Origin of the sequence: Pseudomonas syringae, assembly GCF_001698815.1 — a bacterium.
GTDB classification, from domain to species: Bacteria; Pseudomonadota; Gammaproteobacteria; order Pseudomonadales; family Pseudomonadaceae; genus Aquipseudomonas; species Aquipseudomonas syringae_A.
On record NZ_LGSI01000067.1, the window covers coordinates 114,398 to 172,068 of the forward strand.

General features: G+C 58.9%; 48 protein-coding genes, 1 tRNA gene, 1 pseudogene and 1 riboswitch (2 of these 51 running past the window's edge). Of the genes and pseudogenes, 37 read left to right on the forward strand and 13 right to left on the reverse strand.

The window, feature by feature from the left end:
- From lepB to rpoE, 6 genes are all read right to left on the reverse strand, one after another.
- A protein-coding gene (gene lepB / locus AFK24_RS23285) for a signal peptidase I (protein WP_065835463.1) crosses the window boundary here: on the reverse strand, nucleotides 1-460 show its 5' portion. It extends 395 nt beyond the left edge of the window; the window shows 460 of its 855 coding nt (coding positions 1-460); the start codon lies at nucleotides 458-460; its stop codon lies off the left edge, out of view.
- Between the two features lie 9 nt (nucleotides 461-469).
- The gene (gene lepA, locus AFK24_RS23290; RefSeq protein ID WP_065835464.1) at nucleotides 470-2,266 is read right to left on the reverse strand and encodes a translation elongation factor 4; all 1,797 of its coding nucleotides are present in this window, start codon (nucleotides 2,264-2,266) and stop codon (nucleotides 470-472) included.
- A gap of 171 nt (nucleotides 2,267-2,437) precedes the next feature.
- Nucleotides 2,438-3,841, reverse strand: coding sequence for a DegQ family serine endoprotease (locus tag AFK24_RS23295; protein WP_240500435.1), 1,404 nt, complete (start codon nucleotides 3,839-3,841; stop codon nucleotides 2,438-2,440).
- Between the two features lie 336 nt (nucleotides 3,842-4,177).
- Nucleotides 4,178-5,140, reverse strand: coding sequence for a MucB/RseB C-terminal domain-containing protein (locus tag AFK24_RS23305; protein ID WP_065835467.1), 963 nt, complete (start codon nucleotides 5,138-5,140; stop codon nucleotides 4,178-4,180).
- An 8-nt stretch (nucleotides 5,141-5,148) separates the two neighbouring features.
- On the reverse strand, nucleotides 5,149-5,742 hold the full coding sequence (locus AFK24_RS23310; protein ID WP_065835468.1) for a sigma-E factor negative regulatory protein: 594 nt from the start codon (nucleotides 5,740-5,742) through the stop codon (nucleotides 5,149-5,151).
- A 31-nt stretch (nucleotides 5,743-5,773) separates the two neighbouring features.
- A complete protein-coding gene (rpoE, locus tag AFK24_RS23315) occupies nucleotides 5,774-6,355 on the reverse strand; it encodes an RNA polymerase sigma factor RpoE (RefSeq protein WP_020288878.1) in 582 nt (193 codons plus the stop codon).
- 499 nt (nucleotides 6,356-6,854) lie between these two features.
- Between rpoE and nadB the strand changes: the two genes are divergently transcribed.
- Nucleotides 6,855-8,471 carry an L-aspartate oxidase gene (nadB, locus tag AFK24_RS23320; protein WP_065835469.1) on the forward strand — a complete coding sequence of 539 codons (1,617 nt, stop codon included), beginning with the start codon at nucleotides 6,855-6,857 and terminating at the stop codon, nucleotides 8,469-8,471.
- On the opposite strand, the gene AFK24_RS23325 is transcribed toward nadB, so the two are convergent.
- Together AFK24_RS23325 and AFK24_RS23330 are read right to left on the reverse strand one after the other, a co-directional pair.
- Nucleotides 8,440-8,907: a protein YgfX gene (locus tag AFK24_RS23325; RefSeq protein ID WP_065835470.1), complete on the reverse strand. Its 468-nt coding sequence runs from the start codon at nucleotides 8,905-8,907 to the stop codon at nucleotides 8,440-8,442. The genes nadB and AFK24_RS23325 overlap by 32 nt on opposite strands.
- A complete protein-coding gene (locus AFK24_RS23330; RefSeq protein WP_065835518.1) occupies nucleotides 8,891-9,145 on the reverse strand; it encodes a succinate dehydrogenase assembly factor 2 in 255 nt (84 codons plus the stop codon). Before AFK24_RS23330 ends, AFK24_RS23325 begins: the two co-directional genes overlap by 17 nt.
- Nucleotides 9,146-9,288: 143 nt before the next feature.
- Here AFK24_RS23330 and AFK24_RS23335 point away from each other — a divergent pair, with 143 nt between their 5' ends.
- Together AFK24_RS23335 and AFK24_RS23340 are read left to right on the forward strand one after the other, a co-directional pair.
- Complete coding sequence (locus AFK24_RS23335) at nucleotides 9,289-10,230, forward strand: YgfZ/GcvT domain-containing protein (protein ID WP_065835471.1); 942 nt, start codon at nucleotides 9,289-9,291, stop codon at nucleotides 10,228-10,230.
- 103 nt (nucleotides 10,231-10,333) lie between these two features.
- Nucleotides 10,334-11,155 (forward strand): HDOD domain-containing protein, encoded by an 822-nt coding sequence (locus tag AFK24_RS23340; RefSeq protein ID WP_065835472.1) that lies wholly within the window; start codon nucleotides 10,334-10,336, stop codon nucleotides 11,153-11,155.
- 160 nt (nucleotides 11,156-11,315) lie between these two features.
- On the opposite strand, the gene AFK24_RS23345 is transcribed toward AFK24_RS23340, so the two are convergent.
- On the reverse strand, nucleotides 11,316-12,704 hold the full coding sequence (locus tag AFK24_RS23345) for a sensor histidine kinase (protein WP_065835473.1): 1,389 nt from the start codon (nucleotides 12,702-12,704) through the stop codon (nucleotides 11,316-11,318).
- A complete protein-coding gene (locus AFK24_RS23350; RefSeq protein ID WP_065835474.1) occupies nucleotides 12,691-13,368 on the reverse strand; it encodes a response regulator in 678 nt (225 codons plus the stop codon). Before AFK24_RS23350 ends, AFK24_RS23345 begins: the two co-directional genes overlap by 14 nt.
- A gap of 473 nt (nucleotides 13,369-13,841) precedes the next feature.
- Here AFK24_RS23350 and AFK24_RS23355 point away from each other — a divergent pair, with 473 nt between their 5' ends.
- The 4 genes from AFK24_RS23355 to AFK24_RS23370 all read left to right on the forward strand — a co-directional run bounded on the left by AFK24_RS23355 (nucleotide 13,842) and on the right by AFK24_RS23370 (nucleotide 17,893).
- Nucleotides 13,842-14,828, forward strand: coding sequence for a Bug family tripartite tricarboxylate transporter substrate binding protein (locus AFK24_RS23355; protein WP_170826384.1), 987 nt, complete (start codon nucleotides 13,842-13,844; stop codon nucleotides 14,826-14,828).
- 61 nt (nucleotides 14,829-14,889) lie between these two features.
- A complete protein-coding gene (locus AFK24_RS23360) occupies nucleotides 14,890-15,348 on the forward strand; it encodes a tripartite tricarboxylate transporter TctB family protein (protein WP_065835476.1) in 459 nt (152 codons plus the stop codon).
- 3 nt (nucleotides 15,349-15,351) lie between these two features.
- Complete coding sequence (locus AFK24_RS23365) at nucleotides 15,352-16,866, forward strand: tripartite tricarboxylate transporter permease (protein ID WP_065835477.1); 1,515 nt, start codon at nucleotides 15,352-15,354, stop codon at nucleotides 16,864-16,866.
- A complete protein-coding gene (locus AFK24_RS23370; protein ID WP_065835478.1) occupies nucleotides 16,859-17,893 on the forward strand; it encodes an AbrB family transcriptional regulator in 1,035 nt (344 codons plus the stop codon). The genes AFK24_RS23365 and AFK24_RS23370 overlap by 8 nt, the downstream gene beginning before the upstream one ends.
- 105 nt (nucleotides 17,894-17,998) lie before the next feature.
- Here the strand turns inward: AFK24_RS23370 and ung are convergent, their stop codons facing one another.
- On the reverse strand, nucleotides 17,999-18,691 hold the full coding sequence (gene ung / locus AFK24_RS23375) for a uracil-DNA glycosylase (protein WP_065835479.1): 693 nt from the start codon (nucleotides 18,689-18,691) through the stop codon (nucleotides 17,999-18,001).
- Nucleotides 18,692-18,877: 186 nt separating this feature from the next.
- On the opposite strand from ung, the gene AFK24_RS23380 reads away from it, so the two are divergent.
- From AFK24_RS23380 to AFK24_RS23390, 3 genes are all read left to right on the forward strand, one after another.
- On the forward strand, nucleotides 18,878-19,990 hold the full coding sequence (locus tag AFK24_RS23380; protein ID WP_065835480.1) for an enoyl-CoA hydratase/isomerase family protein: 1,113 nt from the start codon (nucleotides 18,878-18,880) through the stop codon (nucleotides 19,988-19,990).
- A gap of 101 nt (nucleotides 19,991-20,091) precedes the next feature.
- Nucleotides 20,092-20,334 carry an AbrB/MazE/SpoVT family DNA-binding domain-containing protein gene (locus AFK24_RS23385; protein ID WP_065835519.1) on the forward strand — a complete coding sequence of 81 codons (243 nt, stop codon included), beginning with the start codon at nucleotides 20,092-20,094 and terminating at the stop codon, nucleotides 20,332-20,334.
- Entirely contained in the window at nucleotides 20,331-20,726 is a 396-nt protein-coding gene (locus tag AFK24_RS23390) for a PIN domain-containing protein (protein ID WP_065835481.1), read from the forward strand. Before AFK24_RS23385 ends, AFK24_RS23390 begins: the two co-directional genes overlap by 4 nt.
- A gap of 85 nt (nucleotides 20,727-20,811) precedes the next feature.
- Here AFK24_RS23390 and AFK24_RS30155 read toward each other — a convergent pair whose 3' ends face one another.
- Nucleotides 20,812-21,207 (reverse strand): hypothetical protein, encoded by a 396-nt coding sequence (locus AFK24_RS30155; protein WP_170826385.1) that lies wholly within the window; start codon nucleotides 21,205-21,207, stop codon nucleotides 20,812-20,814.
- 385 nt (nucleotides 21,208-21,592) lie between these two features.
- Nucleotides 21,593-21,698: riboswitch (guanidine-I (ykkC/yxkD leader) on the forward strand.
- 60 nt (nucleotides 21,699-21,758) lie between these two features.
- On the opposite strand from AFK24_RS30155, the gene AFK24_RS23400 reads away from it, so the two are divergent.
- The 14 genes and pseudogenes from AFK24_RS23400 to AFK24_RS23465 all read left to right on the forward strand — a co-directional run.
- Entirely contained in the window at nucleotides 21,759-22,829 is a 1,071-nt protein-coding gene (locus tag AFK24_RS23400; protein ID WP_065835483.1) for a putative urea ABC transporter substrate-binding protein, read from the forward strand.
- Between the two features lie 27 nt (nucleotides 22,830-22,856).
- Nucleotides 22,857-23,672 (forward strand): ABC transporter permease, encoded by an 816-nt coding sequence (locus AFK24_RS23405; protein WP_065835484.1) that lies wholly within the window; start codon nucleotides 22,857-22,859, stop codon nucleotides 23,670-23,672.
- Nucleotides 23,669-24,433, forward strand: a complete 765-nt coding sequence (locus tag AFK24_RS23410) for an ABC transporter ATP-binding protein (protein ID WP_065835485.1) — start codon at nucleotides 23,669-23,671, stop codon at nucleotides 24,431-24,433. Before AFK24_RS23405 ends, AFK24_RS23410 begins: the two co-directional genes overlap by 4 nt.
- Before the next feature lie 12 nt (nucleotides 24,434-24,445).
- Nucleotides 24,446-25,171, forward strand: a complete 726-nt coding sequence (locus AFK24_RS23415) for an urea amidolyase associated protein UAAP1 (RefSeq protein ID WP_065835486.1) — start codon at nucleotides 24,446-24,448, stop codon at nucleotides 25,169-25,171.
- Nucleotides 25,172-25,182: 11 nt separating this feature from the next.
- Nucleotides 25,183-25,803: an urea amidolyase associated protein UAAP2 gene (locus AFK24_RS23420; RefSeq protein ID WP_065835487.1), complete on the forward strand. Its 621-nt coding sequence runs from the start codon at nucleotides 25,183-25,185 to the stop codon at nucleotides 25,801-25,803.
- A 209-nt stretch (nucleotides 25,804-26,012) separates the two neighbouring features.
- Nucleotides 26,013-29,666 carry an urea carboxylase gene (uca, locus tag AFK24_RS23425; protein WP_065835488.1) on the forward strand — a complete coding sequence of 1,218 codons (3,654 nt, stop codon included), beginning with the start codon at nucleotides 26,013-26,015 and terminating at the stop codon, nucleotides 29,664-29,666.
- A 36-nt stretch (nucleotides 29,667-29,702) separates the two neighbouring features.
- Entirely contained in the window at nucleotides 29,703-31,514 is a 1,812-nt protein-coding gene (gene atzF, locus AFK24_RS23430; protein ID WP_065835489.1) for an allophanate hydrolase, read from the forward strand.
- 74 nt (nucleotides 31,515-31,588) lie between these two features.
- A complete protein-coding gene (locus AFK24_RS23435; protein ID WP_080482267.1) occupies nucleotides 31,589-34,750 on the forward strand; it encodes a dermonecrotic toxin domain-containing protein in 3,162 nt (1,053 codons plus the stop codon).
- A 119-nt stretch (nucleotides 34,751-34,869) separates the two neighbouring features.
- Nucleotides 34,870-36,351: a sensor domain-containing diguanylate cyclase gene (locus AFK24_RS23440; RefSeq protein WP_065835490.1), complete on the forward strand. Its 1,482-nt coding sequence runs from the start codon at nucleotides 34,870-34,872 to the stop codon at nucleotides 36,349-36,351.
- On the forward strand, nucleotides 36,348-36,572 hold the full coding sequence (locus tag AFK24_RS23445; RefSeq protein ID WP_065835491.1) for a cysteine-rich CWC family protein: 225 nt from the start codon (nucleotides 36,348-36,350) through the stop codon (nucleotides 36,570-36,572). The genes AFK24_RS23440 and AFK24_RS23445 overlap by 4 nt, the downstream gene beginning before the upstream one ends.
- A 42-nt stretch (nucleotides 36,573-36,614) precedes the next feature.
- Complete coding sequence (locus AFK24_RS23450) at nucleotides 36,615-37,310, forward strand: pseudouridine synthase (protein WP_065835492.1); 696 nt, start codon at nucleotides 36,615-36,617, stop codon at nucleotides 37,308-37,310.
- A 297-nt stretch (nucleotides 37,311-37,607) separates the two neighbouring features.
- On the forward strand, nucleotides 37,608-38,501 hold the full coding sequence (locus AFK24_RS23455) for an alpha/beta fold hydrolase (RefSeq protein ID WP_065835493.1): 894 nt from the start codon (nucleotides 37,608-37,610) through the stop codon (nucleotides 38,499-38,501).
- A 154-nt stretch (nucleotides 38,502-38,655) separates the two neighbouring features.
- A tRNA-Gly gene (locus AFK24_RS23460) sits at nucleotides 38,656-38,729 on the forward strand.
- 177 nt (nucleotides 38,730-38,906) lie between these two features.
- Nucleotides 38,907-39,110: pseudogene (locus AFK24_RS23465) on the forward strand (glutathione transferase); the annotation flags it as partial.
- 267 nt (nucleotides 39,111-39,377) lie between these two features.
- On the opposite strand, the gene AFK24_RS23470 reads toward AFK24_RS23465, so the two are convergent.
- Complete coding sequence (locus AFK24_RS23470) at nucleotides 39,378-40,241, reverse strand: GNAT family N-acetyltransferase (protein WP_065835494.1); 864 nt, start codon at nucleotides 40,239-40,241, stop codon at nucleotides 39,378-39,380.
- 253 nt (nucleotides 40,242-40,494) lie between these two features.
- Here AFK24_RS23470 and AFK24_RS23475 point away from each other — a divergent pair, with 253 nt between their 5' ends.
- The 13 genes from AFK24_RS23475 to argE all read left to right on the forward strand — a co-directional run.
- Nucleotides 40,495-41,973: an aldehyde dehydrogenase family protein gene (locus AFK24_RS23475; protein WP_065835495.1), complete on the forward strand. Its 1,479-nt coding sequence runs from the start codon at nucleotides 40,495-40,497 to the stop codon at nucleotides 41,971-41,973.
- Between the two features lie 183 nt (nucleotides 41,974-42,156).
- Nucleotides 42,157-44,208 carry a hydantoinase/oxoprolinase family protein gene (locus AFK24_RS23480; protein ID WP_065835496.1) on the forward strand — a complete coding sequence of 684 codons (2,052 nt, stop codon included), beginning with the start codon at nucleotides 42,157-42,159 and terminating at the stop codon, nucleotides 44,206-44,208.
- Between the two features lie 3 nt (nucleotides 44,209-44,211).
- Nucleotides 44,212-46,215, forward strand: coding sequence for a hydantoinase B/oxoprolinase family protein (locus AFK24_RS23485; RefSeq protein WP_065835497.1), 2,004 nt, complete (start codon nucleotides 44,212-44,214; stop codon nucleotides 46,213-46,215).
- Between the two features lie 356 nt (nucleotides 46,216-46,571).
- The gene (locus AFK24_RS23490) at nucleotides 46,572-47,240 is read left to right on the forward strand and encodes a haloacid dehalogenase type II (protein WP_065835498.1); all 669 of its coding nucleotides are present in this window, start codon (nucleotides 46,572-46,574) and stop codon (nucleotides 47,238-47,240) included.
- A gap of 26 nt (nucleotides 47,241-47,266) precedes the next feature.
- Complete coding sequence (locus tag AFK24_RS23495; protein WP_065835499.1) at nucleotides 47,267-48,544, forward strand: NAD(P)/FAD-dependent oxidoreductase; 1,278 nt, start codon at nucleotides 47,267-47,269, stop codon at nucleotides 48,542-48,544.
- A 106-nt stretch (nucleotides 48,545-48,650) separates the two neighbouring features.
- Nucleotides 48,651-50,288 (forward strand): ABC transporter substrate-binding protein, encoded by a 1,638-nt coding sequence (locus tag AFK24_RS23500; RefSeq protein WP_065835500.1) that lies wholly within the window; start codon nucleotides 48,651-48,653, stop codon nucleotides 50,286-50,288.
- Between the two features lie 36 nt (nucleotides 50,289-50,324).
- Nucleotides 50,325-51,281 carry an ABC transporter permease gene (locus AFK24_RS23505; protein ID WP_065835501.1) on the forward strand — a complete coding sequence of 319 codons (957 nt, stop codon included), beginning with the start codon at nucleotides 50,325-50,327 and terminating at the stop codon, nucleotides 51,279-51,281.
- Nucleotides 51,282-51,370: 89 nt separating this feature from the next.
- Nucleotides 51,371-52,207 carry an ABC transporter permease gene (locus AFK24_RS23510; protein WP_139110566.1) on the forward strand — a complete coding sequence of 279 codons (837 nt, stop codon included), beginning with the start codon at nucleotides 51,371-51,373 and terminating at the stop codon, nucleotides 52,205-52,207.
- 1 nt (nucleotide 52,208) lies between these two features.
- Nucleotides 52,209-54,050, forward strand: coding sequence for an ABC transporter ATP-binding protein (locus tag AFK24_RS23515; protein WP_065835502.1), 1,842 nt, complete (start codon nucleotides 52,209-52,211; stop codon nucleotides 54,048-54,050).
- Nucleotides 54,047-54,352, forward strand: a complete 306-nt coding sequence (locus AFK24_RS23520) for a (2Fe-2S)-binding protein (protein WP_065835503.1) — start codon at nucleotides 54,047-54,049, stop codon at nucleotides 54,350-54,352. The genes AFK24_RS23515 and AFK24_RS23520 overlap by 4 nt, the downstream gene beginning before the upstream one ends.
- Nucleotides 54,337-55,725, forward strand: coding sequence for an NAD(P)/FAD-dependent oxidoreductase (locus tag AFK24_RS23525; protein WP_065835504.1), 1,389 nt, complete (start codon nucleotides 54,337-54,339; stop codon nucleotides 55,723-55,725). Before AFK24_RS23520 ends, AFK24_RS23525 begins: the two co-directional genes overlap by 16 nt.
- Entirely contained in the window at nucleotides 55,722-56,891 is a 1,170-nt protein-coding gene (locus tag AFK24_RS23530) for an NAD(P)/FAD-dependent oxidoreductase (RefSeq protein ID WP_065835505.1), read from the forward strand. The genes AFK24_RS23525 and AFK24_RS23530 overlap by 4 nt, the downstream gene beginning before the upstream one ends.
- Nucleotides 56,892-56,893: 2 nt before the next feature.
- Nucleotides 56,894-57,671, forward strand: the 5' portion of a protein-coding gene (gene argE / locus AFK24_RS23535) for an acetylornithine deacetylase (RefSeq protein ID WP_080482270.1). Its footprint extends 377 nt past the window's final position; the window shows 778 of its 1,155 coding nt (coding positions 1-778); its start codon is at nucleotides 56,894-56,896; its stop codon lies off the right edge, out of view.

The window sequence follows — 57,671 nt, forward strand, 5'->3', positions numbered from 1 at the left end:
GGTCGCCCGGCAAGCCGACGACGCGCTTGATGTAGTTGACGCTCGGATCGCTCGGGAAGCGAAACACCATCACATCGCCACGCTGTGGATCGCCAATCTGAATGACCTTCTGGTCCAGCACCGGCAAGCGAATGCCGTAGGAGAACTTGTTCACCAGAATGAAATCACCCACTCGCAGCGTCGGGATCATCGAGCCCGACGGAATCTGGAACGGTTCAACCAGAAACGAACGCAGGACGAGAACGATGAACAGCACCGGAAAGAACGATTTGCCGTATTCAACCAGCAAAGGTTCCTTGTTCAGACGCTCGACAACCTCGATGTCCGGCTGGGTGACACTGCCTTGATACGTCGAGATGGCCGTCCGGCGACGAGGCGCCAGAACGATCAGATCGAGTAATGCCAGCAGACCGCAGACAAAAACAGCGATGACTAACAACAGCGGGAAATTTAGTGACATAGGACCTGACTATTCCAACCTGAGCACTGCAAGGAAAGCTTCCTGTGGAATTTCCACGTTGCCGACCTGCTTCATGCGTTTCTTACCGGCCTTTTGCTTCTCCAGCAATTTACGCTTACGGCTGACGTCGCCGCCATAACATTTGGCCAGTACGTTCTTTCTCAGCGCCTTGACAGTGGTACGCGCCACAACCTGCCCGCCAATGGCGGCCTGGATTGCCACATCGAACATCTGCCGAGGGATCAACTCTTTCATCTTCTCGGTCAACGCGCGACCTTTGTAGTTCGCGTTGTCGCGGTGCACGATCAATGCCAGGGCATCGACTTTCTCACCGTTGATCAGCACATCGAGCTTGACCAGGTTAGCGGACTGGTAACGATCGAAATGATAGTCCAGCGACGCATAACCACGGCTGACCGACTTGAGACGATCGAAGAAGTCCAGGACCACTTCGTTCATCGGCAAGTCGTAGCTCACTTGCACCTGTGTACCGAGGAACAGCATGTCGTGCTGAACGCCGCGCTTTTCAATGCACAGCGTAATGACGTTCCCGAGGTGCTCCTGGGGCACAAGAATATTGGCCCGCACGATCGGCTCGCGCGTATCTTCGATGGTCGACAGATCTGGCAGCTTTGACGGGTTATCGACGTAAATCGTTTCACCGGTCTTGAGCAACAGCTCGAAAATAACGGTTGGCGCCGTGGTGATCAGGTCCAGGTCGTATTCGCGTTCCAGACGCTCCTGGATGATCTCCATGTGCAGCATGCCGAGGAAGCCGCAACGGAAGCCGAAGCCCAGTGCGTCGGAGCTTTCCGGCGAATACTGCAGCGACGAGTCGTTCAGGGTCAGCTTCTGCAGGGCTTCGCGGAAGTCCTCGAAGTCGTCGGAGCTGACCGGGAACAGACCGGCGTAGACCTGCGGCTGAATGCGCTTGAAACCGGGCAGCACTTCGACATCAGGCGTGGTGCTCAAGGTCAGGGTGTCGCCAACCGGCGCGCCGTGAATGTCCTTGATGCCTGCGATGATGAAGCCTACTTCACCGGCTTTCAGGTCAACCGTGGCCGTGTGCTTGGGGGTAAACACGCCCACGCTGTCGACCAGGTGCATCTTGCCGGTGGATTTGACCAGAATCTTGTCGCCCTTGCGGACCCGACCGTGACGCACACGTACCAGGGAAACAACGCCCAGATAGTTGTCGAACCAGGAGTCGATGATCAAGGCTTGCAGTGGCGCTTCGATATTACCGGTAGGCGCCGGAATAGTATGAACCAGACGCTCCAGCACTTCGTCGACGCCCATGCCGCTCTTGGCGCTACAGGCCACGGCGTCAGTGGCATCGATGCCGATGATCTTCTCGATTTCTTCCTTGACGCGGTCCGGATCGGCCTGCGGCAAGTCCATCTTGTTCAGCACCGGCATGACCTCAAGGCCCTGCTCGATGGCGGTATAGCAGTTGGCTACCGACTGGGCCTCAACGCCCTGGCCCGCATCGACCACCAGCAACGCACCTTCACACGCCGCCAGGGAACGGCTGACTTCATAGGTGAAGTCCACGTGGCCCGGGGTGTCGATGAAGTTCAGCTGATAGGTTTTGCCGTCGTTGGCCTTGTAGTGCAGCGTGACGCTATGGGCCTTGATGGTGATCCCGCGCTCGCGCTCGAGATCCATGGAGTCAAGTACCTGGGCTTCCATCTCGCGCTCGGACAAGCCGCCGCACATCTGAATGAAACGGTCGGCCAGCGTCGACTTGCCATGGTCAATGTGGGCGATGATGGAGAAATTGCGGATATGACTCAAATCACTCACGGATCAACACTCAAAAAGGTTGCAGGCAGTTTACCCGCCGAAAAATAGCCGGGAATTGTACCTGAAGTAACGCCGGGGCGTCACGTTCACAGGCGAGCGGATCGGCATTACCCTTGATGGCGCGCACAAGAAAGGGCGGTAATGACCGCCCTCTCTGGCTAACGCAAGCGACTACTCCGCAAGCTTGAAGGTAATGAAGCTGGCGCGACCTTGGCGCAGCACACGCAGGGAAACCGAACGATTCTTCGGCAGGCCTTTTGCCACCTCAGTGAAGTTCTTGGCCGACGAAATCGCCTGATTGTTCAGGTGAGTGATCACATCGCCTGGCTGCAGACCGATCAGGGAAGCTGGACCTTCCTGCACTTCCTTGATGATGACGCCGCCCTTCAGGTCGAGGCTCTTCTGCTGCTCGGCAGTCAAGTCCGCTACGGTCACGCCCATGCGGTTGCTGCTGCGCTCAGCGCCTGCACCGTCCGCCGCACCCATTTCCTGACCTTCATCCGGCAACGCGCCGACCGTTACGTCCAGCATCTTGCGCTTGCCTTCGCGGATCACGTCCAACTGGACCTTGCTGCCGTCCTTGAGGTTGCCGACGATTTGCGGCAAGTCAGCCGACATCACGATTGGATGGCCATTGGCGTTGAGGATCACATCGCCCACTTGCAGGCCGCCCTTGGCAGCCGGACCGTCTTCAAGTACCTGGGCAACCAGCGCACCGGCCGGCTTGTCCAGACCGAACGATTCAGCCAGGTCTTTGTTGACCTCCTGAATGACGACGCCCAGCCAGCCGCGATTCACCTTGCCGCTGGCCTTGAGCTGATTGGCTACGTCCATCGCGACGTTGATCGGAATCGCGAACGAAAGGCCCATGAAGCCGCCCGAACGGGTGAATATCTGGGAGTTGATCCCCACCACCTCACCCGACATGTTGAACAGCGGACCACCCGAGTTACCCGGATTGATCGCAACGTCAGTCTGGATGAACGGCACATATGTGTCGTTTGGCAGACTGCGGCCTTTGGCGCTGACGATACCTTTGGTCGCCGAGTGATCAAAGCCAAACGGCGAACCGATGGCCAATACCCACTCGCCAACTTTCAGCTTCTCGGAATCACCCAGTTTCACCGTCGGCAAATCCTTGCCTTCGATCTTCAGCACGGCCACGTCGGTACGTGGATCGGTGCCGACCAGCTTGGCTTTCAGCTCACTGCGGTCGGAAAGGCGGACCAGAATTTCGTCGGCACCTTCAACCACATGATTGTTGGTCAGGACATAGCCGTCAGCGGAAATGATGAAACCTGAACCGAGGGATTGTGCTTCACGCTGGCGATCCCCTTTTGGGGAGCCCGGCGCGCGCGGCCCCTGATTCGGCATGCTGCGCTCAAGGAATTCGCGCAACATCGGCGGCAGACCTTCGAGATCAGGCATCTGCCCGGCGACCGCACGATCCGGCAACTTCTGACGGGTGCTGATGTTCACCACAGCCGGCGACGCTTGCTCGACGAGCGTGGTGAAATCCGGCAACGCCTCGGCCTGGGCAGTAGCAACCTGCCCCAACATCAGCACGGCGGCCATCAGTGAAAGATAGGACTTAAAGCTTGGTATCAACATACGGCTCCCGTTAACGACGAGCATGGTTAAGCAATACAGATCGAACGACACAATGGCCCGGCCCCTGAAGCACTCAGATAAAGCGCGCGACCATCAGTCAGCATTTTTTTGGCTCGGAAACAACAAAGGCCAGAGCTGCGAAGCTGTGACCTATAGAAAAAAACGAGATTTTTTGCAACTTGCATACCTCACCAAACATTTCAGCGAGTGACTCAAAGGCCCCGAAAAGCCAGTCTATACGGCGTATCGGGCCCAAGATGAAAGCTTTTACATCTTGGGCCCGGATCATCGTCACGCAGACTACTTTTTGCTCGGTGGGACGTCGGCGCTGCGCATGGAAAGCGCAATACGCTCGGCAGTACCAATCGGTATTTCGCCGACAACCGTCACCATGGCATCACCCTTGGGCGTCGTCAGGCGTCGCGATACCGCTACGGTAGGACCGAGCTGCGTGCGGATATCGGTTACTGTCGCGGCACTCACCGGCTCGATGAACACCGAGAACCGCGAAAGACCGTCGTCATACATAAGGCTGGACACCAGTACTTTTGACGCCGGGTCGATACGGGATGTATTGCTGGTCAGCTCGAAGCCGGGCGGAGTCCATTCGGAACGCCACGGCCCAGGTTTGCCGGGCACTTCAGGCTTGGCCTTGGTCAACTCGACTGGCTTGCAATCTGCGCTTGGCTGCAAGACCTGATCGTTCGGAATATCTGCCGTATCAAGTTCGGTAAACTGGAAACGCTCCAGCAACTGCCCCTTTTCGCTTAACAGCAGCGATTTGAGTGGCAATCCGGTCTCGTTATCCAGATGCAATTCGATGCCGAATCGATGCTGATCCTTGGGCGTCATCGCAATAATTGTCGCCGGACGGCCAGCCACTCTCGACTTGCCGACAGTTTTCATGTCGTACAACGCCGAAAGCTTCTTTAGATCAAATGTTCTTGCCGGGGAATCAGGCAGATTGCTAACGCCCGCTTCAAGGGTACCGCTGACGCATTGGGTCAAACCATCGACGCGCAACACTTCCTGCGCGGAGCCATCCAGCTGAAGCAGATGCTCCCTGACCTTGCCACCGACGACGCGGTGCCAGATCCGATGGGTAGAAAAACTACCATTGCGCTCGTAAACGAAAGTACCTTGAAAGCTTTGTTGTTGCTGTGCCTGCGCAAGACGCTTGAGCATATCTTGCGCATCATCGGCATGAGCGGGGAGGACAAGCCACCCACCTAACAGCAACGGCAGTAGAGGGACGGCGCGCATGATCCTCCTTAACGGTTTTCCAGGCTGGCGGCGCGAGCGTAAGGCAGAGCGCTTTCAGTCCCCTTCAACGCAGCTTGCTGAGCATGTTGACGCAGGTAACCCGGCAAACGCTGATCATGCCAGCCAGCCTGGTTCTGCAATACACCGTTAGCCATCGGGCCAGGTGCCTGCTCAGAGCTTTCCGTGTAGCCAGCCAGAACTGCCGGACCCTTCACTTGCGGGGCAGACAGGGCTGCAGGCTGTTGAGTCTGCTGTGCAAGTTGAGCACCGGCGATCTCGTCCTGGTTGTACAAGCGAACGCCAGCCAATACCGCAACGGTGACGGAGGCAGCGACTGCCAGACGACCCAGGCTACGCCAAGGACCACGACCGGCCTTGAGCGGGCTGACTTCATCGGCGATTGCGGCGGATACAGCAGCCGTAATATCCAGATGAGGGATCAACAGCTCTTTATGCATGGCTGCACGGGCAATCTGATAACGAGACCATGTGGCACGTGTGTCCGCATCGTCAATGGCATTTAATACCCGACGTAATTCCAATTCGTCCGCTTCGTTATCCATCACCGCGGACAGCGATTCCTGCAGGGCTTCACGACTCATGGCGGTTCCTCTCTTGGCTATCGCCGCTGTCTCAGGATTCCTGCAACAACGGCTGCAGGGCTTTATCGATGGCTTCCCGAGCGCGGAAAATCCGAGATCGCACGGTACCCACCGGACATTGCATGACGCTGGCAATGTCCTCATAACTCAGACCATCGAATTCACGTAAAGTTAGAGCTGTACGCAAATCTTCTGGCAGCAGCTGGATGGTTCGATGGACAGTTCCTTCGATTTCATCCCGCAGCAATGCTCGCTCTGGGGACTCGATGTCCTTGAGGCCATGATCGCCATCGTAGAACTCCGCATCTTCAGACCTTACATCGCTATCTGGCGGCCTCCGACCTCTGGACACCAAATAGTTTTTCGCCGTGTTAATGGCGATGCGGTACAGCCATGTGTAAAAGGCGCTGTCTCCGCGAAAGTTTCCAAGCGCGCGGTAAGCCTTGATAAAGGCTTCTTGCGCAACGTCCTGGGCTTCATGGGTGTCGTGCACAAACCGCACGATCAACCCGAGAATCTTGTGCTGATATTTCAGCACCAACAGATCAAAAGCTCGCTTATCGCCGCGTTGTACGCGCTCGACCAGCTGCTGATCCTCTTCCTGGGTTAGCATGAACACTCCTCATTGAGCTTAAAGGAGCATTGCAGCGGCCATTGTTTCGGCTTGCATACATAGACTCGGGCTTCTCGCAAAAGTTCTCCCCCTCCAAGCAAGTTTCCGGCGGACACTCATAGGCCTGCACGAAAAACGCAGCTCGAACTAGGTCGGCTGCGCGAATAATCTTGTCGTCGAAATCGCTGGCAACGGCTGTAAATAGCCCTGCATTAAGCCGACGCTGTCCTTTTAAAGGCAACCTGCTATTGAGCCTGGGCCATATCAAAAAGTTCCCAGATTTAACAATCAGGTGTAAGACCCACTTTACCTTCCCTGTAGGAAAAACTAACTGACGCCGTATTACTCTGCGTCACAACCAACAGGAAATGGGTATGCACGACGCTTTGGACTGGCGCACAATCCCAAGCCGCTGTGGTTTCACAATGCCATAAAAGTGCGGCCATTGTGCCGATCCACCCATACTTATACTAGTGGCCGCTTGATGCGGAATTCAGACATGAGCCAACATTTCCAACACGATGTACTGGTGATCGGCAGCGGCGCGGCAGGCTTGAGCCTTGCGCTGACATTGCCCGCTCATCTGAGCGTTGCGGTTTTGAGCAAAGGTGAGCTGGCCAATGGCTCCACATTCTGGGCTCAGGGCGGCGTTGCGGCCGTGCTGGACGACACCGATACCGTGCAATCCCACGTCGAAGACACCCTCGATGCGGGCGGCGGCTTATGCAATGAAGACGCCGTGCGATTCACCGTTGAGCATAGTCGTGAATCGATTCAATGGCTGATCGATCAAGGCGTGCCGTTCACTCGTGACGACCAGACCAGCACGGAAGACGGCGGGTTTGAATTTCACCTGACCCGCGAAGGCGGTCACAGCCATCGACGCATCATCCACGCGGCGGATGCGACCGGCGCCGCGATATTCAAGACATTGCTGGCCAGGGCGAAGGAGCGGCCGAACATCGAGCTGCTGGAGCAACGTGTCGCGGTCGATCTGATCACCGAACGACGCCTGGGCCTGGACGGTAAACGCTGCCTGGGCGCCTACGTCCTCAACCGCAGCAGCGGCGAAGTCGACACCTATGGCGCGCGCTTCACAATCCTGGCGACAGGTGGCGCCGCCAAGGTCTATCTGTACACCAGCAACCCCGACGGCGCCTGTGGCGACGGCATCGCCATGGCCTGGCGCTCGGGTTGTCGGGTAGCAAATCTGGAGTTCAACCAGTTCCATCCAACGTGCCTCTACCATCCTCTGGCCAAGAGCTTTCTGGTGACCGAGGCGCTGCGCGGCGAAGGTGCCTTCCTCAAGCTGCCCAATGGCGAACGCTTCATGCAGCGCTTCGATCCTCGCGCCGAACTGGCGCCGCGCGACATCGTGGCCCGGGCTATCGACCATGAAATGAAGCGCCTGGGCATCGATTGCGTCTATCTGGATATCAGTCACAAACCGGCCGACTTCATCAAGAGCCACTTTCCGACGGTTTACGACCGCTGCCTGGAATTTTCCATCGACATCACTCGCCAGCCAATCCCCGTGGTTCCGGCTGCGCATTACACCTGCGGCGGCGTAATGGTCGACGAGCATGGGCGCACCGATGTGCCGGGTTTGTACGCCATCGGCGAAACCAGCTTCACCGGCCTGCATGGCGCAAACCGCATGGCCAGCAATTCGTTGCTGGAATGCTTTGTCTATGCCCGCTCCGCAGCCGCCGATATTCTGCAGCAATTGCCCGAAAGCTCGCCCCCCCAAAGCCTGCCTAGCTGGGACGCCAGCCAGGTGACCGACTCGGATGAAGACGTAATCATCGCTCACAACTGGGATGAACTGCGGCGCTTCATGTGGGACTACGTGGGGATCGTGCGCACCAACAAGCGCCTGCAACGCGCCCACCATCGGGTGCGCATGCTGCTGGATGAAATCGACGAGTTCTATAGCAACTACAAGGTCAGCCGCGATCTGATCGAGTTGCGCAATCTGGCGCAGGTGGCCGAGTTGATGATCAATTCAGCCATGGCACGCAAGGAAAGCCGTGGCCTGCATTACACCCTGGATTACCCGGATATGCTGCCCGAGGCGCTGGACACTATTCTGGTGCCGCCCACCTACGTCGGCTGAACTTCAAGCGCACCCGCAGGCGCCGGTGCTCATCCGGCGCCATTGCATCGCGGGGAATGCACAACCCGCGCACCCATCGCGAAGCTGAGCCGCCCTTGCCTGCCAACCGAAAGCGCAGCACCACGAGCAGCGGCAGCGCCATGCTGTCACGACGCAGTTGCACAGCCTGCCAGCCATCGCGGCGATTCCAAAGCTGCCAGCCCTCTGCGTTACGCCGCAGCGCGGTAAATGCTGAAGGATTGCCGAGCGAGATCCGACGCGGGATGATCCAGCAGGCGTGGGCGACGCACAGCAAGACACCGCCGAGCAAAGCCCACGTCGGGACATCCAGTAAATAAAGCGCAATCAATGCCAGCAACTGGGCACTCAGATACGCCGCAAGCAGCCACCGGGACGGCTGCCAACGGCATTCGAAACGATCATGCAGGCTGGACACGATCCAGAATCATGCGAACCATGCGCTGCAACTCGGCATCTTCCGACTCCGCGCGCTGCATGAACCAGCCGAACATATCCTGGTCCTCACACGTCAGCAGGCGGCGATACAGGTCGCGGTCCACATCATTAAGCGTTGGATAGACTTCCCGGACAAACGGTACCAGCAGCACATCCAGTTCAAGCATGCCGCGGCGGCTGTGCCAATAAAGGCGGTTGAGTTCGACGTCTTCGACCATGGAGCGCTCCTCAAAATAGGCGGCGAGTATACAACCGCAGGCCAGCTGCGCGAACCGCACAATGGTCGCAGTAGTTTTCATGTACACATAATGAACACTGGGCACTATCATGTGCCCCAGACTTTTCAGGCCCGCGAAGACCCATGTCCGATTCAGCTTTCTTCTGCCCGCTTTCCCACGAAGGGGTCCTTGCCGTACGCGGCGTGGACGCCAGCAAATTCCTGCAAGGACAACTGACCTGCAACCTCGACTACCTGAGCGACGCAAAAGCGACCCTGGGCGCGCGCTGCACGCAAAAAGGCCGCATGCAGTCGAGCTTCCGCATCCTGCTTGAAGGTGACGGTTGCCTGCTGGCGATGGCCAGCGAGCTGATCGAGCCGCAGCTGGCCGACCTCAAGAAATACGCGGTGTTCTCCAAGTCAAAACTGAGCGACGAGAGCGCTTCCTGGCTGCGCTTCGGCCTTCAGGACGGCGACGGCGCGCTGGTCAGTCTTGGCCTGGATTTGCCGCAGGACACCGACTCAGTAGTGCGCGACAACGACTTGATCGCCATCCGCGTCTCCCCGGCCAGGGCCGAACTCTGGGTTCGCGCCGAGCAAGCCGCTGATATCCGTTCGCGTCTGGCAGCACAATTGCCCGAAGGCACGCTCAACGATTGGTTGTTGGGGCAGATTCGTGCAGGTATCGGACAAGTGGTAGGGACCACACGGGAGGAGTTCATTCCGCAAATGTTGAACCTGCAAGCGGTCGGCGGTGTGAGCTTTAAAAAGGGCTGCTACACCGGCCAGGAAATCGTTGCGCGCATGCAATACCTGGGCAAGCTAAAGCGCCGCCTGTACCGGCTGACACTCGCGGAACAGAGCGTTCCAGAGCCAGGCGCCGCGCTGTTTTCTCCGGTTCATGCCAGCGCCGTGGGTAACGTCGTGCTCGCTGCCCGGACGCAGGAAGGCGTCGAATTACTGGCTGTTTTGCAGGCCGATGCGGCTGAAAGTGGCGATATCCATCTGGGATCGGTTGAAGGCCCGACGCTGCAACTGGCCGAACTGCCTTATACCCTCGACAGCAAACTCGAAACCCAGCGCTGATACCAAACGAACGCCTGGGTTCGGTCAATGTCTGCTTATCTGCCTCGCCTCCGCCCTTCCGGGTCTGGAGGCCCCAGACTTCCCTTCGCCAACGAGATGCAACATGAGTGAAATGGCTGACGAAGTGCAGAGGAACCTGATCAAGGCCATCGATAGAGATGCCTTGTTTCTGCCTACCCTGCCGGAAGTAGCACTGAAAATTCGTCTCGCCGCTGAGGACACAGAGATAAGCATTGCTGCCCTGAGCAAAGTCATCGGCAGCGATACGGCGCTATCCGCGCGACTGATCAAGGTGGTCAACAGCCCCTTGCTGCGCCCCAACTTTGAAGTCAGTGACGTCAACACCGCCATCACTCGGCTGGGCGTGATTTACAGCTGCAACCTGGCCATCGGTCTGGTGGTCGAGCAAATGTTCCACGCCAAGTCGTCAGTGGTGGAACGCAAAATGCGTGAAATCTGGCAGCAAAGTCTGCAAGTCGCGGGAATCAGCTACACGCTGAGCAGTCGACGCGCCCACCTCAGACCTGATCAGGCGACGCTGGCCGGGCTGATACATTTGATCGGCGTGCTGCCGATCCTGACCTATGCCGAAGACCACAACGAACTGCTGTCCGACGAGGTCAGCCTCAATCATGTGATCGAGCAGATTCATCCGGTGATTGGCGAACGCCTCCTGCGCTCATGGGATTTCCCCGAGCCGCTGGCGTCGGTGCCGGCCAAATTTCAGGATTTCTCCCGAGTGTCGCATCGCGCTGATTACATTGATCTGGTGCAGGTCGCGACGGTGCATCTGCATCAAGACACGGCACATCCGTACAGCCAGATAGAGTTGAGCAGCCTGCCGGCGTTCCACCAACTGGGCCTGGACTTGAGCGGCGGTCACCTGGGCGCAGAAATGGACGAAGCCAAACTCATGCTTTATTGAGCTGCACCCTCTCGTCAAACAACACATACCTTCTGATTGAAACGCGATCTGTTGAGCGAGGCTTGCCCGCGAAGAACGATAACGCGGTAAATCAGGCTCACCGAGGCGCCTGATTCGCGGGCAAGCCTCGCTCCAACGGGGTCGGTGTTTAAGGCCGGTTTTATTGGGCCGCTACAAAGCTGACCCGCACTTTCAAACCCTGCTCGGCGCCGTCATGCAAACTGATCTGCGCCAAATGCGCCCGGCAAATCTCGCCGACGATGGCCAAACCCAACCCTGACCCACTGCCCTGTTGCCGACTGCGATAAAAGCGTTCGAAAACCCGGTCGCGCTCGGTTTCAGGTATGCCGGGGCCGTCATCTTCAACCTCAAGAATGCCCGGAGCGCTGACCCGCAGAATCACATTGCCACCCGACGGCGTATGCGCCAAGGCATTGTCGATGAGGTTGCTCAGCAACTCGTTGAGCAGGGTCGGCTCGCCCCGCAGCCAGACCGGATCATCAGCTTCCAGCGCCAAAGCGACACCATGCGCGTGTGCCAGCGGCGCCATGGCCATGCCGAGTTCGCGGGCCAGCTGGCTCAGATCCAATAGCTGCGCACCACCTTCGGCAATGGCTCGGGCGCCGTTTTCAATGCGTGCCAGAGACAGCAATTGGTTGGCCAGATGGGTCAGTCGATCCGTGCCTTGCGCCGCGCTTTCGAGGGTCGTGCGCCAATCGGCGGGCTCTTGCGAGCGCAGACCCAACTCGACCCGAGCCTTGAGCGCGGCCAGCGGTGTGCGTAGTTCGTGAGCGGCGTCGGCTATGAACTGCGCCTGACGCTCGAACTGCTGTCGCAGACGCTCGGTGAAGTGGTTGAGGGCGCTGACCAGCGGGCGCAGCTCGTGCTGGACTTCGACCAGAGGCAATGACCGCAGGTCGTCGGGCTGACGCTCTTCAACCTCGGTGCGCAACCGCTCCAGCGGGCGCAACGCCGCACTGACAGTGAACCAGACCAGCAACAATGCACCCGCGCCAAGCATCCCCAGGCGCAACAAGGTATCGGCCATGAGACCACGCGCCATTCTGACCCGCGCTTCCTCGGTTTCCGCGACACGGATCTCCGCCATGCCGTTCATGTTCGGCTCGCTGACCGGCTTGAGCAGGCTGACCACCCTTACATCCTGACCTTGATAGCGGGCGCTATAAAAACTGGCCAGCGCCGGGTAGTCATCGGTGCGCAAGGTGCCAGGCGGTGGCGGCGGCAGATTTTCATAGCCGGAGATCAACTGTTTATTGATGTCGTTGACCTGGTAATAAATGCGCCCGACGCTGTCGTAAGCGAAAGTGTCCAGGGCGATATAGGGCACATCGGCGCTCAGCGTGCCGTCGCGCTGGGAAACCCCGGCGGCGATGGTTCGTGCTGATGCCAGCAGCGTCCGGTCGTAAGCGGTGTCAGCGGCTTCGCGGCCGTTCCAGTAAGCGCTCAGGCCGCTGGCCAGCATCAACACCGTCAACAGCAGCCCGAGATTCCACAATAAACGCCAGCGAAGACTGTTATGCCGGCTCATCGCGACTTTCCAGCAGATAACCCAGGCCGCGGAAGGTCACGATGCCCACCGGATGGCCGTCGAGCTTCTTGCGCAAGCGGTGCACGTAGATTTCGATGGCGTCAGCGCTGGCTTCTTCATCCAGGCCGAACACCTGGGAAGCCAGCTGCTCTTTGCTCATCACTCGACCGGGCCGCGCAATCAGCGCTTCCAGCACCGCTTGCTCTCTGGACGTCAGGGTCAGCAGTTCTTCGCCAAGGGTGAAGCGTCGGGTATCGAGATCGTAGACCAGTGCGCCGCAACGTTGCTGGCGCTCGCCGCCCAATACACTGCGGCGCAGCAGCGCCTTGACCCGAGCTTCCAGCTCCGAGAGCTCAAACGGCTTGGCCAGATAGTCATCGGCGCCCAGATTGAGGCCATGGACGCGATCCTTCACATCGCTGCGTGCGGTCAACATCAACACCGGCAGGTTTTTACCCCGCCCGCGCAGACGCGCCAGCACTTCAAAACCATTGAGTCGCGGCAAGCCGACATCAAGGATGGCAACGGCATATTCCTCGCTGCTCAAGGCCAGATCGGCGGCCACACCGTCGTGCAGGACATCCACGGTCAAACCAGCGCTTTTGAGCGCCTGCGCCACACTTTCAGCCAGTTGCGGATGATCTTCGACGAGCAGAACACGCATCGACTTCTCCTGATTGCGTGACATTAAGAGCGCGGAGTTTACAGGCGCGCCGCTGCCTGTGAAGCACGAAACGCCTGCGAACTCATTTTAGTTGGCACTTGAAAGGTAGCTGAAAGGTTTGTGAAAGCTTCGCTGTTTAGCATCGCGAAAAGGCCCGCAAGTCGGGACCGAAAGAAAAGCGCCACGATGCGTTTTCACAATAAAAACAAAAAATGAAAAACGGAGTTATCCATGAGCAAACCCATGACCAAGCCTGGGTTGTCAGCTGTTCCGAATTCACCCCCCTCTTCTCGTTCCTCCTCGACACTTGCCGGCGTTAGCTTGCAGCGTGGGTTTTCCACGTCCGCGCGCCCGACTGCGAATTCGTCCGATCGCCACCGATGAAGCGTTTCGCCTGAACCGTCGGTTGCTGCGCTGCGTCGCTGCTTCAACATCTAAAGAGCAACATCCAAAAACAACAACTCTTCTGGAGACTGACCATGAATTTGTCTTTGCGTCGTTTCGCTGTAGCCGCGGGTTGCATGATGCTCGCCACTCAGCTGTTCGCCGATGAACCCAAGCGCCCTGAATGTATCGCGCCCGCCTCGCCGGGCGGTGGTTTCGACCTGACGTGCAAACTGGTGCAGAGCGCGCTGATCAACGAGAAAATTCTTACCAAACCGATGCGTGTGACCTACATGCCCGGCGGCGTTGGCGCAGTGGCCTACAACGCGGTGGTCGCTCAGCGCCCTGCCGATGCCGGCACGCTGGTGGCGTGGTCCAGCGGCTCGCTGCTGAACCTGGCCCAGGGTAAATTCGGTCGCTTCGATGAAAACGCCGTGCGCTGGCTTGCGGCGGTGGGTACCAGCTATGGCGCCATCGCAGTGAAAGCCGATTCGCCGTACAAAAACCTCGACGATCTGGTCAAGGCCCTCAAGGCTGACCCGAGCAAAGTCGTGATCGGCTCGGGCGGCACCGTCGGCAGCCAGGACTGGATGCAGACCGCACTGATCGCCAAGGCCGCCGGGATCAACCCGCGCGACCTGCGTTATGTCGCCCTCGAAGGCGGCGGTGAAATCGCCACCGCTCTGCTCGGCGGCCACATCCAGGTGGGCAGCACCGACATTTCCGACTCCATGCCGCACATCCTCAGCGGCGACATGCGCCTGCTGGCGGTGTTCGCCGACAAGCGTCTGGACGAGCCGGAAATGAAAAACATTCCGACCGCCAAAGAGCAAGGCTACGACATCGTCTGGCCGGTGGTGCGTGGTTTCTACCTCGGGCCAAAAGTGACCGACGCCGAATACAACTGGTGGAAAGACGCTTTCGACAAGCTGCTGGCCTCGGAAGACTTCGCCAAGCTGCGCGACCAGCGTGAACTGTTTCCGTTTGCCATGACCGGCCAGGAACTGGACACCTACGTGAAAAAGCAAGTCGCCGACTACAAGACCCTGGCCAAGGAATTCGGCCTGATTCAGTGATCGCCTGACTGACTAGTGGTTGCGCCTGCCAGCGAGGTGGCGCAACCCAGGAGCTTGCACCATGTTGATCCAACGAATTTTTGCCGCGTTTCTGCTGCTGGTCTGCGCCGGCCTGGCGTTGATGGCCTGGCCCTATCAAGCGCCGTTTTCCTACGAGCCGGTCGGCCCTCGGGCGTTTCCCCTGCTGATACTTGGCCTGATGGGGCTGGCGCTGGTGTACATGCTGTTTCGCCCGACGCCCATCGTGCACACCGAAGAAGACCCGAAGCTGGACCGCGAAACCATCATCAAGATCACCGCCTGCGTGTTCCTGCTGCTGATTTTCGCCGGTCTGTTCGAACCGCTGGGCTTCATTCTCAGCAGCATCCTGATCGGTATTCCCATGGCGCGCCTGTATGGCGGGCGCTGGGTGCCAAGCGTGATTGTGGTGATCTTGATGAGCATCGGCCTTTACCTTCTATTCGATAAAGCCATGGACGTTCCGTTGCCCCTGGGCTTGCTTGACGTTCTGGAGAACTGATCAATGGATACTTTCAGCTATCTCGGCCAGGGCTTCGGCGTTGCGCTGACGCCTTACAACCTGATTACCGCGCTGTGCGGCACCTTGATCGGCACCGTCGTCGGCCTGCTGCCGGGGCTGGGACCGATCAACGGCGTTGCGCTGCTGATCCCGATTGCCTTCGCACTGGGCCTGCCTCCGGAGTCGGCATTGATCCTGTTGGCGGCGGTTTACCTGGGCTGTGAGTATGGCGGCCGGATCAGTTCGATCCTGCTGAACATTCCGGGCGAAGCGTCCACGGTCATGACCACCCTCGACGGCTACCCGATGGCTCGCCAGGGCCTGGCTGGCGTGGCGCTATCGTTGTCGGCATGGAGTTCGTTCATCGGTGCACTGATTGCGACGTGCGGCATGGTGCTGTTCGCCCCGCTGCTGGCGAAATGGGCGATTGCTTTTGGCCCGGCGGAATATTTCGTGCTGATGGTGTTCGCCATAGTTTGCCTGGGCGGCATGGCGGGTGATCGGCCGCTGAAAACCTTTATTGCCGCATTGATGGGCCTGTTCCTGTCGGCAGTCGGCATCGACGCCAACAGCGGCGTGTATCGCTTCACCGGCGACAACATTCACCTGACCGACGGCATCCAGTTCGTCGTGCTGGTGCTGGGCCTGTTCTCCATCAGCGAGATTCTGTTGCTGCTGGAAAAAACCCATCGCGGCCAGGAAGCGGTGAAAGCCACCGGCCGCATGATGTTCAACTTCAAGGAAGCCAGTTCGGTATTCGTGGTGAACCTGCGCTGCGGCGTATTGGGTTTTATCATGGGAGTGCTGCCCGGTGCCGGTGCGACGCTGGCAAGCGCTGTCGCGTACATGACAGAAAAAAGCATCGCGGGCAAAACCGGCAAGTTTGGTCAGGGCGACATGCGTGGTCTGGCAGCACCGGAAACGGCCATTGGCGGCGCGGCCTGCGGCGCGCTGGTGCCAATGTTGACGCTGGGAGTTCCCGGGTCGGGCACAACTGCGGTAATGATCGGTGCCTTGTCGCTCTATAACATCACCCCTGGCCCGATGCTGTTCCAGCAGCAACCGGACCTCGTCTGGGGTCTGATCGCCTCGTTGTTTGTCGCCAACGTCATGCTGGTGATCCTCAACATCCCGATGATCCGCATCTTCACCCGCATCCTCAATGTGCCAAATTGGGCGCTGGTGCCGGTTATCGCGATCATCACCGGGATCGGCGTCTACGCGGTGCATGCCACGACCTTCGACCTGTTCCTGATGGTCGGCATCGGCATCTTCGGTTACATCCTGCGCAAGCTGGACTTCCCATTGTCGCCAATCCTGCTGGGCTTCATCCTCGGCGGCTTGATGGAACAGAACCTGCGTCGCGCACTGTCGATTTCCAATGGTGCGATGGAGATTCTCTGGTCCAGCCCGATCACCATCGGCGTCTGGGTACTGACCATCCTGATGCTGGTGTTCCCACTGATCCGCATCTGGCGCAAACGTGCATTGCTGCGCAGTGCAGCGACCAGTGTCTGATCGACCCTTCAAAACCTGGTGGGCAACCCCGCTGGTCGGTCTGCTTGGCGGTTACCTCGCCAGCCAGGTCGGCTGGCCTTTGCCTTGGATGGTCGGCTCGTTACTGGCGATCATCCTGGTGCGTTGCCTGACTCCATGGCAACTGGCAGAAATCCCCGGCGGCCGCAAATGCGGTCAATGGGTGGTCGGCATCGGCATTGGCCTGCACTTCACTCCGGTAGTGATTGCCCAGGTCATGGCGCATTTCGGCCTGATCTTTTTCGGCGCACTGGTCACCAGTGTTTCCAGCGTTGTCGGGGTCTGGTTGATGCGGCGCAGCGGGGAAGATCGTGCTACTGCGTTCTTCTCCAGCATGCCCGGCGGCTCCGGCGAAATGGTCAACCTCGGGGCGCGTAACGGCGCCATTCTCAGTAGCGTCGCCGCCGGGCAAAGCCTGCGCGTACTGGCGGTGGTGCTCTGCGTTCCGGCCATCTTCAAATACTTGTTGGGCGACGGCACGCCGGCCTTCCATGCGGGTTCCGTTGACTGGTGGTGGCTTGCCGTTTTGTTTCCCCTGGGCGCGGCTGTGGCCTGGCTTTGGCAACGTCTGAAGCAACCCAATCCATGGCTGTTCGGCCCCTTGTTGGTGAGCGCGACGGTCAGCATTGTCTGGGATCTACACATCGGTTTGCCTGACGGCGGCAGCCAGGTTGGTCAATGGCTGATCGGCAGCGGTTTGGGCTGTCATTTCAATCGTGAATTTTTCCGCCGCGCACCTTCATTTATCGGCAAGACGCTGCTCGGCACCGCTCTGACCATGCTCATCGCCGCCCTCGCCGCTTTGGGGCTGAGCGCCGCCACCCATCTGGATCTGCGCTCACTGACCCTGGGCATGATGCCCGGCGGCATCGCCGAAATGAGCCTCACCGCCGAAGTGTTGCAATTGTCTGTGCCGCTGGTGACGGCAATGCAGGTGATGCGGTTGTTGTTTGTGTTGTTTCTGGCGGAGCCGGTGTTTCGCTACTGGGATCGGCGGGGGCAATCCTGAATAACACCAAGCCCCGTGGGAGCGAGCTTGCTCGCGAAGATGCCAGAACGTCCAACATCTTCGTTGACTGAACTACCGCTTTCGTAAGCAAGCTTGCTCCTACACTCAAACCGCAGGCAACCGCCACTCAATCGGCGCCATCCCGTTCTGCTCCAGGTACTTATTGGCCCGGCTGAAATGCCCGCAGCCCAGAAAGCCCTTGTAAGCAGACAACGGCGAAGGATGCACTGAGGTCAGCACCAGATGCTTGGTGGCATCGACCAGCTTCTGTTTGCTCTGCGCATGAGCGCCCCACAGCATGAACACCAGATGCGGCTGATGGGCGCTCACCGTTTCGATCACCTTGTCGGTGAAATGCTGCCAGCCCTTGCCTGCATGGGAAGCAGCATTGGCGCGCTCGACGGTCAAGGTGGTGTTGAGCATCAACACACCCTGATCGGCCCAGGACTGCAAATGGCCATGGGCGGGAATGTCGATATTCAGGTCGCGTTTGAGCTCTTTATAGATGTTGACCAGCGACGGCGGCGCGGGCACGCCGGGTTGCACCGAGAAACACAAACCGTGAGCCTGGCCAGGGCCGTGATAAGGGTCCTGGCCGAGGATGACCACCTTGACCTGATCCAGCGGCGTGGAGTTCAGCGCGTTGAAGATCAGCGGCCCCGGCGGGTAGATTTCTTTGCCGGCGGCATGCTCCTGGCGCAGAAACTCACGCAGCTGGTTCATGTAAGGTTTTTCGAACTCGTCACGCAACGCGTGTTTCCAGCTGGGTTCGAGTTTGATGCGGTCGTCGGATGTCATGGTCATACCTTGCAAAACAATGCGCGCGGGCGGTGCTGAAACCGGGAGCAGACCCTATGAAAGCTGGCCGCCAATGTCAAATACCGCGCGCCCCGCTCTGCCGTTTCCTACACTTGATCGCAACTTAACCCGACATGAGGCAATCAAAACCCTGTTGGATAAATGTATTGCCCCCGAGAGGTCACGATGAATCTGCTCTTTGAAGAACTCCCCGCTCAGGACGGCGCCCGAATCGGCGTGGCCACGCTGGACGCGGAGAAGTCATTGAATGCCCTGTCGCTGCCGATGATTCTCGCGCTGCAAGACAAGCTGAACACCTGGGCCAGCGATGACAGCATCGTCTGCATATTGCTGCGCGGCAACGGGCGCAAAGCGTTCTGTGCAGGCGGAGATGTACGTACCCTGGTGGAAACCTGCCGAGCGCATCCCGGCGAAGTGCCGCCATTGGCGGCGCATTTCTTTTCCGCTGAATACCGCCTCGACTACAGCCTGCACACCTATCCAAAACCGCTGATCTGTTGGGGCCACGGCTACGTGCTTGGCGGCGGCATGGGCCTGCTGCAAGGGGCCAGCATTCGTATCGTCACGCCGAGCAGTCGCCTGGCGATGCCGGAAATCAGCATCGGCCTGTACCCGGACGTGGGCGCCAGCTGGTTCCTTTCGCGCCTGCCGGGCAAGCTCGGTCTGTTTCTGGGCCTGACCGGCTCGCACATCAACGGGCACGACGCGCTGGACCTGGACCTCGCCGACCGCTTCCTGCTCGATGAACAGCAGGACGAGTTGATCGACGGCCTGCAGCAGCTCAACTGGCAAGAACAGACCTCGATCCAGCTCAACAGCCTGCTCAAGGCGCTGCAACAGGAAGCCATCGGCCAGCTGCCGGCCGCGCAGTGGCTGCCGCGTCGCAAGCAGATCGATGAATTGCTCGATGTCGGCAACCTGCCCTGCGCATGGAGTGCCATCAGCCACCTGCAACACAAAGACGACGCCCTGCTGGCCCGCGCCGCCAAGACCCTGACCGAAGGCTGCCCGCTGACCGCGCACCTGATCTGGGAACAAATCCAGCGCGCCCGACACATGTCGTTGGCCGAAGTATTCCAGATGGAATACACCATGAGCCTTAACTGCTGCCGCCATCCCGAGTTCAGCGAAGGCGTCCGCGCGCGACTGATCGACAAGGACAACAAACCCCATTGGCACTGGCAGGACGTGGCCAACGTTCCACAGGCAGTGATCGACGCACACTTCGCCAAGGCCTGGGAAGGTCGACATCCGTTGGCGGATTTGTCGGGGTATTGAGCAAAAGACAATGCTTTTGGACGGTAAATCTGATGGCTGCCTCTTGATTGAGCGAACTCCTTACCCCAAAGTAAGGAATTCCAATTCAAGAGGCGTTAATGATGGCTACAGCCACCGTTACTTCAAAAGGGCAGATTACTATTCCCGCCCAAGTCAGGACTTCCCTTGGCCTGGATACGGGGGATCGAATTGAATTCGTTGATATAGGAAACGGTAAGTTCGCCATCATTGCGGCGACTCATTCTGTGCGAGATCTGAAAGGCTTGATTCGCAAGCCAGCCAAACCGGTCAGCATCGAAGACATGAACTTGGCTATCGAAACACAGGGATCGAAAACTGAATGATCGGTCTGGATACCAATGTTCTGGTGCGTTACGTCGCTCAGGATGACGTTAAGCAATCGACCATAGCTTCGCATCTGATCGAATCTTTGACCGTTACCGCTCCCGGTTTTATTGCCATGGTTTCAGTCGTCGAGTTGGTGTGGGTACTGCAATCGAGCTACCAATCCAGCAAATCAGAAATCATCGCGGTCCTGGAAACGCTCTTGCGCACCAGAGAGTTGACGGTGGAAAACGTCGAAACGGTTTGGCAGGCACTCAGGCGCTTTACTGAATCCAACGCTGACTTTGCCGACTGCCTGATTGAGCGTTCCGCCCACGCAGCCGGCTGCGACCATACCGCCACGTTCGACAGTAAAGCGGCCAAGACTGCTGGAATGCGTCGGCTGATTTAAATTCGCCTGCAAACAAGAAACCGCTCGGACCTCGCTCAATATAAAACGGCACTCCATGGAGTGCCGTTCTTCTTTCAACTACCGATCAGCGATTCCCGCCTCGGCCATCCCCACCGCGACCGCCACGGCCATCGCCGCGTCCGTCGCCGCGTCCGTCGCCTCGTCCGTCGCCTCGTCCGTCATGGCCGCGGTTGCCGCCATGGTCGCTGCCCCACGAAGGGCCGCCGCGGTAGTCGCGACGTGGATCGTTGCGATAACCGGGATTGCCGCCGCGATAGCGGTTGTCACCCCAGCCATAGCCGGGCGGTCTGCCGGGCTGGTAATAACGTGGAACGGGTGGCGGCGCGTAATAGCGCGGCGCCGGGGCATAGTAGCGTGGCTGCGGCGCTACATAGATTCGCCGCTCCTGGTAATAAGTCGAACGGTAGCCATTGTCATAAGCATATCCACCTCCAACGACGGTTGCGGGCTGGGTATACACATCGGATTCGTAGTAACCGGGACCTCCATAGCAACCAGCAAGAGTCAGAGCCAGTAAAACAAGCAGCAAGGGTCGTCGATACATGGCGGCCTCCCGGACCGCGATAGGGCACAAACCAGCGACGCTGGTCGGCGTTCGCCAATAGCTGGCGGACAGAAAATAAGACACGAAAACCCACTTCAAGTGCCCCGTGGGGCTAACTATATTTGTGCCGTCACGCCCCAAGCCGGTGCACCCATGCACCATCATCAGCCGATTCAACCCGCATCAAAACCTGCCACCGCGCCACACAGGCCCACTGTATGCGGCGTTGTGCCAAGTTGGCACAACTCTCGCTTTAGCAAACCTGTGCAGGAGACAAATCAGGTTCGCGGCACCACAATTTGCAATAGCCGACTAGGGTTCCGGCTCGCCAGTTAATGGCGAGTGGCTGGTCCGAGAGTTGGCGACCTCCAGTAGAGGTTACACGGCGGGATAAAAGCCCGGGAGACAGGACACCAGTGGTGTCGCGTTGCTCCTGGCCGCCCCTTTTCGCTACTGGAGGTTGTTACATGCAAAAATCCCGTCTGTTCGGTCTGCTCGCTGCAGGTCTCGTCGCTGCATTAAGCCTCTCTTCGGCGCAAGCCGCCGTCAAAAAAGAATTCAACGTGTGCTGGACCATTTATGCCGGCTGGATGCCCTGGGAATACGCAGGCACCCAAGGCATTGTCGACAAGTGGGCGAAGAAATACGGCATCAAAATTGATGTCACCCAGCTCAACGATTACGTCGAGTCCATCAACCAATACACCGCTGGCCAGTTCGATGGCTGCACCATGACCAACATGGATGCGCTGACCATCCCGGCTGCGGGCGGCGTGGACAGCACCGCGCTGATCGTCAGCGACTTCTCCAACGGCAACGACGGCATCGTCATCAAAGGCGCGGGCAAGAAAGTCGCCGACCTTAAAGGCATGAACGTCAATCTGGTGGAACTCTCCGTCTCCCACTATCTGCTGGCCCGTGCGCTGGATACGGCTGACCTGTCCGAGAAAGACCTGAAAGTGGTCAACACTTCCGACGCCGATATCTCCGCTGCCTTCAACACCAATGACGTCCAGGCGGTGACCACCTGGAACCCGATGCTGGCGGATATCAAGGCCAAGCCCGGCGTTACCCAGGTGTTCGACTCCAGCAAGATTCCTGGCGAAATCATGGACATGATGGTCGTCAACACCCAGACCCTGAAAGACAACCCGGCGCTGGGCAAAGCATTGACCGGTGCCTGGTTTGAAGTGGTTGCCCTGATGAACGCCAAATCCGCCGCAAGCAAAGTCGCGCTGGAACACATGGCCAAGGCCTCGGGCACGGATCTGGCGGGTTTCCAGGCGCAACTGGACACCACCAAACTGTTCGCCACACCGAAGGAAGCCCTGGAGTTCGCCAACAGCAAACAGCTGCCGGACACCATGCGCAAGGTTGCCAACTTCTCCTTCGAGCATGGCTTGTTGGGTGAAGGCGCCAAGGATTCCAGCGCTGTGGGCATGTCCTTCGCCAACGGCGTGATGTCTGGCGACAAGGGCAATCTCAAGCTGCATTTCGATCCGAGCTACGTGCAAATGGCCGCCGACGGCACGTTGTAATCCGCGTTCCGCCCAAAGGTCATTGCCATGCGCTTGATAAATCGCCGCCCGGATCGGGCCAGTCGCCTGATACTGGTGATCCTGCCGTTCGCCCTGCTGCTGTTCGCCTATTTCACTGGCTCGGCGACCCGGCTGACGGAAAACCCCAACGACAAGCTGCTGCCCAGTGCCGTGCAGATGGCTGATGCGGTGAACCGTATGGCGTTCAAAGCCGACAGTCGCACCGGCGAATATCTGCTGTGGCAGGACACCGGTTCCAGCCTGAAACGGCTGGCGATTGGCCTGGGCATCAGTGCGCTGCTGGGCTTGTGCCTGGGGATTGCCTCGGGAATCCTGCCGTTGTTCAGCGCGCCGTTGTCGCCCTTGTTGACGGTGCTGTCGATGGTGCCGCCGCTGGCGATCCTGCCGATTCTGTTCATCGTCTTCGGTTTGGGCGAGCTGTCGAAAGTCATGCTCATCGTGATCGGCATCACACCGATCCTGGCCCGGGATCTGGAGCAGCGCGCCCGGGAAATCCCGGTCGAGCTGCTGATCAAGGCGCAGACCTTGGGCGCTTCGACCTGGACGCTGATCCTGCGGGTGATCCTGCCGCAATTGCTGCCACGCTTGCTGATTGCCCTGCGACTGGTGCTGGGTTCGGCGTGGTTGTTCCTGATCGCGGCCGAGGCCATTGCTTCGACCGATGGCCTCGGGTACCGGATCTTTCTGGTACGGCGCTATCTGGCCATGGACGTGATTTTGCCCTACGTGGTCTGGATCACCCTGCTGGCCTGGCTGATGGATTGGGGCCTCAAGGCGCTGACCCGCAAAGCTTTCCCTTGGTATGAAGGGGCGCGAGGATGAGTTTTATTTCCGTACAAAACGTCTGGCAGCAATACGACGATCAAGTGGTGCTCGAAGGCCTGAATCTGAGCGTCGCCGAGGGTGAATTCTGCACGCTGGTCGGTGCCTCCGGTTGCGGTAAATCCACCTTCCTGCGTTTGTTGCTGGGTCAGGAAGTACCGAGCAAGGGCAAGATTCTGCTCGACGGCAAGGCCTTGGCCAGCGAGCCGGATGCCAGCCGTGGCGTGGTGTTTCAGCGCTATTCGGTGTTTCCGCATCTGTCAGTGCTGGACAACGTTGCCCTCGGCCTGGAACTGCCGCGCTCGGCGCTGCTCGGGCGTTTGTTCGGCAACGCCAAACGCGAAGCTCGCGAACAGGCGGCGGTGTTGCTGAAGAAAGTCGGCCTGGGTCATTCGCTGGATAAATACCCGACGCAGCTGTCCGGCGGCATGCAACAGCGGTTGGCTATCGCCCAGGCGCTGATCATGAAGCCTCGGGTGTTGCTGCTCGACGAACCCTTCGGCGCGCTCGATCCGGGCATCCGCAAAGACATGCACGCCTTGCTGCTGGAACTGTGGCGCGAGACGCAGCTGACGGTGTTCATGGTCACCCATGACTTGTCCGAGGGTTTTAACCTCGGCACGCGCTTGCTGGTCTTCGACAAAGTGCGCATCGACCCCCACGCCCCCGGCGCTTATGGCGCGCGCATCACTTATGACATTCCCCTGAACAGCGACCGCCGCGCAGCACGCGCCGCGATTGATTCGCTGCAACAGGCTTAGAGGATTCTGCTCATGACACCATCAAACACTTTATTCCCCGTCTTCGCCGAAGAGCTGCTGCCCGGCGGCGGCCACCGTTCGTTCGTGCTCAAGCGCGGCGAACTGCTGCGCCTGACCGATATCAACGGCAACGCCAACGTCAGCCTGACGCTGCTCAACGCCCATGAAAAAACCGAGCGTTTGAACCTGCCGGACAGCCTCAAATGCCAGCACACCGCCAAACTCACCAGTGGCCATTGCCTGTATTCGGACATGGGCCGCGTACTGGCGGCAATTACCGCTGACACTTGCGGCTGGAGCGACAGCCTCGGCGGCGTGCTCTGCGCGCAAGAAGTCGCGGAGAAATACGGCCAGGGCCGCTATCAGGAACTGCGCAACGGCTTCTTTCGCAACGGCACCGACAACCTGCTGGTGGAACTGGGCAAATGGGGCCTGGGCCTGTCAGACCTGCTGATGACCTTGAACCTGTTCAGCCGCGTCAACGTTGACGACGCGGGCCGCCTGCATTTTGTGCCGGGCAACTCGCAAGCCGGCGACTACATCGAGTTGTACGCGCCGATGGATACCTTGGTCGTCCTCACCGCGCTGCAACACCCCATGGACCCGAACCCGGAATACGCACCGCAGCCGCTGCAACTGACCTGGATGAAAGCCGACGCCAGCGTCGCTGAACATTGCCGCACGTCCCGCCCGGAAAACCAGCGCGGCTTCATCAATACCGATCGCCTGTTCGCCTGAGGAGCACGTCCATGAATCCGACTTCCGCTACCGCTGCATCCACCACCTTCATTCCGGCAGGCGAACCGTCGCTGACTGAACTCAAGGCCGGGCAAACCCTGCGCATCCTAGATCTGGAAGGCAATCAGGCGGTCGACACGCTGTTCTTCAGCCTCGCCAACCCCCGTGAGCGTTACGACGTGCAACGCACATTGCGCCGCCAAGGCAGCGTTTACCTGACCACCGGCAGCGTGCTGTATTCCAACCTTGGCAAACCGATGCTGACCATCGTCGCTGACACCTGCGGTCGTCACGACACCCTCGGCGGCGCCTGCGCCCAGGAGAGCAACACCGTGCGTTACGCCTTGGAAAAACGCCACATGCACAGCTGCCGCGACAACTATCTGCGCGCTTGTATGCATGACGGGCGACTCGGCAAAGGCGACATCGGGCCAAACATCAATTTCTTCATGAACGTGCCGGTTACCGCTGACGGCGGGCTGACCTTCGAGGACGGCATCTCCGCGCCGGGCAAATACGTGGAACTGCGCGCCGAAATGGACGTGATCGTGTTGATTTCCAACTGTCCGCAGCTGAATAACCCGTGCAATGGCTACAACCCGACGCCGGCTGAATTGCACGTGTGGAATTAAGCCCTCGCGGCTGAAGCCGCTCCTACGGACGGTGTTTCATGGGGACGGCTTCGGCGGCTCCTGCGGGCGGTGTTTCGTAGGAGCGGCTTCAGCCGCGAGCGGGCTAGCAAGCTGACCACGACGGACGACCCTCGTGCAGACACATCAATAGCGGGACGGCCCGCTTCCCAAGTTTGAGGTCGAAACCATCGACTTCCGGGGTTCAAGCCATGTTTGACACACTGCTGATCGCCAACCGTGGCGCCATTGCCTGCCGCATCCTGCGCACCTTGCGCGCCCTGCACGTCAAAGGCGTTGCGGTGTATTCCGAAGCCGATGCCGCCAGTCTGCATTTGCTGGAAGCCGACGAAGCTCACAGCCTGGGTGAAGGTGGCGCGGCCGGGACTTATCTGGCTGTGGATAAAGTCCTCGCCATCGCCAAGGCCAGCGGCGCACAAGCGATTCATCCCGGCTACGGCTTTCTTTCCGAAAACGCCGCGTTCGCGCAAACCTGCGAAGACGCGGGCATTGCCTTTGTCGGCCCAACGCCGGAGCAACTGCGGGTTTTCGGCCTCAAGCACACCGCCCGCGCCCTGGCCAAACAGCATGGCGTACCGATGCTCGAAGGCACCGAATTGCTCGACAGCCTCGACACCGCGCTGCACGCAGCAGAGATCATTGGTTACCCGGTGATGCTCAAAAGCACCGCCGGTGGCGGCGGGATCGGCATGCGCGTGTGCCGCAGCGCCGCCGAGCTGAGCGAGTCGTTCGAGGCGGTGAAACGCCTCGGGCAGAACAACTTCAGCGACGCTGGCGTGTTCATCGAGAAGTACATTCAGCGCGCCCGGCACCTTGAAGTTCAGGTATTCGGCGATGGGCGTGGCGAAGTGCTCGCACTGGGCGTGCGCGATTGTTCGGTGCAGCGGCGCAACCAGAAAGTCCTCGAAGAAACCCCGGCACCGAACCTGCCCGAAGGCATGGGCGAAGCGCTGTGCATGGCGGCGATCAAGCTGGCTAAAGCGGTCAACTATCGCAGCGCTGGCACCGTGGAGTTTGTCTTCGACAGCGAGGATCAGCGCTTTTATTTCCTGGAGGTGAATACCCGCTTACAGGTCGAACATGGCGTGACCGAGCAAGTCTGGGGCGTCGATCTGGTCAGTTGGATGGTGCAACTGGCCGCTGGCGACCTGCCGCCGTTGAGCGAATTGCAGGCAGCGCTAAGGCCGAGCGGCCATGCCATTCAAGCGCGGCTGTATGCGGAAGATCCGGGACGGGATTTCCAGCCAAGTCCTGGCTTGCTGACCGCCGTGAACTTCCCCGCTGTGGACGGCAAAAGCCTGCGCATTGATACGTGGGTTGAAGCCGGTTGCGAGATTCCACCGTTCTTCGATCCGATGATCGCCAAGGTCATCAGCTGGGCGCCGAACCGTGAGCGGGCCAGCGCTGGCCTGGCCAAAGCCTTGAGCGACACGCGACTGTACGGCGTCGAGACCAACCGCGATTACCTGCGCCAGATCATCGCCGACGTCCCGTTTGCCAGCGGCCAGCCGTGGACCCGCTGCCTGGAAGGTCTGGTCTATCACGCCGACACCTTCGAAGTGCTCAGCGGCGGCACACAGACCAGCGTTCAGGATTATCCGGGGCGTCTGGGTTATTGGGCAGTCGGTGTGCCGCCGTCCGGGCCGATGGACAGCCGCGCCTTGCGTCAGGGCAATCGCCTGCTGGGTAATGCCGAAGGCTGCGCCGCGCTGGAAATCACCATGAGCGGGCCGTCGCTGCGCTTCAACACGGATGCCGTGATTGCGGTGACTGGCGCGTCGATCCCCATCACGCTGGACGGTGAGATGCAGCTGATGAATACCGCATTGTTTATCGCTGCCGGTTCCAGTCTGGCGCTCGGCACCATCGCTGGAGCGGGCGCGCGCAGCTATTTATGTGTTCGTAGCGGGCTGGATGTGCCGGATTATCTGGGCAGCAAAAGCACCTTCACGCTGGGCCAGTTTGGCGGTCATGGCGGCCGGGCCTTGCGGGCTGGCGATGTGCTGCACATTTCGCCATTGGTTGAGCGCAGCGCAGGGCAGCACATCGCAACGGATCAGCTGGAGGAGTTGGCGGATGTTCGGCAAATTCGCGTCATCTACGGCCCGCACGGTGCGCCGGAATATTTTACTGAGCGTTACATGCAGACTTTTTTCGCCACGGCGTGGGAAGTGCATTTCAATTCCAGCCGCACCGGCGTGCGCCTGATCGGCCCGAAACCGGAGTGGGTCCGCGCCGACGGTGGTGAAGCGGGTCTGCATCCGTCGAACATTCACGACAATCCATATGCCATCGGCGCAGTGGATTTCACCGGCGACATGCCCGTCATCCTCGGCCCCGACGGCCCGAGCCTCGGCGGCTTCGTCTGCCCGGTGACCATTATCGAAGCCGATCTGTGGCAATTGGGGCAGCTCAAGGCCGGCGATAAGGTGATGTTTGAAGCGGTGAGCATCCAGACTGCCCGGGATATTTTCGCCGCGGGCGACGCTAGCTGTAGGACCGGTTTTAGCCGGGAGGAAGATCTCACCGACGACGCAAATGCTGCGAATGTAACACCCCTCTCCCGGCTAAAGCCGGTCCTACGCGATGATCTGCTTTCACCCATCATGCTCGACATCGGCCGCGACGACACGCGCCTGGTGGCCCGGCTCTCCGGCGATACCCATCTGCTGCTGGAAATTGGTGCGCCGGAGCTGGATCTGGTGCTGCGCTTTCGCGGCCATGCGCTGATGCAGGCGCTGGAGGCCAAAAACCTGCACGGCGTGATTGACCTGACGCCGGGCATTCGCTCGCTGCAAGTGCATTACCAGCCCGAGCAATTGCCACTGCAACAGTTGCTGGAGATCGTCGCCGGAGAATGGGATGCCGTCTGCGCGGCCAAGGACCTGCAAGTCCCGTCGCGCATCGTGCATCTGCCGCTGTCCTGGGACGATCCGGCCTGTCAGCTGGCTATCGAGAAATACATGACTACCGTGCGCAAAGACGCGCCGTGGTGCCCGAGTAATCTGGAGTTCATCCGCCGCATCAACGACCTGCCCAACCTCGACGAAGTGCAGCGCACGGTGTTCGAAGCCAGCTATCTGGTCATGGGCCTCGGCGATGTCTACCTGGGCGCTCCGGTCGCCACGCCGCTGGACCCGCGCCATCGGCTGGTGACCACCAAGTACAACCCGGCGCGCACCTGGACGGCGGAGAACTCTGTCGGTATCGGCGGCGCGTACATGTGCGTGTACGGCATGGAAGGTCCGGGGGGTTATCAGTTTGTCGGGCGTACGTTGCAGATGTGGAATCGCTATCGGGAAGTGGCGGCCTTCGATGGCAAGCCTTGGCTGCTACGCTTTTTCGATCAGATTCGCTTCTACCCGGTCAGCGCCGAAGAGCTGTTACGCATTCGCCGGGATTTTCCGCTGGGTCGCTATCCGCTGCAAATTGAACACAGCACCTTGAACCTGGCGGACTACCAGGCGTTTTTAAGCAGTGAAGCGGAAGGCATCGCGGCCTTCCGCAGCCAGCAGCAAAGCGCATTTCAGGCCGAGCGTGAGCGCTGGATTGCCAGCGGCCAGGCCAACTTCGAAAGCGATGAAGCGGTGGCGCCGCTGACCGATGAAGCACCGCTCGGTGCCGGTGAACAAAGTATCGACAGTCACATTGCCGGGAATCTCTGGCAAGTGCAGGTGGAGGTGGGCCAACAGGTCGCCGCTGGCGATGTGTTGGTGATTCTGGAGTCGATGAAAATGGAAATCCCGCTGCTGGCGACACTCGCCGGCGTGGTTCGGGACGTGCGCGTACAACCGGGTTCGGCCGTGCGTGCGGGACAGCGAGTCGTAGTCATAGAAGCCGTTTGATGTGGTCTGTTCTTATCAATTTTATGGAATTTCGCCATGAGCCTTGAAATCACCTTGAGCGACCTGCGCCTGGAGTCGGTCCGCGCGGCCTACCAGTCCGGCAACCTCACGCCCCGCGAGTTGATTCTTGCACTGCGGGAAAAAGCCGCTGCGCTTAACCCTGAATATCATCTATTCATTTACCTGCTTGATCCGACAGAGCTGGAGCCCTACTTCGCCGCGCTGGAAGGTCGGGACATCAACGACCTGCCGCTGTATGGCGTGCCGTTTTCGATCAAGGACAACATTGACCTGGCTGGCATTCCGACCACCGCCGCCTGCGTTGCTTACACCTATAAGCCCGAGCGCTCGGCGACCGTCGTTGAGCAACTGATTGCCCTGGGTGCGATTCCTTTGGGCAAGACCAATCTGGATCAGTTCGCCACCGGCTTGAATGGCAGTCGCTCGCCGTTCGGCGCCTGCCCCAACAGCGTGCTCAAGGAATATCCATCGGGCGGGTCAAGTTCCGGTTCGTCCCTGGCAGTCGCCCTTGGCGTCAGCAGCTTCGCACTGGGCACCGACACGGCGGGCTCGGGACGCGTGCCCGCCGCCTTGAACAATCTGGTCGGCATGAAGGCCAGCAAAGGCTTGATCTCCACGGCAGGCGTGGTTCCAGCCTGCCAGACGCTGGATTGCGTCACGACCTTCACCGCCACCGCACGGGAAGCCAGCCAATTGCTGGGCCTGGTCGCGAAACTTGATCCACGCGACGAATACAGCCGCAGCAATCCGTCATGGAACGATGCCTCGGCCTTCGGTGCGCCGCGACCGTTCCGCTTCGGCGTGCCTCGCGCCCAGGACCTCGAATACTTCGGTTGCCCACAAGGACCGCTGCTGTTCGGCGATGCCATCGACCGCCTGACCGCCATGGGCGGCGAAGCGGTCACTATCGATCTTTCGCCATTTCTCGAAGCCGCAGGCCTGCTCTATAACGGCCCGTGGGTTGCCGAGCGCTACAGCGTCGCTGGCGAACTGATGCAGAGCAACCCGGAAGCGGTGCTGCCGGTCATCCGCGCGGTCCTGGGCAAAGCGCCGCTGGTGACTGGCGTCGAAACGTTCAAGGCGCAGTACCGCCTGCAAGCACTCAAGGCCATCTGCGATCGTGTCATGGAAGGCGTGGATTTTGTGGTTACGCCGAGCATCGGCCGCCCCGTCACCTCGGCGGAACTGGAAGCTGAACCCGTGCTGCGCAACTCGGAGCTGGGTTACTACACCAACTTCGTCAACCTGCTGGACTACGCCGCCGTTGCCGTGCCCAGCGCGTTCATGGACAACAGCATGCCGTGGGGCGTAACGGTGTTCGGCCGGGTATTCACCGATCAGTATTTGCTGGGCATCGCCGACGCACTGCAACGCGATACCGAATTGCCCTTGATTGGCGGGCTTGCCGGACACCTGTCCAAACCTGCCGGCACCGCGCGCAATGACATGGCCAGAATCGTGGTGTGCGGCGCGCATCTGGACGGGTTGCCGTTGAACTGGCAGCTCAAGCAACGCGGCGCGCGCCTGGTGGAAGCGACCCAAAGCTCATCGAATTATCAGCTCTATGCGTTGGCGGGCGGCCCGCCGTTTCGCCCAGGGATGGTTCGGGTCGAGCAGGACGGCGTGGCTATCGCGGTGGAGGTCTGGGAGCTGCCGAGTCGCGAACTGGGTTCTTTCCTGACCGGCATTCCGGCACCGTTGGGCCTGGGCAAAGTGCAGCTGGCTGACGGGAGTTGGGAATGCGGATTCATCTGCGAGCCCTATGGTCTTGAAGGGGCAACCAACATCAGTCATCTGGGCGGCTGGCGCGCTTATCTGAACGCCTGAGCCAATAGATAGTTACCCGAAACAAGCAAGTGCCGAATGACATATTGGCGGGTCATTAATAGTTACCCGCCAATATGAAAGTAACTGAAACGCCCTCTTCGAACTCGACCGACAGCAGCCCGGCAATCGACCTGAAAAAACTCAAGGCATTGCGAAGAAGCCCTGCGACGAAACTGATCGCCAGCTCGCCTCTGCTGCTCAAGGCTTATCAACTGGACATGGATTGCCCGCCGAAGCTGGATGAGTATGTTCGCGAACAGTTGATCCAGCTGTTGCGTCGGCGTACCGCCAAGGTACTGGAACCTGACCAGCTGTTTATTCGCTTCACCCATGATGATCAACCCGCCATTGAACGTGATGGACGGGAACGCTATGCAAAAAAGATCTCCCTGACGGAACTGGCGATTATTTCGTTCGATGTACCGGCCATGCTGGCGCTGATGAATTCCACTCTGGACGACAGGGTTCTGGATGAATCATTTCCAGAATTTACCGCCAGCAGCGCCATGGACTTGATTCTCAACGCGCCGTTGGCAACCGGTTACGCGGCCCTGACCAGGGCTTTTTGGGCCAGGCACGAACAGACCTACTGCGCCTTGGCCAAGCTGTCGTTTCTGCATGACCTGCACGCGCGCTTTTCACGCAGAAGAGTCAGTCTGGATGGTTATCGCCTGGGCCTCGATATCCTGGGCCTGACAGCGTTTCCCGAAAATTCCGAATGCCTTGAACTACCCGCAACCGGCACGCTGTCCAGCGCCAGTATGTTGTCCCTCAACGGGCGCCGGGTTGCGGGGGCCTTTCAGCTCAAATCGCACAACACCTCACACTGTTTTATCCACCAACCGGGGAGCGCCGCCGAGCCCATCGAATACATCAGCGATGACGCGCAACGAATGACCCAGATGCTGCTTAATGCGCTGAACGAGCACGGCGGGCCGCGGGCACCCGACTCAGCCGAGGACGAGAGCGTTCTGCAGGTTGAATTGAGCATTATCGAAGGCGATATTTTTACCGCGGTCACGACTGTGCAAAAGCAGTTATCCCTTGGTTATCTGCTGGGCGATTCAGTCAGCACTGATTGGCTCAAGCCAATCCAGCCTGCTCTGAAACTAGTCAGCGCCGTCGATCTTTGGCAAATACGCCCGACCATCCTCCAGCGAATACCATCGCCGCTGAAAACCGCCGCGCGGCTCATGCGCAACGTAATGAAAGATGAACATGGCTTGGATATAAACCCGGACCAGGTATTTATTCGTTATGTCCGGGGTAAGTCTTTTACGCCATTGGGTAGCGCTCGCGTTCCGGTTACCCAATTCAATACGCCTGAGGGATTGCCAATCAGCCTGAGCCGGGCCCTTATAGAGAATTATCGGGTGGAACACGCCGAGGGTTATCTGGATCATGACGCACGCACGCTGGTGTATATCGATCCCATTGAAAATGGCCACGCGGCCAATATCCAGGAACTTCCGGTCTCCCCGCAGGCCATCGAAGATCACATCCGGAAGATAGACTTCCTGCCGCTCATGACCCGCCGCGTCGAGCGATTCTGGAGCCAGCATCAGGACCGTGTCGAAGAATGTTTTAAAACCAGTTTCATGACGCAAGCCGTGCTGAGCCTAAAATCACGGCTGCTCTTCAAAAGCGGTTTGGACATTGTTGTAAAAACCCTCGAACAGCTCTACGTCAAACCTCGCAGTGGCGCAATCGAACGGACGGTACTGGGCTTTTACCTGCAACATTCCGTATTTGAAGGCGTGCAGGAAGTCTACTGTCCAGGCCTGCTGATCCTGTCGGAACCTGGCCGACCGCATAAGGTTCTGTACCAGGCAGGCATACACAAAGCCTTCATCGAATTCGACAGCGATGAAGCCATCGATCAATACCTGAAAAAAGCTGCGAAAAACCAACAGTGGCGCAAGTCTGTCCTGAACCATGTTCCGCTGCGCCACCACCGACGGCTCACCTATATTCTGCAGATATGGGCCGGCGAGCGAGATCCCGAAGAACCGGTATCGATACTGCGTCCCTGGACCGACACGCTGTACAACCAGGATGCTCATATTGCTGCGGCCCATAAACTGTGCATCAAACACCTGACTGTTTCGCCATTTCGCTATATGGCTGAAACCCTAAGACAGAACGGATTAATGGACGCGCAGGACGTTATCGTGACGTCCAATGAGGTGCTGCTTAAATACTGGACTCGGCAACTCAATCATCTCCAGATCCTGCTGGCGCCCATGTCCTTTTTGCTGACCCCGGCGTTGATCGCAACGCTGGCCATGGAAATCGGTGTTGTATCACTGAACATCGCAGCGGCGAACTTGCCGGGCGCACGCTACGAAGAAAAACGGCAGGCCATGCTCGCGGCCTTGTCGTTGGGTTTTCTCCAAATGGCGCCTTACACGCCAGCGTTGCTGCACTCATTGGGCAAACTCATGAGCGCCGGCAAAATCTTGAAAGTTTCAGCCGCTGCGATCGACAAGACCCGAGGCTTTAGTTCACTGCTCAATAGGTCGATGCACACTCGCCATACCCGCCTGGAGAAATTCTTCGAGACTGACAGCCTGCTTAAAACCTGGAATATCCCCGGCCATCCGCGTTTCGCAACAGTGCCGGTCAAAATATGGAAACTGACACACAAGTTTCTTCTGTGGACATCAAACCGGGGCAAGGCGCGAACGCTGGTGGTCAGCACTCACGGCTATTACTTGCCGTGGAGCAAGAACACGCCGATCCCCAACGGCACCGAACTGCGCGTCTATGCACCTCATGGGCATGCATTGATCGATCCCTCGCTGCATCGCGTGATTCAGCAACACGTAAAACCCTTCGGCATTCTGGACAACCAGGCCAACACGCTGGTCGCGGCGCCAAACAGCCTGTCCCCTTACACCCTCACCGACAAGTTGCTGGCGGGCACATCGCAGTTGGGGAAGATCAAGAATTACAAACTCTCTAAATTCCAGTCCCCTGATGACGAGAGTTACCAGTACATCAGCCATGTGGTTCGCGATTCCAATCTATCGCCGTTCAGCGGGCAACTAGTGCGTACGCCAATGGATGTACTGACGGTGAGAAAGCGCTTCGGCATGACGGATCCAACGCTGGAAGAACTATTCAAGGGTTTGTTCGAGCACGGTATTCATTACGACAAGATCCTGCTGCTGCACTGCCGATGCTCGGCGTTTCAATCAACGATTGGTACCGCGCATGTTTACCCTGCGCCATGACCAAGGGTGCTGCCCATACAAAGCCGGACCACTGCCGGGCGGAACAAATTCGCGATAGCGTGAGTAGTGGCGGCAAGCTAGCATGTAGCCCTGAATATTATCCTCTCTCCGGACACTCCATGCCTTTTCGCTCCGCTATTACTTCACAACGGTCGTTGCTGGTGACGTTAGTGATTCTTTTAGGGAGCGGCTTTCTCGCCACTTCATTGCTCAGCTATTACGCGTCGCGGGCGTCTATTCGCGACAACATCATCAACACCGAACTGCCGCTGACGTCCGACACCGTCTATTCCGAGATCCAGAAAGATCTGGTGCGCCCGGTGCTGATCTCATCGATGATGGCCCGCGATACCTTCATGCGCGACTGGATCGTGGAAGGCGAACGCAATCCGGACCAGATGACCCGATATCTGAAAGAGGTCATGGATCATTACGGCGCCTACACCTCGTTCTTTGTTTCCAACAGCAGCTTGACGTATTACCAGGCCAAAGGCGTGCTCAAGAAAATCGACGCCCGCGAACCCCGCGACGTCTGGTATTACCGCGTCCGGGACATGGCCTCGCCGTACGAGATCAACGTCGACCCGGACATGGCCAATAAAGACAGCCTGACCTTCTTCATCAACTACAAAGTGTTTGACTACGACAACCGCTTCATCGGCGCAACCGGGGTCGGGCTGACGGTCGATGCCGTCATCAAATTGATCGACCGCTATCAACAGCGTTATCAGCGCAGCGTGTACTTCGTCGACACCTTCGGGCGCATCGTCCTGACCGGTGCCGAGGGTGGTCCGAATGGCGCTGCCATCGGCCAGTCGCTCAACAAGTTGCCAAGCATGAGCGAGCTGCACAAGCAACTGCCCAAACCGCGCAGTGGCACGTATGAATACCAGTCAGAAGGTCGCGAGCACTTTCTCAACATCCGCTTCATTCCCGAACTGAACTGGTACCTGTTCGTCGACAAGCGCGAAGACACAGCGCTCACCGATATTCGCCAATCGCTGTACCTGAACCTGCTGATCTGCCTGATTGTCACGCTGGTGGTCGTGTTGCTGCTGCATCGCCTGATCAACCGCTTCAAATACAGGATTGAAACCCAGGCCACCCTCGACAGCCTGACCGGCCTGCCCAATCGGCGCGGCTTCGACCTGCTGGCGTCGAAAACCCTCAAGGACACCCAACGCGAGGCCAAGCCGCTCACGGCGATGCTGCTGGACCTGGATCACTTCAAGCAACTCAACGACAGCCATGGTCATCTGGCGGGCGACCAGGTGCTGGCCGGATTCGCGGAGGATCTTAAAAGCTGCCTGCGCCAGTCGGACATCATTTGTCGTTGGGGCGGTGAAGAGTTCATCATCCTGCTCAAGGGCAGCGACACCAGAAGCGCCCAACGTATTGCCGAGAAAATTCGTCTGTTGGCCGAGCAACACACCTACGTCTTCTCCGGCACACCCTTGCAAGTCACCGTCAGCGTCGGCCTGGCCGAACTGCAAGAGGATGATACATTGCAAACCCTGATCGCCCGCGCCGACCGCGCGTTGTACGCCGCCAAGCAAAATGGGCGCAATCAGGTGTTTACCGAGGAAACGGCGAGCGCATGAGCACTTCAAGCGTCGATCCGGACCGCTGCCCGGCATGCGGTTCCAGCAACCGCTGCTCCCTGGCGGACCCACGCACCGCCGATCAGGCCTGCTGGTGTTTTTCGGTGGCAATCGATCCGGCAATCATTGGGGCGCTGCCGCCAGAGGTGCGCGCCAAAGCGTGCCTGTGTCCACGCTGCGCCGGTATCGAAAACGCCACCGCTGACAAATCCGCTTCGTAGATCGCGTAACCTGTCGCCTTCCCAACTCATATTGCCAAACCCATGCGTCTCGATCGTTTCCTCAGCAACCTGCCGCGCTTCAATCGCAAGGACGTACGCCTCGCTCTGGCAGGCCGACGGGTAAAGGTGGATGGTCACGTGATCAGCGATGCGCACCATGATGTGCGTGAGTTCAGCTGCGTCGAGTTTGATGGCGAAATCCTGCAGGCTGGCAAACCGGCCCGCTACTTCATGCTGCACAAGCCTCAGGGCTGCGTCAGCGCCACCGTCGACCCGCAGCACCCGACCGTCATCGACCTGCTGGACGAGCCGGATAAACACGATTTGCACATTGCCGGTCGGCTGGACTTCAACACCACCGGTCTGATGCTGATCACTAATGACGGGCAATGGTCGCGTCGGCTAACGCTGCCGCAGACCAAGTTGCCGAAGATCTACTATGTTGAAACCGAACAGCTTATCGACGACCGCTACGTCGAGAAATTCGCCGCCGGTTTTTACTTCGCTTTCGAAGACATCACCACTCAGCCAGCCCGATTGACCCTGCTCGCCCCGCGCTCGGCCAGACTGGAAATCGTCGAGGGACGCTACCATCAGGTCAAGCGCATGTTTGGTCACTTCGATAACAAAGTGCTGCGCCTGCACCGCGAAAGCATGGCCAGCCTGAGCCTGGACCCCGGTCTAGAGCCCGGGCAGTACCGCGCGTTGCAACCTGCGGAAATCGCGGCTATCGGCTAAGCGCCTACCGCCGGGCAGACCGCGCCGTTCAATGTACGAACGGCACTTGCGGGTTTGCCTATCCCCTGCTTGAATCCAATCGTCGGTCCACATGTGACCGATGAGTCATGAACGTATTCTAAGAAATCCTTTTGTCGACCAGAGCCCCGGCTCCCGACAAATCGCCCGCCAATAACAATACCTGTCGAACAGATAGTTTCGGATCGACCTGGGCCCCTTAAGGCGAATGCCAACCTGTCACGAAACTCGTGCAATTTCGATTGCGCGCAAAACTGTTTACGCCAGGAGACATACGATATGAGGCCAGAAATCGCTGTGCTTGATATACAGGGACAGTTTCGGGTTTACACGGAGTTTTATCGGGCAGATGCCGCAGAGAAGACCATCATTCTGGTCAACGGCTCACTGGCCACCACTGCGTCATTTGCGCAGACCGTGCGTAACCTTCATCCCCAGTTCAACGTGGTGCTTTACGATCAGCCCTATGCGGGCAAATCCAAGCCCCACAACGTCAACGCAACGCCGTTGACCAAAGAAGCGGAAGGCCAGATCCTGCTGGAACTGATCGACCATTTCAACGCCGAACACATCATGTCGTTCTCGTGGGGCGGCGCGGCGGCGCTGGTTGCGCTTTCGCTCCGACCACAACGGATCGAGAAGGCCGTGATCAGTTCGTTCTCGCCGGTCGTCAACGAGCACATGCGTGATTATCTGGAGCGCGGCGCCCTGCACCTGGGTGCTCATGCGCGTTATGAAGTGGGCAACCTGGTCAATGACACCATTGGCAAACACTTGCCGCCGTTGTTCAAGCGTTTCAACTACCGGCACGTCAGCAGCCTGGAAACCCATGAATATGACCAGATGCACTTTCACATCAGCCACGTCCTGAACCTGGATCAGAACGAGTACCTGAACGCCGCAAAAAACATCAATGTGCCAGTGCTGTTCATGAACGGCGAATGGGACGAATACACAGCTCCCACCGATGCCAGACTCTTTGACCGGGTAGTGAAAAACAGCACGTTCACGACGATACGCGCCACAGGGCATTTCCTGGACATGGAACACAAGGCCGCCTGCCGCGACTCGCGTTTCGCGTTGCTGGACTACCTCACACCGCCAACGCCAACACGCAGCCGTCAGACCTTCCATTACAGACAGGCCCAGACAGAACATGCCTTCGCCCTCTGAACCCAACGCTCGACCGAGCCGGGGAACCATTCGCCAGCGCAACAACGCCGTAATCGGCGAATGGGCTCCGTAGATATAAGTCGGGTTTAATGGCTGGCAGGAAATTAGCGCTTCAATTCAGCCGCCCATTCTGGTACAAAGTCAGCCGCTCAGAGCGGGTGTCGTATAATGGCATTACTCCAGCTTCCCAAGCTGATAACGAGGGTTCGATTCCCTTCACCCGCTCCACTTTTTCAAGGGTTTCAGGCGTATCAGCGTGAAACCAAGCGTGCTTGGTGACAGTTTGCGTGTAGGCAAGCTGATACTAGAGAGAAAGAGAACATTCCGTCGCCCTCCCCATAGGCCGTTCCCGTTTTTATGTTGCCCCACGGGAAACAGGTATTTTAAGTAAGTTTTCTTCCCCCGGTGCGCAGTGACCTGCTGCCTCTTCGGCATGAACGATCCACCTTTGGCCTCAAAGCAGATCCCTTGTCGCCAGTTGCCGAGACGGCAGCGCGCAAGCTGATCGATGCCGCACAAACGTTGCTTACCGACAGTCCCGAGTATCTATTCGGCCAATGGTCGACTGCTGATGTTGATCTGTCTTTGATGCTCAACCGGCTGATGCTTGTACAGGTACAACGCGGCAGCATTCGAGGTCATCAGCGCTGACCACGACTTTTACCACTGCACAACGACCGGCGGGAATGGTGCCGTCTTTTATCGCGTCCTTGTTTGCTCCGATTGATTGATCAGTGCCTGCGCATAAGTCCAGACCATATTCTTCCAACGCCGCAGTGCACGGGTTGGAATGAATACATTGAAGGTCGGGCTAACCGGATCGCGACATCACTATTCTTCTCGGGCAAGTCTCGCGACCACCAAATCTGCACGAACCTAACCCAACGCCTGAGTTACCACCGCGAACTGTTCAGACGCGCTGGAGCCTTTGGGGGCCGGGCCGCGGGACATTTGTACGGCGGCTCCTACATCAGTGAAACCGAAGGTTTCAAGCCAGCCCCCTAAACCGCTGTTTTGGGTAACGTCGATGCGCACGAAGCATCCAGCGGCGCCTTGCAGTAGCGAGCTGATCATCGCTCTGGCTTGCCGGGAAGTTTCGGCAATAACCGGACCGACACAGCTACCGCGTCCAAAAGGTCGCAGCACGGCAAAGCCGATCAATTCACCGTCCTGTTCAACGCCACAGATTACTTCACCAATCGATAAAATCCCGCTCATCACAGGTTGCCGATCCATACCCGTGGCCGCCGATGCCAAGGCCAGCAGCGCCGCATGGTCGTGGCTGTCCAGCAGACGTAACGTAACGCCAGGTTCAAGTTCGCTGGTCACAACCCCGGCAGGTACGGTGCCTTGATATTGATGTAACTGGTTGTAGGCCACGAAACCCTGACTGACGTACAACGGGGTTCCGGCAGCGGTAGCGGCGAGTGTGGCCGTGGTGCCTGCACTGGCTTCGAGCGCCAGGTTCATCATCTTGCGACCAACCCCCTGTCCTTGGCGCTCGTCAGCCACAATCACCAGTCCGACGGTGCTGAAGTCACCTTGAAGACAGCAAAACGCCGTCGCAAAAATCCCCTGCTCATCTTCAGCCACAAACCCCTTGCTGACGCTGTGCATGAACTGCCAGTCCTCAAGCCGATGCGGCCATTTGAGCTTTTGCGAAAGGGCATGAGCGGCGATCAAATCGGCATCGATCATAGGTCGCAGACGCACTGCGACATGGGGCAAGGTCGTGGACATGAGCAAACTTCCTGATAGAGGTTGAGCGCACTCTGGCACTGCGCAGACGATATTTCCAGCCTTGCTCCGGGCCCTTGCCCGCCTACCTGAGGCCTTGAAACATACCCATTCAGGCACTTTCAGCAGATTTAACTGGTGCGTAAAAAAATCAACGGAGTTACTGCCATTGCACGCCCCTGACTCGGCAGCATGTGCCGTGAAAATATTTCTAGGATGGAGCATAAGTTTTTATTTCCCGCGCTCGGAGTTCGCCATGACATCTTTCAATCCATTGCACGTCAGCGTGCGTTGTGCACATTTCATCGGCGGCCTCTACCGCGATGCACCCGCCTTGATGGATATTGCGCGACCCTCCGATGCGCAGTTTTATGCCGGGTTGCCGATTGCCGACGAGGCCCTCGTCGATGAGGCCGTGGAAAATGCCTGGCGCGCATTCAAGACCAGCGACTGGGCCTCTCGCCCGCCCCGTGAACGGGCAAGGGTCATGCGTCGCTGGGCGGACCTGATCGAAGCCGATGTTGCGACCCTCGCCCCGCTCGAGTCGGTTGGTTCGACCCGCCCCATCAGTGAATCCATCGGTTGGGACGTTCCATCGGTAGCCGAGGGTGTGCGCTTTTTTGCCGAATTCGCCGACAAGGTCGGTGGAGACGTGGCAGCGACTGCGAAAGACCACATAGGCATGCAAATCAGCGAGCCATACGGCGTGATCGGCGCCATCGCACCCTGGAACTTCCCGATGAGCATGGCCTGCTGGAAAGTCGCTCCCGCACTGGCAGCTGGCAATGCCGTGGTGCTCAAGCCTTCGGAAATGACACCGTTTTCCTGCCTGCGCCTTGCAGAGTTGGCGATTGTCGCGGGCCTGCCCGCCGGGATTTTCAATATTGTGCAGGGCGACGGCCGGACCACCGGCGCGGCCCTTTGCAGACATCCGAAGATCAGTAAAGTGACCTTTACCGGTTCCACCACTACCGGCTCCGCGATCATGACCGCGTGCGCCGAGAGTGGCCCAAAACCGGTGACTCTGGAGCTGGGCGGGAAAAGTCCACAACTGGTGTTTGCTGATGCACCCGACCTGACCCGCACTGCCCGTAGCATTGCCAAATCCATCACCGGCAATGCCGGCCAGGTGTGTGTAGCGGGATCGCGACTCATCGTTCAACGAGCAGCCCTGGAGCCGCTAATCGCGGAAATCCAGCGCGCGTTCGCACTGCTCAAGCCAGGTCGAACCTGGGACGCTGACACCAGCCTGGCGCCAATCATTTCCTCCACGCAAGCCAGCCGCATCGACAACATCGTGAGCCGTGGCATCGAGGCCGGCGCCGAGGTCCTGATCGGTGGCAGGTTGCTCGACACGCTCGACGGCGGCGCCTATTACGCACCGACGCTGCTAATGGGGGTCGACGCCAACAATCCTGCGGTGCTCGAAGAAATTTTCGGTCCCGTGCTTACGGTGCAAGTGTTCGACGATGAAGAAGAAGGCCTCGCGCTGGCCGACCACCCGGTTTATGGGCTGGCGGCTGGTGTGCACACCGCCGACCTGGGCCGGGCGATGCGCGCCGTTCGCAGGCTGGAAGTCGGTACCGTCTGGATCAACCGCTACGGGCGCTCGGCAGACTGGATCATCCCTACCGGCGGCTACAAACGCTCCGGTATCGGCAAAGACCTGGGCCGTGCGGCCTTTGAAGCCAACCTGCGCTTCAAGAGTGTCTTGATCGATATCGCCCAATATTGACAGCGCTACGAGCGCCCGGCAGGACGTGCTGCAGCCATGCTCGAATTCCATCTTTCGTGATGTGGCCGACGCGGGATAACGGCGCATCTGCTGAGGCTCGAATGTTGTAATCAATACCGGGGCGCGGCTGCGATGTCAGCCCCCTTAACCTACCTGACACGCATTTGAGCAGAGGGCATTACGATGGGGCTACGCATCGGTGTGGACATTGGCGGCTCCTTTACCGATTTCGCGGTTCTGGATGACGAACACGGGACCTTGCAGACCCTTAAAGTGTTTTCCCGGCCCGACAGCCCCGGCAGTGAAGTCCTGCTAGGCATACAAGGCTTGACCGAGCGCTACGGCATCGACCCGCGCGATGTGGTGCACTTCACCCACGGCACAACCGTTGGCGTTAACGCCGTGGTGCAACGCAAGGGGGTGCGTCTGGGCATGATCACCACTCGTCATTTTGAAGACGTGCTGGACATTGCCCGCCTGAAAATTCCGGACATGTATCACCTGATGTCCAACCGCCCGCCAGCATTGATTCCTCGGGACCGGGTCTATGGTGTCGATGGTCGCCTGAATGCCGACGGCGGCGAGTTGACCCCCGTCGATGAACATAGCGTGCTCGATGCCGTGGAAGGTTTGCGCCGCTCGGGTTGCGAAGGCGTGGTGATCTCTCTGCTGCACAGCTATCGCAACCCGATGCATGAACACCAGGTCAAAGCGATCATTGAAAAGGCCATGCCCGGATTTTTCGTGTCCTGCTCTGCGGATGTCTGGCCGATCATTCGTGAATACGAACGCACCCTGACCGCTGTCATCGGCGGCTATGTGCAGCCCAAAGTAGCACATTACCTGGGCTCGCTGCAGAACGCTTTGCGCGAAGCGGGCGTGCCGGCAGAGTTGAAGGTCACCAAGTCCAACGGCGGCATCATGAGCGCCGAAAGCGGCAAGACCCAATGCGTGCAGATGATCCTGTCCGGCACCGCATCGGGCGTGATCGGCGCGGCTTATATCGCGCAGCTGTGTGAACTGCCTAACTGCATGAGCCTCGACATCGGTGGCACAACCGCTGACGTAGCGCTGATCGTCGATGGTCAGCCGCAATACGCGACCGGCGAATACATCGGTGATTATCAGATCCACATCCCATCGGTATCGGTGTCGTCGATCGGCGACGGCGGCGGCTCGATTGCCTGGGTTGATGAGTTTGGCGTGCTGAAAGTCGGTCCCGAAAGCGCTGGTTCGAGCCCGGGCCCGGTGTGCTACGGACGCGGAGGTACTCGCGCCACTATCACCGATGCCTTCGCCGTACTGGGTGTTCTGGGTCAGGCAGATCTGGGCTACAACGCTGTTCAGGTTGACGAACAGGCGGCCCGTCAGGCGCTCGAACCACTGGCCAAAACCTTGGGTTGCGACGTGTTGCGAACCGCCGAAGCGATCATCAACGTCTCGGTGTCCGGCATGTACACCGGCGTCAGCCGTATCGTTTCGCGCTTCGGCATCGACCCTCGTATCTTCGCGCTGATTCCATTCGGCGGTGCTGGCCCTATGCTCTCGTGCCACCTGGCGCGGGCGTTGAACATGCGCGAAGTCGTGGTGCCCACTACCCCCGGCGTATTGAGCGCCCTGGGCGGCCTGATTGCCGATACGCGTAACGATTTCGTCAAAACCACGTATTACGACCTGTCCGTGGCTAGCCTGCAGCGTCTGACCGATGATCTGAATGCATTGGAAAAAGACGCTCGGGACTGGATTAAAACCCAGACCGATGACCCGGATGGTGCTCAGGTCCAGGTTTCGGCGGACATGCGCTACAAAGGCCAGTCCTTCGAAATCGATACTCCGGTCAACGTCGCGGCATTGCGCGAGGGGAATCTGGCGGACTTCACGGCGACGTTCCACGAACAACACGCCCGACTCTATGGCCACAGCGATCCCGCCGCACCGATTCAGGTGGTGGCCCTGCGGCTGGTCATTAGTGCAGAAACACCAAAACCTCGCCTGCAGCCTATTGCAACCGGCACCGGCACGCCGAAAGTACAGGCACACATCAAGGTCTGGCTGGATGCTGCTTATCACGAAGTTCCACTGTACCTGCGCAGCGATTTGCTGGCGGGGCAGACATTCAACGGCCCGGCGGTCATCGCCCAGGACGACACGACTACCTGCGTGCTGCCTGGTTTCAATGGGCGAGTTGACGTCTACGGCACTCTCATTCTCACCAACGTGAACGTTGAGGTCTGATCAATGTCAATCGACAAGACAGCTCTGCAGATTTTCGCCAACTACTGCAGCGCAGCGGCCGAAAGCATGGCTTATACGCTGGTCCGCACGGCGCACTCCACATTCGTCAAAGAGACCGAGGACTTCTCCTGCGCAATGCTGACGCCGGACGGCCAGACCTTCGCATCACCCAAAACCCTGGGGGCCACGTGGTACACAGGCCTGGATTACAAGGCCGTAATCGATCTGATCGACGACTATCGCCCCGGCGATATTTGCATGACCAATGATCCGTACAGCGGCTATGTCGCAACACACTCCCCCGACATTGTGATGTGGAAACCGGTGTTTTACGAAGGCCGTATCGTCTGTTTCGTAGGCGGTCACATCCACAACACCGACGTGGGCGGTGCGGTACCCGCATCGCTATCACGCACCTTGACCGAGATTCATCAGGAAGGGATTCGTTTCCCTCCGTGCAAGATAGTGCGCGAAGGCGTACTGGACGAAAGCCTGCTGCACATAATGTCGATCAACGTCCGAGCCCCGGAACAGAACCTTGGCGACCTCAAGGCCGAGATCGGCATGTTGATGACCGGTGAGCGCCGCGCGCTGGAGATCATCGAACGCTTCGGCATCGAGACCTTTGAATCCGGCATGCAGGCCCTGCTCGACTACGGCGAGCAACAAGCCCGCACACTGGTCCGCGCAATGCCGGATGGTGAATACTTTTTCGCCGAATATGCCGATGAAGACAGCGTCAATGGCAAGCCATTGCGTGTCGCTCTGACCCTGCGCATTCAGGGCGACGAGTTGGAGATGGACTACAGCGGCAGCGACCCGCAACTGGCCTCGTCGCTGAATATCCCGACCGGCGGCCATGAACGCCACGCGCTAATGCTGGTGGGTTTGAACTACGTGCTTTACACGCTTTCGCCGGACATCCTGCTCAATGCCGGAGTGTATCGGATGGTGCGCTGCATCCTGCCGGAGGGTACGGTGGTCAATGCACAGGCTCCGGCGGCGGTGGGCATGCGCAGTCTGACCTGCAAGCTGACTCACATGCTGACCTTCGGCGCTTTCTCTCTGGCATTGCCGGATCGGTTACCTGCCTGTTCGGCAGGCGGTCTGGCAATCCTGAGCGTGAAGACCCTGGGTCGCGACGGCCGTCAGGTCATGGCATCCCTAGGCCCGGTTGGCGGCGGCGCAGGCGGCATGCCATTCGCCGATGGTCCGGACGCTTCGGGTGCCAACAACGCCTTCCTGCGCAACACGCCAGTAGAAATCAACGAAGCCGAAGTACCGATTCTGGTCAAGCGCTACTGCTTGGCTCCCGGTTCCGGTGGCGCCGGAAAATACCGTGGCGGTCTGGGTCTGGTCATGGAGTTTCAGGTGTTTTCGCCCGGTTCGCTGGTCACGGCGCGCAACCGCGACCGCAGCCGTTTTGCCTCGTGGGGCGTGCTTGGCGGCCAGGCTGGCGCCAACTCACGTTTCACCCGTAACCCGGACACTGACCATGCAGAAGTGCTAGGCAATACAGACCTGGTCAACTGCCAGCCAGGCGATGTAATCCGGCTGGTCGGTGCCGGCGCCGGTGGTTACGGCAATCCGTTCGAACGCGCGCCAGAGCGTGTGCTCAAAGACGTGATGTGTGGCTATGTTTCCCTGGAACAGGCACGTGATGACTACGGCGTGGCGATTGTCGACGAGGTGATTGATGTCGACGCCACCGCCGCACTACGTAATTGCACCCGGGAGGCAGTGGACGGGCATTTCAATTACGGTCCGTTCCGTACCGCCTTCGAACAAAAGTGGACCCGCGAACGCTACGCCGCACTAACCAAGTGCCTGGCAAGCGTGCCGGTCAACTGGCGCTACTTCCTCAAACATCGCCTGTTCGAAGCGCTCGATGCGCACCTGGCCGTCGCGCCACAGGAAAGCGCAGCGGGTGACTTGATCCAGCAACTGTTCGAGCAACAGTGTGAGCAATATCCGGAGTTGCGAGCGCTGACGGCACTTCCTGCCTGACACTTGCACCCTAGGTGGGTGCTCCCGCCATGCAAACCACAACGATCAGCGTCAGCCCTGAAAGGGGCAGGCGCTTTTTTTTGCATGTGCGGCCCCTCTACGCCGGGGCGGCCCCGTTCTTGCGTCACAAACGTGCACAAAACTCCGGCTGGCCTGGCTTTCGCCCTGTCCTGAAGCGCTCGGCAAACAATGCTGAGCGCGGGGTTCAAAACGGTGATTTGTGTTTTGACAGGGGGCGGTTTAAACGGCATCTGCTTAAACGATGGTGCTGTAATGCTTGTGCCCCCGAACCAAACCCTCATCCAGACACGGGTTGGTCAGGCTCCTCGACAACGGCAGTTAAACAGGAACTCATCATGACAATCGTTCGCCCCAAATACATCACCTTCGACTGCTACGGCACGCTGACAAACTTCCAGATGGGCCCGATCGCCCGCAAAATGTTCGCTGACCGCATCTCCAAAGAACAAATGGATACGTTCGTCAAGGACTTCAACGGCTACCGTTTCGATGAAGTATTGGGCGCATGGCAGCCTTACGATCAAGTGATCAAGTCGGCTCTGGCGCGCACATGCAAACGCTGGGGCATTGAGTACAAGGACCACGAAGGTCAGGTTTATTACGACGCGGTTCCAACCTGGGGCCCACACCCTGACGTCACCGAAGGTCTGGCGAAAATCGCTGACAAGATCCCGTTGGTGATCTACTCCAACGCCTCGGACAGCCAGATCATGTCCAACGTCGACAAGCTCGGCGTGCCGTTCCACAAGGTTTTCACCGCTGAAGGCGGTCAAGCCTACAAACCACGTCTGGCAGCGTTCGAATACATGCTCGATAACCTGGGCTGCGGTCCGGAAGACGTGCTGCACGTGTCTTCAAGCTTCCGCTATGACCTGATCCCCGCCGACTACATGAACATTACTAACAAGGTGTTCGTGAACCGTGGTCATGAGCCAAGCACGCCGTTCTACAAGAACCACGAGATCAAAGACATCAGCGGCCTGGCCGCCATCGTCGGTCTGTAACACGCGTATCCGCCGAGGAGTAAGGCATGGCTTCTGAATCGTTTTGGCTGGACACCGCACCACCCTTCACCGGTGCCGCACAAGGCCCGGTCGAAGGTCGTGCCGATGTAGTGGTCATCGGTGCAGGGTTCACCGGGCTGTCTGCCGCGTTAACCCTGGCCAAACGCAATGCAAGCGTCGTGGTGCTGGAATCGGGCCGCATTGTCGGTGAAGCGTCCGGCCGCAACGGCGGTCACTGCAACACCGGCGTAGCGCAGGACTACGCCAGCATGGTTCAGGAGCGCGGCGTCGAAATCGCGAGAGCGTTCTACCAGGCCTATGCCTCGGCAGTCGATACAGTCGAATCGGTCATTACCCAGGAACAGATCGACTGTGATTTCAGCAAGACCGGCAAGATCAAACTCGCCGCCAAGGCCAGGCACTACGATGGGCTGGCTCGCACCTGCGAATTGATTCGCCGTGATGTCGACCCGAATGTCCGAATGATCAGTCCCGAACGTATTCGTGAAGAAGTCGGCACTGACGGCTTTTTTGGCGGGCTGATTCAGGACAACGGTGCCCAGATGCACATGGGCAAGTTCGGCGTAGGTCTGGGCGAAGCAGCTGTAAAACACGGTGCCAGGGTCTTCGAGCAAGCAGGCGTGACCAGTATCAAGCGCCTGCCTGACGGCGGGTTTCGCGTGACCTGCGCGCGTGGCGTGATCGATGCCCGGCAGCTTCTGCTGGCCACCGGCGGCTCGCAGGCTGGTCCGTTCAGCTGGTTCCGGCGGCGGATTGCACCGGTGGGCAGTTTCATTATCACCACCGAACCGCTGGATGCCGCTGTCATGAATCAGTTGCTGCCCAAACGCCGCACCTATGTGACCAGTCGCATCGTCGGCAATTACTTCCGCGCCACTGCGGACGACCGCCTGGTGTTTGGGGGGCGGGCACGCTTCGCCATGTCCAACCCGCGCTCGGATGCCAAGAGCGGCGAGATCCTGAAGACCTCGCTGCACGCGCTGTTCCCAGGCCTGAGCAATACCCGTATCGATTACTGCTGGGGGGGCATCGTCGACATGACCGCTGACCGGCTGCCCCGCGCAGGCGAGCAGGACGGCATGTTCTACGCAATGGGTTACAGCGGGCATGGAGTGCAGATGTCCGTGCACATGGGCCAGGTAATGGTGGATGTATTGGAAGGTAAAACCGAAGCGAACCCTTGGCGTTCACTGGATTGGCCTGCGATTCCGGGCCACTTCGGCAAGCCGTGGTTTCTGCCGTTGGTGGGTGCGTATTACAAGCTGCAAGACCGCTTGCATTAAACCGTTACGGCCTGGGCCGCATCGCGGTGTGATTGGGATATAGGGCCGGCGCGCACTGTCAGCAGCCGGGGCTGGGCAACTTTCAACATTACTTGAGAACCATGAGATGACCGAGAAAAAAGAAGGAAGCTTGCTGGTAGGCTCTGAAGTCAGTGTCGGCATATTCGAAGCGATCAATCGCGGCATGTCCCGACGTGACGCGATGCGACTGCTTGGTGGCGCAGGACTGATGGCCAGCGGTGTAGGTTCTCTGTTGGGTGCCAGCAGTTCGGTGTTCGCCGACGACTCGACAACAGCAGCAACACCCAGGCGCGGCGGCAAGATACGTGTTGCCGGTACGTCCACATCCACGGCGGATACGCTGGACCCGGCGCGTGGCGCGTTTTCCACTGATTACGTTCGCCACTACATGTTCTATAACGGCCTGACCACCTTCGACGAAAAACTGGTGCCACAAATGGGCCTGGCACTGTCGTTCGAAACCAACGATGCCCTGGTGTGGAATATCAAGTTGCGCAAAGACGTCACCTTCCATGACGGTAAACCGTTCACCTCGGCCGACGTTGTGTACTCGCTGATGCGCCACAAGGATCCGCTGACCGGTTCGAAAGCCAAACCGCTGGCCGATCAGTTCACAGAAGTCAAAGCCCTGGCCCCCGACGAAGTGCAGATAACCCTGGTTGCCGCCAACGCCGAGTTGCCTGCGGTGATGGCCGTGTCGCACTTCCTGATAATTGCTGACGGCACCGCTACTTTCACAATGGCCAATGGCACCGGGCCGTTCAAATGTAAGTCGTTCAAGCCGGGCGTAAGCACCATCGCAATTCGTAACGAAAATTACTGGAAACCGGGCAAACCGTACCTGGACGAAATTGAACTGATCGGCATCGTCGACGAGCCGTCCCGCGTCAATGCCCTTCTGGCAGGCGATGTGCACATGATCAGCTCAGTCGACCCGCGCTCGACCAAACGCATCGACAGCAGCCAGACGGCCTGGGTGCAAGCGACCAGCGCCGGCACTTACACCAATCTGATCATGCGCGTGAACCAGGCACCGTTCAGCAATCCCGACGTGGTCGAAGCTATCAAGCTGCTGTTCGACCGTGAAAACATCTTGAAGTCAGTGTTCCTCGGTTACGGCGTCATCGGCAACGACCAACCGATCATGCCAGGTACACCGTACTATTTCGAAGGACTGCCACAGCGCCCTTACGACCCGGAGAAGGCCAAATTCCTGCTCAAGAAAGCCGGTCTGTCCGGGATAAGCCTGCCCATTGTGACCTCTGCCACGGCAGACGGCGCCAACGAAATGTCTGTGGTGATGCAGCAGTCCGCCAAGTTGGCGGGGCTGAATCTGAAGGTCAATCGTGTATCAGCCGACGGTTACTGGGATACCCACTGGATGAAAGATCCGATGGGCTTCGGCAGCGTCAACGCGCGTCCGACCGCCAATATCCTGCTGTCGCAGTTCTTCAAATCCGACGCCGCCTGGAACGAGTCGGGCTGGAAGAACGCTCAGTTCGATCAACTGCTGGTCGTCTCCCGCGGTGAACGCGATGAATCCAGGCGCAAGCAGATGTACGCCGACATGCAGACCTTGATCAATCAGCACAGCGGTGTCGCCGTGCCGATGTTCGTCAGCACCATTGATGGTGTTGCGAAGAAGCTGAAGGGCTATCACGCGATTCCGGTCGGCGGGTTCATGGGGTACATGTTCGCCGAACATGTCTGGCTGGATGCCTGACGCTTCCTCGACTCACTGACGCAGGAGGCCGCGGCCATGAACTCCAAGACTTTATCGATCCTGGGACAACGTATCGGTGGGTTGCTGTTGACCTTGCTGATTGTCTCGCTGATGGTGTTCTTCGTGACTTCGCTGTTGCCAGGCGATGCCGCCCAACAGTCGCTCGGGCAATTTGCGACACCCGAGCAGTTGACTGCGCTCAGGACACAAATGGGTCTGGAAAAACCGCCGCTGCTGCGTTATCTGAAATGGTTGACAGGCCTGCTCAACGGCGACATGGGCCTGTCGCTTTCAAGCCAGGAACCGATCAGCAACCTGATCGGCGGGCGCCTGTCCAGCTCGTTGATGCTCGCCGGGGTCACCACCCTGATCTCAGTGCCGATGGCGCTGATCATCGGTATCGGTTCGGCCATGTTTCGCGGCAGCTTTTTCGACCGGCTTCTTAACGTACTTACAATGTCCATGGTCGCCATTCCAGAGTTTCTGGTCGCGACCCTGGCAGTGTTTTTCTTCGCCGTGAAGTTGCAGTGGCTCTCAGCACTGACCTTCGCCCAGGACGTTACTTCTCCACTGGAATTCATCCGCGCCTATGCCCTGCCCGTCGCCACCTTGTGTTGTGTGATCGTCGCCCAGATGGCGCGCATGACCCGCGCTGCATTGATCGACCAACTGGATAAACCCTACATCGAGATGGCACGCCTCAAGGGTGTCCGCCCGGTGCGCGCTATCCTCGCCCATGCGCTCCCCAACGCAGTAGGCCCGATTGCCAATGCCATCGCCGTCAGCCTGTCGTACCTGATCGGCGGCGCGGTGATCGTCGAAACAATCTTCAATTACCCCGGTCTGGCCAAGTTGATGGTTGATGGCGTGACCAACCGGGACATGCCGTTGATTCAAGCCTGCGCGATGATGTTTTGCGGTGCCTATCTGTTTCTGCTGATCCTGGCCGACATCTGCGCCGTGCTCTCCAACCCGAGGCTGAGAAACCGATGAGCAAAGTACTCGCTACTCAGCAACACCCCGACACTGAGCCTGCGCAATTGCCCATTGTGCCGGAGCCGGTTGCGTTGACCCCGGCCCTCATGAAGCCGACCGCTCCACAAGCCAGACGCCGCAAGCGTTGGCCCGTCAGCGGCATCATTGGTGCAGTGCTCGTGGTGTTCTGGTTATTGATCGCCCTGTTGGGGACCTGGATCACGCCTTACGACCCTGCCAGCATGGGCACTGCCGATGTCTTTGAAACCTACAGCTGGCAGCATTGGCTGGGTACTGATTATCTGGGCCGTGACATCCTCAGCCGGATCCTCGACGGTGCACGTTATTCCATCGGCCTGGCACTCGCCGCGACGATCCTGGCCTGCGCCTGCGGCACCGCGCTTGCCTTGCTGGCCACATTGTCCAATCGCTGGATCGAAGAGCTGCTGAGCCGCCTCATCGATGCGCTGATCTCACTGCCAAGTAAGATGCTTGCACTGGTCATGGTCTCGGTATTTGGCTCATCAGTGCCATTGCTGATCATCATGGCGGTCATTGGCTACACGCCCGGCGCCTTTCGCATTGCCCGCAGCCTGGCGATGAACATCAGTGAAATGGAATACGTCCATGTCGCGCGCACTCGCGGCGAAAACCGCTTCTACATTGCAGCCGTGGAAATGCTGCCAAACATGACGGCACCTTTGCTGACCGATTTCGGAATGCGCTTTGTATTTATTGTCCTGCTGCTCAGCGGCATGAGTTTCCTGGGGCTGGGCGTGCAATTACCGGCCGCCGACCTGGGTTCGCTGGTACGCGAAAATATCGGTGCCTTGAGCCAGGGCGCGCCTGCCGTAATCTTTCCCGCGCTGTGTATCGGAACATTGACCATTGGCGTGAACCTGTTGATCGACAGCTTCTCGGCCCGCCGACGAGGAGGTTTCTGACATGAGCGCATTAATCGAAGTCAAAGACCTGCGGGTAGTAGCAAGCGCTGCCGACGGTAGCGAAACCGAAATCGTCAAAGGCGTGGATTTCGCACTGGACAAAGGCCAGGTGCTCGCACTGATTGGCGAATCAGGTTCGGGCAAGACCACTATCGCGTTGTCGCTGCTCGGCTATGCGCGTGACGGTTGCAGAATCAGCGGTGGCTCGATTCGTATCGATAAAACCCAGGTCCTGGATCTGGACAACGCAGGATTACACGCCCTGCGTGGACGTACGGTTTCGTACATCGCCCAAAGTGCGGCGGCAGCTTTCAACCCCTCAAAGCGCTTGATGGATCAGGTCATCGAAGGCGCGCTGATTCATGGCCTGCTGAGCCGTGCCGAAGCCCGCAAGCGCGCCATCAACCTGTTTGACGCACTGGCGCTGCCCGATCCGCAAACCATTGGTGATCGTTATCCGCATCAGGTATCCGGCGGTCAACTGCAACGCGTCATGGCGGCCATGGCGCTGATCACCGACCCGGTATTGGTGATTCTCGACGAACCGACCACGGCGCTGGACGTCACTACCCAGATCGATGTTTTACGAACTTTCAAGACCGTCATGAAGGAGCGTGGCATCACGGCGATCTATGTCTCTCACGATCTTGCGGTCGTGGCACAAATGGCCGACAGGATTCTGGTCCTCAAAAATGGTGCGGTCCGCGAATGCAACGACACCGAACCCTTGCTGGCCACGCCTGCAGACAGTTACACCCAATGCCTGCTCAGAGCCGCTCAGCCAGAAGCAGCCATGGAGTCGCCATTCGTCGCGGCAGGTCCGACACCGCTGCTTGAAGTTCGAAGCCTGATCGCGGGGTATGGTCCCGAACACTTGGGTATCCCGATTTTTCGTGTTCTGGACAATATCAACATCAGCCTGCACAAAGGCGAAGCCATCGGCATTATCGGTGAGTCCGGCTCCGGAAAATCGACCCTCGCCCGAGTCATTGCCGGTCTGTTGCCACCGGCGCGGGGCAAGGTGATGTTCGATGGTCAGGCGTTGCCAAGCGCCATGAGGGATCGAACTCCCGATCAGTTTCGGCGCATCCAGCTGGTCTACCAGAACGCCGATACTGCGCTAAATCCGGCGCATACCGTCGAGCAGATCCTGTGCCGACCGCTAAAGATTTATCACAGCATGAATGGCGCTCAACGCCAGCGTCGTCTGGCTGAACTGCTTGATCGGGTGCAACTGCCTGCCGGTGTCGCCACACGCTACCCCGGTCAGTTGTCCGGTGGGCAGAAACAACGCGTCAACCTGGCCCGGGCACTGGCGGCTGAACCGGCGATCATTCTGTGCGATGAAGTCACCTCGGCGCTGGATACCATTGTCGGTGCCGCGATTCTGGAATTACTCAGCGAACTGCGCCGCGACCTGGGACTGTCTTATCTGTTCATCAGCCACGACATCTCGACTGTCAAAGCGCTGTGCGATGAAGTGGTGGTGCTGTATTCCGGGCATCAGGTGGAAGTTGGCAATCGCGAGACCTTGAGCCATCAGCCACTGCACCCGTACACCCATCTGCTGAACAATTCGGTGCCGCAATTGCGCACCCACTGGCTCGAAGAGCAGCCGCTGCACGTGCGCACGCCGTATCCGTTCACTGACAACCTGCCCCACAACGAACTCTGTACGTTTCTGGATCGCTGCCCGGTGCGCATTGATGGCGTGTGCAACCTCACCGCACCGTCGATCAAACGTATGGCCGGCGGCAATGACGTCGCCTGCCATCACAGCGGCGAACAACTGATCAAACTGCAATCGCGTCCCCTGCCCGCTCTGCTAGGAGAGCCCTCATGACACCTCGCTTCAAGCGCCTGGGTGAACAAGCCAGGCCGGCCATCACCCTGTCGGTCGATGGTCAACCGGTCAACGCCATGGTCGGCGATACGCTGATGGTGGCTATCCTCACTTCAGGGCCGACGCTGCGCCAATCGGAATTCGGGGATAGCAACCGTGCTGGTTTCTGTCTGATGGGTGCGTGTCAGGACTGTTGGGTCTGGACTGAAGCAGGTGAGCGCCTGCGGGCGTGCGGTACGAGTGTGGCGGGCGGCATGAGCATTCTGACTCGCCAACCGGAGGTCCCATGGAACCTAATGTAATCATCGTTGGTGCAGGACCGGCGGGTACGCGTTGCGCGCAAATACTGGTCAGCCAAGGCATTCGACCGATTCTGATCGATGAAAACAGCCGGGACGGCGGGCAGATTTACCGTCGTCAACCGCCAGGTTTCAAACGTTCGTACAACGAGCTTTACGGCACCGAGGCCGACAAGGCGCTGGCCCTGCATCGCAGCTTTGACACCCTGCGCACGCAGATCGACTACCGTCCGGACACACAAGTCTGGGGCATTTCCGATAACGCATTGCAGACCCAATGCAAGGGTGTGCAACAAAGCGTGCCCTTCGACAAACTGATCCTCTGCACCGGCGCCACGGATCGCCTTATGCCGGTCAAAGGCTGGAATCTCGCCGGTACATACAGCCTGGGCGGCGCACAGATTGCGTTGAAAGCCCAGGCAGTTTCGATTGGTCATAAGGTGGTATTCATGGGCAGCGGCCCATTGCTTTATCTGGTGGCCGCGCAATACGTAAAAGCCGGTGCCGAAGTTGCCGCCGTGCTCGACACTTCGCCCATGACCTTGCGCCTCGCGGCGCTACCAAAAATGCTCGCGCGTCCAGGCGTGATGCTGACCGGCATGCGTTTGATGCTGTCCTTGAAGCAGGCCGGGGTGGCCTTGCACATGGGTATCAAGCCCAGGGAAATCCTGGGTGACGCGCTTAATGGTGTGAGCGGCGTGGCCTTCACCGATGGTAATGGCAAGGCACAGCGTGTGGACTGCGACGCGCTTGCGTTGGGTTATCACTTGCGCCCTGAAACCCAACTGGCTGATCTTGCCCATTGCCAATTCGAATTCGAAGCAGCCACCCGACAATGGGTGCTAAGCCTGGATCAGAATTACCGCACCTCGACCCTTAACGTGTATGCCGCGGGTGACGGCGCTCGCGTGCAAGGTGCCGATGCAGCGGAAGCGGCCGGCCGTCTGGTGGCCGCCACTGTGCTACACGACATTGGACGACCGCTAAGCGATGCGTTCATTGCGCAACAACAGAGCGCGCTCGCGACGCTGGAGCGTTTCCGTCTGGGGCTGGCGCAAGCATTTCCGTGGCCGAGCCAGCAAGCGGCGGACCTGCCGGACGACGCTATCGTTTGCCGTTGCGAAGCCATCAGTGCTGGCGAGTTGCGTGGCGTGGTGCGCCAGAAAGGGGCTTGCGAGGCCAATCGGGCCAAGGCATTCAGCCGGGTCGGCATGGGCCGCTGCCAAGGCCGTTATTGCGCTCAGGCCGGAGCCGAAATCATTGCTCTGGCGGCTGAAGTGCCCGTCGAACAAGTGGGTCGTTTGCGCGGCCAGGCACCTGTTCGTCCGCTGACCATTGCCTTGCAAAGCGAACCTGCTGTGGAGAACGCAACATGAGTGAACAACACGCCGACATCATCATCGTAGGCGCTGGCATCATGGGCGCGGCGAGTGCATTCTTTCTCCGTCGCCGTGGGTATTCGGTACTGTTGCTGGAGCGCGGTCTTGTCGGCCAACATGCCAGCGGTACCAATTTCGGCAACGTCCGTCGCCAGGGTCGCTTCCTGCCGCAACTGGCACTGGCCAATCGTTCTCGCGAATTGTGGGGGCGTTTGCCAGAGCTGATCGACGATGACCTTGAATTCATCGCCTCCGGCCATATCCGCGTGTGCTTCCGCCCGGACGAGATCATCAAGCTCCAAGCCTACGCCAGTGCTCCGCAAGCCAGCGAGCTGGGCCTGACGGTTTATCAGGGTGCAGAAATGCGCGCAAGGTTTCCGTATCTGGGGCCCGAAGTGCTGGCCGCGTCCTACGCACCGTTCGACGGGCACGCCAATCCGCGTCTGGCGGCCCCGGCGTTCGCCCGGGCGGGTGTGCGTGAAGGTGTCGACCTGCGAGAAAACACCGAAATCAGCACGATCGATAAAGTGGCTGATATGTTTCATGTCACCAGTGTTTCGGGCGAGCAGTTTCGTGCGCCAAAACTGTTGGTAACCGCGGGCGCCTGGGGCTCGCGCTTGTCCTCACAGTTTGGCGAACCGGTACCAATGGAGCCTAACGGCCCGCAAATGGCGGTCACCGAGCCGCTGCCTTATGTGTTCAAGGAAGTGGTCGGCGTGTTCTCGCACCGGCACGAAGAAGTTATCTATTTCAGGCAAATTCCCCGTGGCAACGTTATCTTCGGCGGCTGTCATCGCAGCAAACCGAACCTGGACACCCTGCGCTCACCAGCAGAACCCAAGGGGTTATTGATGCAGCTGCCGCAACTCAAACGGCTGGCCCCCGCCTTGACCCGGGTCAATGTGATCCGGACCTGGAGCGGCGTCGAAAGCTATGTTATCGATGATATTCCGATCATCGGCCCCAGCGGCCAGGTGGATGGTTTGTATTACGCGTTCGGTTTCTGCGGTCACGGCTTCCAGCTCGGCCCTGGCGTCGGCGATGTCATGGCCGAGTTGATCGATACCGGAGCGACGTCGACCCCCATCGAGCCGTTCGCCATTACCCGCTTCACGCAACTTCAAGTGTCGGCAGGGCTGCAACTGGCCGGGAGTCGAGTGTGATGATTACACCGCGCAGCCTCGACCTGGTCGAAAAGCTCATCGATTTTGCGACGGTATCCTGCGATTCGAATCTGGACCTGATCCTCTTCATCAAGCATCTGCTCGAAGCCAAGGGAATCGCCTGCACCTTGGTGCATGACGAAACCAGCAAGAAGGCCAATCTGTTCGCCAGCACCGGGCCGGCGAACGAGCCCGGTGTTTTGCTATCCGGGCATACCGATGTGGTGCCGGTCGCCGGTCAGGCGTGGACTGTTGAGCCGTTCGCCGCCAGTGTCAGCGATGGACGCGTTTACGGTCGAGGCAGTTGCGACATGAAAGGCTTTGTCGCCTGCGCCGTCATTGCCATGCTCGACGCCGTAGACAAACCGCTGAAACGCCCGTTGCAGCTGGCGTTATCTTACGACGAAGAAATCGGCTGTGTAGGCGTACGACGTTTGCTGACCTTTCTTGAACAGTCACCCATACGACCGTTCCTGTGCATCGTTGGCGAACCGACTTCCATGCAACTGGCGCTAGGCCACAAGGGCAAAGCTACTTACCGGGCCTTGTGCCGTGGGTTGGAAGGCCATTCGTCACTGGCACCACTTTCGGTAAATGCGATTCACCTAGCCACCGATTTCATTACCGGGTTGCGCCGAATTCAGACGCGCCTGAGTGAACAGGGTAATCGCGACGACGCTTACGACATCCCCTACACGACCTTGCATGTCGGCAAAATCGATGGCGGCAAAGCACTGAATATCGTACCGAATCTCTGCGTGCTGGATTTTGAGATACGTC

Bases quoted from the DNA above. Each gene is read 5' to 3' on its own strand.
- AFK24_RS23295 (WP_240500435.1), bottom strand. From the start codon at position 3,841: ATGGCCGCCGTGCTGATGTTGGGGCAGGTTGCTACTGCCCAGGCCGAG.
- AFK24_RS23305 (WP_065835467.1), bottom strand. From the start codon at position 5,140: ATGCGCGCCGTCCCTCTACTGCCGTTGCTGTTAGGTGGGTGGCTTGTC.
- AFK24_RS23310 (WP_065835468.1), bottom strand. From the start codon at position 5,742: ATGAGTCGTGAAGCCCTGCAGGAATCGCTGTCCGCGGTGATGGATAAC.
- rpoE (WP_020288878.1), bottom strand. From the start codon at position 6,355: ATGCTAACCCAGGAAGAGGATCAGCAGCTGGTCGAGCGCGTACAACGC.
- nadB (WP_065835469.1), top strand. From the start codon at position 6,855: ATGAGCCAACATTTCCAACACGATGTACTGGTGATCGGCAGCGGCGCG.
- AFK24_RS23330 (WP_065835518.1), bottom strand. From the start codon at position 9,145: ATGGTCGAAGACGTCGAACTCAACCGCCTTTATTGGCACAGCCGCCGC.
- AFK24_RS23335 (WP_065835471.1), top strand. From the start codon at position 9,289: ATGTCCGATTCAGCTTTCTTCTGCCCGCTTTCCCACGAAGGGGTCCTT.
- AFK24_RS23340 (WP_065835472.1), top strand. From the start codon at position 10,334: ATGAGTGAAATGGCTGACGAAGTGCAGAGGAACCTGATCAAGGCCATC.
- AFK24_RS23345 (WP_065835473.1), bottom strand. From the start codon at position 12,704: ATGAGCCGGCATAACAGTCTTCGCTGGCGTTTATTGTGGAATCTCGGG.
- AFK24_RS23350 (WP_065835474.1), bottom strand. From the start codon at position 13,368: ATGCGTGTTCTGCTCGTCGAAGATCATCCGCAACTGGCTGAAAGTGTG.
- AFK24_RS23360 (WP_065835476.1), top strand. From the start codon at position 14,890: ATGTTGATCCAACGAATTTTTGCCGCGTTTCTGCTGCTGGTCTGCGCC.
- AFK24_RS23365 (WP_065835477.1), top strand. From the start codon at position 15,352: ATGGATACTTTCAGCTATCTCGGCCAGGGCTTCGGCGTTGCGCTGACG.
- ung (WP_065835479.1), bottom strand. From the start codon at position 18,691: ATGACATCCGACGACCGCATCAAACTCGAACCCAGCTGGAAACACGCG.
- AFK24_RS23380 (WP_065835480.1), top strand. From the start codon at position 18,878: ATGAATCTGCTCTTTGAAGAACTCCCCGCTCAGGACGGCGCCCGAATC.
- AFK24_RS23385 (WP_065835519.1), top strand. From the start codon at position 20,092: ATGGCTACAGCCACCGTTACTTCAAAAGGGCAGATTACTATTCCCGCC.
- AFK24_RS23390 (WP_065835481.1), top strand. From the start codon at position 20,331: ATGATCGGTCTGGATACCAATGTTCTGGTGCGTTACGTCGCTCAGGAT.
- AFK24_RS23400 (WP_065835483.1), top strand. From the start codon at position 21,759: ATGCAAAAATCCCGTCTGTTCGGTCTGCTCGCTGCAGGTCTCGTCGCT.
- AFK24_RS23405 (WP_065835484.1), top strand. From the start codon at position 22,857: ATGCGCTTGATAAATCGCCGCCCGGATCGGGCCAGTCGCCTGATACTG.
- AFK24_RS23410 (WP_065835485.1), top strand. From the start codon at position 23,669: ATGAGTTTTATTTCCGTACAAAACGTCTGGCAGCAATACGACGATCAA.
- AFK24_RS23415 (WP_065835486.1), top strand. From the start codon at position 24,446: ATGACACCATCAAACACTTTATTCCCCGTCTTCGCCGAAGAGCTGCTG.
- AFK24_RS23420 (WP_065835487.1), top strand. From the start codon at position 25,183: ATGAATCCGACTTCCGCTACCGCTGCATCCACCACCTTCATTCCGGCA.
- uca (WP_065835488.1), top strand. From the start codon at position 26,013: ATGTTTGACACACTGCTGATCGCCAACCGTGGCGCCATTGCCTGCCGC.
- atzF (WP_065835489.1), top strand. From the start codon at position 29,703: ATGAGCCTTGAAATCACCTTGAGCGACCTGCGCCTGGAGTCGGTCCGC.
- AFK24_RS23435 (WP_080482267.1), top strand. From the start codon at position 31,589: ATGAAAGTAACTGAAACGCCCTCTTCGAACTCGACCGACAGCAGCCCG.
- AFK24_RS23440 (WP_065835490.1), top strand. From the start codon at position 34,870: ATGCCTTTTCGCTCCGCTATTACTTCACAACGGTCGTTGCTGGTGACG.
- AFK24_RS23445 (WP_065835491.1), top strand. From the start codon at position 36,348: ATGAGCACTTCAAGCGTCGATCCGGACCGCTGCCCGGCATGCGGTTCC.
- AFK24_RS23450 (WP_065835492.1), top strand. From the start codon at position 36,615: ATGCGTCTCGATCGTTTCCTCAGCAACCTGCCGCGCTTCAATCGCAAG.
- AFK24_RS23455 (WP_065835493.1), top strand. From the start codon at position 37,608: ATGAGGCCAGAAATCGCTGTGCTTGATATACAGGGACAGTTTCGGGTT.
- AFK24_RS23470 (WP_065835494.1), bottom strand. From the start codon at position 40,241: ATGTCCACGACCTTGCCCCATGTCGCAGTGCGTCTGCGACCTATGATC.
- AFK24_RS23475 (WP_065835495.1), top strand. From the start codon at position 40,495: ATGACATCTTTCAATCCATTGCACGTCAGCGTGCGTTGTGCACATTTC.
- AFK24_RS23480 (WP_065835496.1), top strand. From the start codon at position 42,157: ATGGGGCTACGCATCGGTGTGGACATTGGCGGCTCCTTTACCGATTTC.
- AFK24_RS23485 (WP_065835497.1), top strand. From the start codon at position 44,212: ATGTCAATCGACAAGACAGCTCTGCAGATTTTCGCCAACTACTGCAGC.
- AFK24_RS23490 (WP_065835498.1), top strand. From the start codon at position 46,572: ATGACAATCGTTCGCCCCAAATACATCACCTTCGACTGCTACGGCACG.
- AFK24_RS23495 (WP_065835499.1), top strand. From the start codon at position 47,267: ATGGCTTCTGAATCGTTTTGGCTGGACACCGCACCACCCTTCACCGGT.
- AFK24_RS23500 (WP_065835500.1), top strand. From the start codon at position 48,651: ATGACCGAGAAAAAAGAAGGAAGCTTGCTGGTAGGCTCTGAAGTCAGT.
- AFK24_RS23505 (WP_065835501.1), top strand. From the start codon at position 50,325: ATGAACTCCAAGACTTTATCGATCCTGGGACAACGTATCGGTGGGTTG.
- AFK24_RS23510 (WP_139110566.1), top strand. From the start codon at position 51,371: ATGAAGCCGACCGCTCCACAAGCCAGACGCCGCAAGCGTTGGCCCGTC.
- AFK24_RS23515 (WP_065835502.1), top strand. From the start codon at position 52,209: ATGAGCGCATTAATCGAAGTCAAAGACCTGCGGGTAGTAGCAAGCGCT.
- AFK24_RS23520 (WP_065835503.1), top strand. From the start codon at position 54,047: ATGACACCTCGCTTCAAGCGCCTGGGTGAACAAGCCAGGCCGGCCATC.
- AFK24_RS23525 (WP_065835504.1), top strand. From the start codon at position 54,337: ATGGAACCTAATGTAATCATCGTTGGTGCAGGACCGGCGGGTACGCGT.
- AFK24_RS23530 (WP_065835505.1), top strand. From the start codon at position 55,722: ATGAGTGAACAACACGCCGACATCATCATCGTAGGCGCTGGCATCATG.